At 71.9% G+C, this 40,465-nt stretch carries 20 protein-coding genes; 10 read left to right on the forward strand and 10 right to left on the reverse strand.

The window, feature by feature from the left end; all coding sequences use genetic code 11:
- Nucleotides 1–50: 50 nt before the first annotated feature.
- Nucleotides 51–2,876 carry a glycoside hydrolase N-terminal domain-containing protein gene (locus ACFWJB_RS28305; RefSeq protein ID WP_386925691.1) on the reverse strand — a complete coding sequence of 942 codons (2,826 nt, stop codon included), beginning with the start codon at nucleotides 2,874–2,876 and terminating at the stop codon, nucleotides 51–53.
- A 217-nt stretch (nucleotides 2,877–3,093) separates the two neighbouring features.
- Between ACFWJB_RS28305 and ACFWJB_RS28310 the strand changes: the two genes are divergently transcribed.
- Complete coding sequence (locus ACFWJB_RS28310; protein ID WP_386925693.1) at nucleotides 3,094–3,786, forward strand: FadR/GntR family transcriptional regulator; 693 nt, start codon at nucleotides 3,094–3,096, stop codon at nucleotides 3,784–3,786.
- 23 nt (nucleotides 3,787–3,809) lie between these two features.
- On the opposite strand, the gene ACFWJB_RS28315 is transcribed toward ACFWJB_RS28310, so the two are convergent.
- The 7 genes from ACFWJB_RS28315 to ACFWJB_RS28345 all read right to left on the reverse strand — a co-directional run bounded on the left by ACFWJB_RS28315 (nucleotide 3,810) and on the right by ACFWJB_RS28345 (nucleotide 10,412).
- Complete coding sequence (locus ACFWJB_RS28315) at nucleotides 3,810–5,153, reverse strand: alpha-L-fucosidase (protein WP_386925695.1); 1,344 nt, start codon at nucleotides 5,151–5,153, stop codon at nucleotides 3,810–3,812.
- Between the two features lie 74 nt (nucleotides 5,154–5,227).
- On the reverse strand, nucleotides 5,228–6,079 hold the full coding sequence (locus tag ACFWJB_RS28320) for an amidohydrolase family protein (protein ID WP_386925697.1): 852 nt from the start codon (nucleotides 6,077–6,079) through the stop codon (nucleotides 5,228–5,230).
- Complete coding sequence (locus ACFWJB_RS28325; RefSeq protein WP_386925699.1) at nucleotides 6,076–6,387, reverse strand: L-rhamnose mutarotase; 312 nt, start codon at nucleotides 6,385–6,387, stop codon at nucleotides 6,076–6,078. Before ACFWJB_RS28325 ends, ACFWJB_RS28320 begins: the two co-directional genes overlap by 4 nt.
- The gene (locus tag ACFWJB_RS28330) at nucleotides 6,384–7,409 is read right to left on the reverse strand and encodes an aldo/keto reductase (protein WP_386925701.1); all 1,026 of its coding nucleotides are present in this window, start codon (nucleotides 7,407–7,409) and stop codon (nucleotides 6,384–6,386) included. Before ACFWJB_RS28330 ends, ACFWJB_RS28325 begins: the two co-directional genes overlap by 4 nt.
- Nucleotides 7,406–8,167, reverse strand: a complete 762-nt coding sequence (locus ACFWJB_RS28335; RefSeq protein ID WP_385469572.1) for an SDR family NAD(P)-dependent oxidoreductase — start codon at nucleotides 8,165–8,167, stop codon at nucleotides 7,406–7,408. Before ACFWJB_RS28335 ends, ACFWJB_RS28330 begins: the two co-directional genes overlap by 4 nt.
- Entirely contained in the window at nucleotides 8,164–9,549 is a 1,386-nt protein-coding gene (locus ACFWJB_RS28340) for an L-fuconate dehydratase (protein WP_386925703.1), read from the reverse strand. The genes ACFWJB_RS28335 and ACFWJB_RS28340 overlap by 4 nt, the downstream gene beginning before the upstream one ends.
- An 11-nt stretch (nucleotides 9,550–9,560) precedes the next feature.
- Nucleotides 9,561–10,412: a fumarylacetoacetate hydrolase family protein gene (locus ACFWJB_RS28345; protein WP_386925705.1), complete on the reverse strand. Its 852-nt coding sequence runs from the start codon at nucleotides 10,410–10,412 to the stop codon at nucleotides 9,561–9,563.
- Between the two features lie 432 nt (nucleotides 10,413–10,844).
- On the opposite strand from ACFWJB_RS28345, the gene ACFWJB_RS28350 reads away from it, so the two are divergent.
- The 4 genes from ACFWJB_RS28350 (at nucleotide 10,845) to ACFWJB_RS28365 (ending at nucleotide 15,371) form a co-directional block, all read left to right on the forward strand.
- On the forward strand, nucleotides 10,845–11,888 hold the full coding sequence (locus tag ACFWJB_RS28350; RefSeq protein ID WP_386925707.1) for a sugar ABC transporter substrate-binding protein: 1,044 nt from the start codon (nucleotides 10,845–10,847) through the stop codon (nucleotides 11,886–11,888).
- A 98-nt stretch (nucleotides 11,889–11,986) separates the two neighbouring features.
- Nucleotides 11,987–13,543, forward strand: coding sequence for a sugar ABC transporter ATP-binding protein (locus ACFWJB_RS28355; RefSeq protein WP_386925709.1), 1,557 nt, complete (start codon nucleotides 11,987–11,989; stop codon nucleotides 13,541–13,543).
- Nucleotides 13,527–14,558 carry an ABC transporter permease gene (locus ACFWJB_RS28360; RefSeq protein ID WP_385469560.1) on the forward strand — a complete coding sequence of 344 codons (1,032 nt, stop codon included), beginning with the start codon at nucleotides 13,527–13,529 and terminating at the stop codon, nucleotides 14,556–14,558. The genes ACFWJB_RS28355 and ACFWJB_RS28360 overlap by 17 nt, the downstream gene beginning before the upstream one ends.
- Nucleotides 14,559–14,684: 126 nt before the next feature.
- Entirely contained in the window at nucleotides 14,685–15,371 is a 687-nt protein-coding gene (locus ACFWJB_RS28365) for a carbonic anhydrase (RefSeq protein ID WP_386925712.1), read from the forward strand.
- Between the two features lie 27 nt (nucleotides 15,372–15,398).
- Here ACFWJB_RS28365 and ACFWJB_RS28370 read toward each other — a convergent pair whose 3' ends face one another.
- The gene (locus ACFWJB_RS28370; RefSeq protein ID WP_386925714.1) at nucleotides 15,399–16,094 is read right to left on the reverse strand and encodes a GNAT family N-acetyltransferase; all 696 of its coding nucleotides are present in this window, start codon (nucleotides 16,092–16,094) and stop codon (nucleotides 15,399–15,401) included.
- A gap of 289 nt (nucleotides 16,095–16,383) precedes the next feature.
- Nucleotides 16,384–19,128, reverse strand: a complete 2,745-nt coding sequence (locus tag ACFWJB_RS28375; protein WP_386925716.1) for a hypothetical protein — start codon at nucleotides 19,126–19,128, stop codon at nucleotides 16,384–16,386.
- Nucleotides 19,129–19,385: 257 nt separating this feature from the next.
- On the opposite strand from ACFWJB_RS28375, the gene ACFWJB_RS28380 reads away from it, so the two are divergent.
- From ACFWJB_RS28380 to ACFWJB_RS28400, 5 genes are all read left to right on the forward strand, one after another.
- A complete protein-coding gene (locus ACFWJB_RS28380; protein WP_385464891.1) occupies nucleotides 19,386–20,000 on the forward strand; it encodes a helix-turn-helix domain-containing protein in 615 nt (204 codons plus the stop codon).
- A gap of 113 nt (nucleotides 20,001–20,113) precedes the next feature.
- Entirely contained in the window at nucleotides 20,114–21,403 is a 1,290-nt protein-coding gene (locus ACFWJB_RS28385) for an MFS transporter (protein WP_385464894.1), read from the forward strand.
- Nucleotides 21,404–21,662: 259 nt separating this feature from the next.
- Entirely contained in the window at nucleotides 21,663–28,406 is a 6,744-nt protein-coding gene (locus ACFWJB_RS28390; protein WP_386925719.1) for an amino acid adenylation domain-containing protein, read from the forward strand.
- A 48-nt stretch (nucleotides 28,407–28,454) separates the two neighbouring features.
- The gene (locus tag ACFWJB_RS28395) at nucleotides 28,455–36,332 is read left to right on the forward strand and encodes an amino acid adenylation domain-containing protein (protein ID WP_386925721.1); all 7,878 of its coding nucleotides are present in this window, start codon (nucleotides 28,455–28,457) and stop codon (nucleotides 36,330–36,332) included.
- Complete coding sequence (locus ACFWJB_RS28400) at nucleotides 36,329–40,318, forward strand: amino acid adenylation domain-containing protein (protein ID WP_386925723.1); 3,990 nt, start codon at nucleotides 36,329–36,331, stop codon at nucleotides 40,316–40,318. Before ACFWJB_RS28395 ends, ACFWJB_RS28400 begins: the two co-directional genes overlap by 4 nt.
- The last annotated feature ends 147 nt before the right edge of the window (nucleotides 40,319–40,465 follow it).

Genomic DNA, 40,465 nt, shown 5'->3' on the forward strand with positions numbered 1-40,465 from the left:
CCACGGGGCCATGCCCCGTGGCCCGGCGGCACGGCCGTCGCACCGGCCGGTCAGGCCGACACGATCCGCCACTGCTGGCCGGCACCGCCGTCGGCGGTCTGCTGCTCCACCGTCGCGAGGTTCGCCGTGGAGTCGCCGGTGACGCCGAGTACCTTGCCGCTGCGGACCGATGCGACGGTCACGTGTCCGTCGGCCGCCGCGGACAGCCGCCACCGCTGGTTGGTGGCGTGGGTGGACGCCCACTGGGTCAGCCGGGCCCCGTCGGCGGTGGATCCGCCGGCGATGTCCCAGTACAGGGGGTCGGCCAGATGGGTGGTCCGCACCTCGTAGAGCCCGCCGCCGACGGGGACGAACCGGAACCGCTGGTTGGCGGCGCCGCTCGGCGTGTACTGGACCAGCTCCCGGCCGGCCGTGCCCGAGGCTCCGGGGACGTCGATCGCCTTGCCGCTCAGCCGGTTCACGAGCTGGACCGGACCGGGGGTCACGGTGACCGATCCGGCCGCCGGTATCGTCACGGCCCGGCTCCAGGCGCCGGCCACCACGGTGGTCCGGGTGCCGGGCCGGCCGTGCACGGTGGCCGAGGTGACCTGGCCCGACGACCAGTCGACGTCGACCGTGCAGCCGCCGCGCACGCCCACGCCGGTCACCGAGCCGGAGGCGGCCCACGCGGCGGGCAGCGCCGGCAGCAGCTCGACCCGGCCGGGCCGCGACTGCACCAGCATCTCGAGCATGGCGGCCGGCGTCCCGAAGTTGGCGTCGATCTGAAAGGTCGCCCGGCTGCCGAGGTCGTACATGTCGAAGAGGTTGATCGCGCTGCCGTTGCTGTGACCGACCGACGGCCTCATCACGGTGGTGACCAAGCGGTAGGCCCTGTCCGCGTCCTTGAGCCGTGCCCAGCACAGGGCGCGCCAGGCGCAGGCCCAGCCGTAGCTCTCCATCCCCCGCGCGGCGAGCAGGGCGGTGACGCCCTCGATCAGCTCCCGGGGCGACTCCCCGAGGCCGATCCGGTCGCCGGGGAACAGGCCCACCAGCGGGGACAGGTGGCGGTGCGTGGTCTCGCCCAGGTCGGCGTCCGTCATCCACTCCTCCAGCCGGCCCGTGGTGGCGCTGACCCGGGGCAGGTACAGGCGCTCCTGCAGTGCGGCGACCGTGGCGGCGTATCCGGCGTCCAGGTCCAGGGCCGCCGCGGCCTCGCGGTAGTTCCGGAACAGCTGCCGAACCAGTTCCTGGGCGTAGGTGATACCGCGGGCGTCGGTCGGCCCGTGCTCCGGCGACCAGTCGTGGTCGTCGACCAGGACCTGGCGCGTCCCGCCGGGCGCGTCCGGATCGGGGACCGTCGTCGTGATCAGGCGTGCCTCCCAGAACTGGCAGGCGCCCTTGAGCATCGGGTAGATGCGGCGCAGGTGGCCGGTGTCCCGGGTGTACTCGTAGTGCTCGTACAGGGAGTTGCAGATCCAGGCGTTGCCGGCCGGATGCCACCACCAGCCGTTGCCGCCCCAGACGTTGGTGGAGATCGCCACCGTCCAGCCGGCTGCCTTCCCGGAGGTGTTGCGGAAGCCGTTGCGCGGGTCCTGGAAGAGGTTCCGCGTCGTGGCCGTCCAGCCCGGCAACTGCGCGAGGCAGTAGTCGGTGAAGGCGTCGAAGCACTCCGGCAGCCCGGCCCTGTCGGGCAGCCAGTAGTTCATCTGGACGTTGATGTCGGTGTGGTAGTCGGCCATGCAGTCCGGGTTGTTGCGGTCCACCCACAGGCCCTGGAGGTTGGTCGGCAGACTGCCGCGTGAGCCGCAGATCGTCAGGTAGCGGCCGAACTGGAGGTAGGCCGCCTCGAGTTCGGGGTCCGGAGCGGATCCGGCGGCCCGGGCGGCGAGCCGTTCGGGGGTGTCCATCGCACGCTGGGCCGGTGTCGAGGCGCCGAAGTCGAGCGTCATCCGCCGCTGAAGTCGCCGGTAGTCGGCGGTGTGCGTGGCCAGGAGGGCGGTGCCCGCGACGGAGGCGGCGTCGTCCGCCTTCGTCCGGGCGACGGACAGGGGGTCGATGCCGGTGTCGCGGTAGCCGGCGGCGTGGTCGGCCTTGTAGTCGGTCCCGCCGGAGACGACCAGGACCACCTCGGAGCAGTCGGTGAAGGTCACCCTGGTGCCGGAGGCCGAGAGCGTGCCGCCCGTGCCCGCAGCCCCGACCACGGCGGCGTAACGGAGGGAGTTGGCGAGTGCGGCGCCGAAGGAGACCCGGGCGGCCCCCGCCTCGGCGGTGACGGCCTCGCCGCGGGTGCCCGTCAGAGTCAGCGAGCCGGTGTACGAGCCCCCGCCGCTCTGGCCGAGCCGGATCACGATCACGTCGTCCGGCACGCTCGCGTACACCTCGCGGGTGTACGTCGTGCCGCCTCGTGTGTACGAGGCGGTGATCAGGCCGTTGCTGAGATCGAGTGTCCGGCGGTAGCCGCTGATCGCCTCGCGCGTGTGCGCCGGAAGATCCAGGTACGCCTTGGCCAGCAGCCCGAACGTACCGAAGTCACCGGCGCCGTACGGGAACTGGCCCCCGGAGTCCAGCGCGGCGTTGGCGTGGCCCGTCCACAGGGTGGCGTCGGTCAGGTAGAACGTGTCGTGCGCGGGATCGCCCGTCGTCAGGGCACCGAGTCTGCCGTTGCCGATCGGCAGGCCCTGCTCGATGATCGCGCCCTCGGTGCCGGGCGCGGAGTACGGCAGCAGGACGGCCCGGTCCGCCGGCACCAGGGACAGCGGCGGCCGGGGCACGGCCGCCGCGCGCGGAATGAACTCCGGCAGCGCGGACAGGGCGAGCAGCGCACCTGACGCGGTCGCGCCGCGCAGCACGGCGCGACGCGACGGGTCGGCGGGAAGGGCGTGGTCGGGTTCGGGCATGGGTCCGTCCGTCCTTGGGATGGCCTTCACCGGTCGCTACAAATCCGGCGATACATCGGATGAATGTGTGTCACGATAGAGAGGAAGCGCGCTCAGGGACAGGGTTGTGACATGGTTACGTGCCACACATGGGATGTATCCGGGGTGACGTCGATGTCGGGATGGGTAATCCAATCATCCGACGTATAGTCGTCACCGGGGGTATGAGGAGGTCACAATGCCAGTCACCGACGAGGCGATCGAGAAGATCAAGGCGATGATCGTCGACGGCGAGCTGCGCCCGGGGGAGCGGCTGCCCAAGGAGTCCGACCTGGCCGGGCGGCTGGGGTTGTCGCGCAACTCCCTGCGCGAGGCGGTCAAGGCCCTCTCGCTGATCCGGGTGCTCGACGTGCGGCAGGGCGACGGGACGTACGTCACCAGCCTGGAGCCCGGCCTGCTGCTGGACGCGCTCGGCTTCGTCGTCGACTTCCACCACGACGACACGGTGCTGGACTTCCTCGAGGTCCGCAGGATCCTGGAGCCGGCCGCAGCGGCGATGGCCGCGGCGGCCATGCCGGACGAGGGCGTCGCCGCGCTGGAGAAGGTGCTGGACCGCCTTCCGCGGGAGGCGTCGCTGGAGGAACTCATCGCCAACGACCTCGAGTTCCACCGCCTGATCGCCTCCGGTTCCGGCAACCCGGTGCTCTGCTCGCTGATCGACGGGCTCTCCGGTCCGACCACACGGGCGCGGGTCTGGCGCGGGCTGACCGAGGAGGGCGCGGTGGAGCGCACCCGTGACCAGCACCGGGCCATCCACGAGGCCGTCGCCGACCGGAACCCGGAGCTGGCCCGGTCGTGGATGACGGTGCACGTCGCGGGTGTCGAGCAGTGGCTGCGCGGCACCCTCGGGGGTGACGAACCCGCGCTCTGAGGGCGCGTCGGCGGAAGCGGTCCTCAGGCGGTGCCGAGCGGGACTTCGACCGCCACGACGTGCGGGTCGGGTCCGGCCGGCACGTCCAGGGTGATGTCGTGCCCGTTCCCGGTGACGCGCAGGGTGCTGGGGACGGCGGCCCCGTCCGGGTACAGGCCGATCGCGTGCACCGTCCCCGGATCACCGGCCGGGGAGGTGAGATGCCATTCCAGGCTGCCGTCCGCCGTGAGGCCGGGGTCGGCGGGCCGGGACCCGTAGACCGCGTGCCCGATGGTGCCGAGGATCGCGCCGAGCTCGCGCATGCGCTCGGCGACATGACGGGAGACGCGTCCGGTGGCGTCGGGGCCGACGCCGATCAGGTAGTTGCCGCCGCGGGCGACGATCCGCACCAGATTGGCGGCGATCTCCCCGATCGGCTTGGCCGGATCGTCGGGAGCCTCCGAGCACCAGCTCCGGGTCATGGTGATGCAGGACTCCCACGGGTGGTCGAGCCGGGTGTCCGGCAGCTCCTGCTCGGGGGTGCGGTAGTTCTCGTTGGGTCCGTGGACCTCGCGGTCGACGACCAGGATGTCCGGCTGCAGCGCGCGGGCGCGTTCGGCGATCGTGTCGATCCCGATCGGCTCCTCGGGCTCACGGACCCAGCCGGCGTCCAACCACAGCACGTTGAGGCGTCCGTAGCGGGTGAGGAGTTCCTCTATCTGGCGGTGGGTGAAGTCGACGAACGAGCGCCACTTCTCCGGCTTCTCGGTGATGTCATAGTTGTGGTACCTGTCGCGGATCGGACGCGCCCGGTCCCAGTAACCGGGGTGGTTCCAGTCGGCCTTGGAGAAGTAGACGCCGGTCTCCAGGCCTTCCGCACGGAACGCGTCGAACGTCTCGGCGACGATGTCGCGGCGCAGACCGCAGTCCTCCGCCGTGGACTTGAAGTTCGAGTGGTCCGTGTCGTACAGGGCGAAGCCGTCGTGGTGCTTCGAGGTGAGGACCAGGTAGCGCAGGCCGGCCCCGGCGCACATCCGCGCCCACTCGGCGGGGTCGTAGTCCTCGCCGCGGAAGGTCCGCGCCTGTCCCGCGTACCAGGTGTGGTACTCCGCGTCGGTGCCCGACCAGCCGGCGGGCGGATCGGTGAAGTCGCCCAGCCGCTCACGGTGCAGGGACCACGACTCGCCCTGCCCGATCGCGCTGTAGATGCCCCAGTGGATGATCACGCCGACCTTCAGGTCGCGCCAGTGCTCCAGCGCCGCGCGGGTGCGGGGGTCGGCCGGCCACTGGTACCCCGGGTCGGGCACGGCGGTGGGCGCACCGGCGGCCGTCAGGGTGCCCGCGGTGAAGCCGTGCTGTTCGCCGTGTCCGGCGGCCTGCTCTGTCATCGGCACTTCCTTCCTCTTCGATGCCCGGAAGCAGTATTTCGGGTGCCGACCCGGGGCGAACGCCACCGGTGGCCCTACAGCCCGTACACGCGGAGCGCGTTGCCGCCGAACACCGCGTCCTTCTCCGCGGGGGACAGTCCCGCCGTGAGCGCGTCCGCGATCCCGACGACCGTCGTGTAGTCCGCCCGCAGGGTGCAGACCGGCCAGTCGGACCCGAACAGCAGCCGCCGCGGACCGAACGCGTCCAGGGCGGTCCGCGCGTACGGTTCGAGGTCCTCGGTGCGCCACGCGCCGGGGGCGGTCTCGGTGACCAGGCCGGAGAGCTTGGCCACGGTGTTGGGCAGGGCGGCCAGGCGGCGCAGGTCCGAGGCCCAGGGTTCCAGCGCGCCCGTGGCGATCGGGGGCTTGCCGAGGTGGTCGAGGACGAAGGTCAGTCCGGTGAGCCGGGCCGCGGCCTCCACCGCGGCGGCCAGCTGGTGGGGCCTGACGACGAGGTCGTGGACCAGCCCGGCCGCGGCGACGGCGGTGAGCCCGCGCTGGACGTCCGGGCGCAGCAGCCAGCGCGGGTCCGGCTCCTCCTGCACCTGGTGGCGGATGCCGACCAGCCGGTCGCCGCCGGGCAGTTCGCGCAGTGCGGCGATCGCGTCGGCGACGTCCGGCGCGGTGAGGTCGGTCCATCCGACGACCCCCGCGACCAGGCCGTCCCCGGCGGCGAGCGCCAGCAGTTCGGGCGTCTCCTCGGGTACGCACACGGTCTGTACGACGACCGTGCCGGACACGCCCGCCGCCCGTGCCTCGGCGGCGAGGTCGGCGGCCGAGAAGGACCGGGCGAGCGGGGCGAGGGCGTCGCCCGTGATCCATGGCTGCGGCCGGGCCGTGAGGTCCCAGACGTGATGGTGCGCGTCGATGATCAGCCGGTCGCTCACAGCTCCCACACCACCGGGAGTCCCGCCCCGGCGCCGTCCTCGGAGTAGTCGTGGACGACGTCGAGGAGGTCGGCCATGCGCGCCTGCCAGGCCACGTTGACCGGGAGGTGTTCCAGCTCCGCGAGCAACCGGGCGTAGTCCTCGCACTCCAGCAGGTGGAACAGCTCGCGGCCGCTGCGCCAGATGGTCCACGAGGTGACGCCCGCGGCCCGGACGGCGGCGGTGAGTTCGGCCGGCACCTCTAGGTGGGCGGCCTCGTACCGCGCGACGCGGTCCACGCGTACGCGGGTGTGCAGGGCGACCCTCATGGCTGCTCCGGGTGGACGGGGGCGAGCGGGGGGAGCCGGGGGGTGGGTACGTCGGCGGGGAGCAGGCCGCGCTCCTTGAGGTCCGACCACAGCGCGTCGGGGACCGGGTGGCCGAGCAGGGTGGCCGCGTCCCGGACCTCCGCCGCGCTGCGGGCTCCGGTGAGGACGCTCGTGACGGCGGGGGACCCGAACGGGAAGTGCAGGGCGGCGGCGCGCAGCGGCACCCCGTGCCGCTCGCAGACCGTCTGCAGCTCCAGCGCCCGGGACAGCGCGTCGAGGCGCGCCGGTGCGTAGTCGAAGGTGGCCCCGGGGCGCGGGTCGGCGAGCAGACCGGAGTTGAAGACGCCTCCGACCACGACGCCGACGCCCCGCTCGGCGGCGAGCGGCAGCAGCTCGACGAGCCCGGACTGGTCCAGGAGCGTGTAACGGCCCGCCAGCAGGACGGCGTCGACGTCGGTCTCGCGGACCAAATGGGCCAGCGGACCGGCGTGGTTCATGCCGGCGCCGATCGCCCCGACCACCCCTTCGTCGCGCATCCGCTCCAGTTCCGGATACGCCTGCTCCAGTGCCTGCTCGAGGTGGTCGTCGGGGTCGTGGAGGTAGGCGATGTCGATCCGGTCCAGACCGAGCCGCTCCAGGCTCTCCTCGATCGACCGGCGCACACCGCGGGCGCTGAAGTCCCAGCGCCGGCGGTGGGTGGCGGGGACGGCGAAGCCGTGGGCGAGGTCGTCACCGACGGCCGACGGGGCCGGCTCCAGGATGCGGCCGACCTTGGTGGACACGGCGAACTCGTGGCGCGGCCGCGCGCGCAGGGCGGCGCCCAGGCGGCGCTCGGACAGGCCGAGACCGTAGTGCGGGGCGGTGTCGAAGTACCGGACGCCCGCCTCCCAGGCGGAGTCGACGGCCCGTGTGGCCTCGTCGTCGGTGACGGGGGTGAACAGGTTGCCGATGCCCGCCGCGCCGAAGGCCAGCGTGCCGACCCGTACGGCGCTCCGCCCGAGCCGGTGCGGACGCGGTGTCACGACCGCGGCTCCGGTCGCAGCCGCAGTCCGGCCATGCCGCCGTCGACCGCGAGGGCGGTGCCGGTGGTGCTGCCGGCGGCGGGGGAGGCGAGGTGGACGATGGCGTGGGCCACCTCCTGAGCGGTCACCAGGCGCCCGGTGGGCTGGCGGCCGTCGAGTGCGGCGCGTTCGGCGGCCGGGTCGGCTGCGGCGTCGAGCAGGCGGCCGACCCAGGGCGTGTCGACGGTGCCGGGGTTGACGCAGTTGACCCGGATGCCCTCGCGGACGTGGTCGGCGGCCATGGCCAGGGTGAGGGACAGGACCGCCCCCTTGCTGGCCGAGTACAGGGCGCGCTGCGGCAGTCCCGCGGTGGCGGCGACGGAACAGGTGTTGACGACGGAGGCGACGGAGGAACGGCGCAGGTAGGGCAGGGCGGCCCGGGTGGTGCGGACGATGCCGAGGACGTTGACGTCCAGCACGCGGTGCCACTCCTCGTCCGCGTTGTCCTCCACGGTCCCGGCGGCGCCGATACCGGCGTTGTTGACCAGGATGTCGATCCCGCCGAGTGCTTCGGCGGCCTCCTCGACGGCGGCGCGGACGGCGCGGTCGTCGGTGACGTCGGCCTTGAAGCCGCGCAGGGGAGCGGGCACACCGCCCGGATCGCGGTCCAGGACGGCGACGTCCGCGCCGTGCTCGGCGAGCAGCCGCGCGGTGGCGAGGCCGATGCCGGAGGCGCCGCCGGTGACGACGGCGGTGAGTGAGGCGAGAGCGGTCGTCATGCGGGGACCTCCGTGTCCTGACCGGGTGCGTCGGCGGCCGCCGTGCCCGTGCCCGCCGTGGCGGCCCGCGCCGCGTCGGCGACCCAGAACGAGCCGTGCGGATAGGTGTACGTGTCGATACTCGCCTGCTTCATGGCGGCCGAGAAGCCGGGCGCGGCGGGGGGCCGGTAGTGACCGTCGGCGATCACCACCGGGTCGAGGAAGTGCTGATGGAGGTGGTCGACGTACTCGATGACGCGGTTCTCGGTGGTGCCGGTGAGGGCCACGTAGTCGAACATCGAGAAGTGCTGCACGAGTTCGCACAGACCGACGCCGCCGGCGTGCGGGCAGACCGGCACGCCGAACTTCGCGGCGAGCAGCAGGACGGCGAGGTTCTCGTTGACGCCGGCCACGCGTGCGGAGTCGAGCTGGAGGACGTCGACGGCGCCCGCCTGGAGGAGCTGCTTGAAGACGATGCGGTTCTGCACGTGCTCGCCGGTGGCGACCTTGACGGGGTGCACGCCGCGCCGGATGGCGGCGTGGCCGAGGATGTCGTCGGGACTGGTGGGTTCCTCGATCCAGTACGGGTCGAACTCCGCGAGCGCCCGGGTCCAGGCTACGGCCTCGTCGACACCCCAGCGCTGGTTGGCGTCGATGGCCATCCGGAAGCCGGGGCCCACGGCCTCGCGGGCCGCGCGGCAGCGGCGGATGTCGTCGTCGAGGTCGGCGCCGACCTTGAGCTTGATCTGGGTGAATCCCTCGGCGACGGCCCGCTCGGCGAGGCGGGTGAGCTTCTCGTCGGAGTAGCCGAGCCAGCCCGGCGAGGTGGTGTAGGCGGGGTAGCCGCGGCGCAGCAGCTCGGCGGTCCGGTCGCCGGCGCCCTGCCTGCCTCTGCGCAGGAGCTCCAGGGCCTCGTCGGGAGTCAGGGCGTCGGTGAGGTAGCGGAAGTCGACCTGGGAGACGAGCCAGGCGGGGTCGGCGTCGGCGAGGAACCGCCAGAGCGGCTTGCCCTCGCGCTTGGCCGCCAGGTCCCAGACGGCGTTGACGACGGCGCCGATGGCCATGTGCATCACGCCCTTCTCCGGCCCCAGCCAGCGCAGCTGACTGTCGCCGATCAGGTCGCGGTAGAGCGTGCCGGGGTCGGCGGACAGTCCGGCGACGGACCGTCCGACGACGTGCTCGCGCAGCGCGTCGACGGCCGCGACCTGGACGTCGTTGCCGCGGCCGATGGTGAAGGTGAAGCCGTGGCCCTCGTGGCCGCCCTCCGTGGTGCGCAGGACGACGTAGGCGGCGGAGTAGTCGGGGTCGGGATTCATCGCGTCGGACCCGTCCAGTTCCCGTGAGGTCGGGAAGCGGATGTCGTAGGTGTCGACGGCGGCGATCCGCGCGGCGGTTGCGGACAACTCGGTGCCTTTCACGCGTTGATGAGCTGCTGGTGCTGGGTGCCGAGTCCGTCGATGGACAGTTCGACGACGTCGCCCGCGCGCAGATAGGGGGTGCCGGGCAGGCCGAGGGCCACGCCGGCCGGGGTGCCGGTGTTGATGACGTCGCCGGGGCGCAGCACCATGTACTGGCTGAGGTACCAGACGAGGTACGCGGCTTCGAAGACCATGTCCTTGGTGTTGCCGTCCTGGCGCACCTCGCCGTTGACGCTGAGGCGCAGGCCGAGCCGCTGCGGGTCGCCCGCCTCGTCGGGGGTCACGAGCCAGGGGCCCAGCGGGTTGAAGGTCTCGCAGGACTTGCCGAGGTCCCACTGTCCGGAGTACTCGAGCTGGAACTCCCGCTCGGAGACGTCGTGACTGACCGCGTAGCCGGCGATGTGACCGGCCGCTTCGGCGGGGCCGGTCAGATAGCGGGCCTCGGCGCCGATGACGACGGCGAGTTCGACCTCCCAGTCGGTCTTCACCGAGCCGCGGGGGATGCGCACCGGGTCGTGGGGGCCGACGACGGTGGACGGGTCCTTCATGAAGACCACCGGCCGCTCGGGGACGGCCGCGCCGGTCTCCTCGGCGTGGTCACGGTAGTTGAGACCGACGCACACGACCTTGCCGGGGCGGGCGACGGGAGCGCCGACCCGCCGGCCGGCCGTGTCGAGGCGCGGCAGCGATCCCCCGGCCAGTTCCTCCCTGACCCGGTCCATGCCGCCGGAGGCGAGGAACGTGCCGTCGATGTCGGCGGTGACACCCGTCAGCGAGAAGGCGACGCCGTCCTCGCCGAGGACCGCCGGCGTCTCCCGCCCCGGGTCCCCGACTCGCAACAGCCTCATGTTCGTCTCCTGTCGTCGCTTGTGGAGGCCGAGGTCCTCCGTCGATCAATACATCGGATGACTCTCCGGGGGCGACCATACGAGCGACCGACGACCATCCGCAAGGAGACCTCCGACCTTTCCGGTCTCGTCTGATGGCCATTTGAGGTAGTTCAGTGAGGTTTGCGCTGCTCGGTCGCCACCGTCGACGCGTCGACGCAGTCTGGACGTCACGATTGAGATTTGTCTGACGTCTCCTCTTGTCAGCCCAAGTTTCCGGCTCGTAAGGTCCTCGATGCCGCAAGCCATCCGATGACTTCGGGGGCGCGCTTCGTGACAGGTTCTCGGCAGTCGTCGGCGGGGGAGCGCGCCACCCCGTCCGCCGGTCCGCCGACCCGGCTCCCACTCACCTCGGCCGAGGCACCGGCCGTCCCACCCAAGGAGATCAGCACGATGAAGCCTCGCTCCTCCAGAATCGCGGCCGCGGCCGCCACGGTGGCCGTCCTGGCGGGCTTCACCACGGCCTGCAACCGTGACAGCGACTCGGCCGCGGGTGGCGGCGCGCCGAAGATCGGCATCGACCTGCCCCGCGCCGACTCCGACTTCTGGAACTCCTACGCCCAGTACGTCGAGCGGGAGACCAGCGCCCAGGGAGTGAACACCCTGCCGGTGAGCAACTCCCAGAACGACGTGACCAAGGTGGTCGCCAACGTCAAGGTCTTCCAGAACACCGGCGCGAAGGCCGTCGTGATGGCCCCGCAGGACACCGGCGCCATCGCCTCCACCCTGGACCAGCTCGCCGCCAGGAAGATTCCGGTGATCAGCGTCGACACCCGTCCCGACAAGGGCGACGTCTACATGGTGGTCCGCGCCGACAACAAGGCGTACGGCACCAAGGCGTGCGAGTACCTCGGCGCGCAGCTCGGCGGCAAGGGCAAGGTGGCGGAACTCCAGGGCGCCCTCAGCTCCATCAACGGCCGTGACCGCTCCGAGGCGTTCGCCGCCTGCATGGAGGAGAAGTTCCCCGGGATCGACGTGATCGAGCTGGCCACCGACTGGAAGGGCGACGTCGCCTCCGCCAAGCTCCAGTCCACCCTGGCCGCCCACCCCGACCTCAACGGCATCTACATGCAGGCCGGTGGTGTCTTCCTGCAGCCCACCCTCTCCCTGCTCAAGCAGAAGGGCCTGCTCAAGCCCGCCGGCCGGCCCGGCCACATCACGATCATCTCCAACGACGGCATCCCGCAGGAGTTCGACGCCATCCGCCAGGGGCACATCGACGCCACGATCTCCCAACCCGCCGACCTCTACGCGAAGTACGCGGTGCACTACGCGAAGGCCGCCGCCGAGGGCAAGACCTTCGAGCCCGGTCCCACCGACCACGGTTCGACCGTCATCGAGCTGCCCAACGGCCTCGAGGACCAGCTCCCCGCCCCGCTGGTGACCAAGGAGAACGTCGACGACACGGCCCTGTGGGGCAACAACGTCGGCAAGTAGCCCCCTGAGCACCTCGTGAGCGGCGGCCCCGGAAGCACCTTCCCGCACACCCTCCGGGACCGTGTCCGCCAGCCCCTCCGCGGAAAGGACCACCCGCCATGGCGAACCCCAGCCCCGCCCGGGGCCCCGTCGTCGAGGCCGACGGAATCAGCAAACACTTCGGCGCCACCGTCGCGCTCAGCGACGCCCGGCTCTCGGTCGCGCCCGGCGACGCACACGCCCTGGTCGGCCGCAACGGCGCGGGCAAGTCCACCCTCGTCTCGATCCTCACCGGCCTGCAGAGCCCCGACACCGGCACCCTGCGCTTCGACGGCGAGCCGGCCCCGGCACCCGGCGACACCGAGGCCTGGCGGGCCAAGGTCGCCTGCGTCTACCAGCGCTCCACCGTCATCCCGGCCCTCACCGTCGCCGAGAACCTCTTCCTGGACCGGCAGAGCGCCGGCGCGCTGCGCCCGATCGGCTGGAAGCGACTGCGCCTGCGGGCCGCCGAACTGCTCGCCGAGTACGGCGTGGACGTCGACCCGACCGCACGCGCCATGGATCTGAGTGTCGAGCAACGCCAGTTCGTGGAGATCGCCCGGGCCCTGTCCTTCGGCGCCAGGTTCATCATCCTCGACGAACCCACCGCCAAGCTCGACGCCCGCGGCATCGACAGGCTCTTCGGCAAACTGCGCGCCCTCCAACGGCAGGGCGTCGCCTTCCTCTTCATCTCCCACCACCTCCAGGAGGTCTACGACCTCTGCACCACCGTCACGGTGTACCGGGATGCCCGGCATGTCGTCACCGCGCCGGTCGCCGCACTGGACCGGCACGCCCTGGTCGAGGCGATGACCGGGGAGAGCACGCTCGGCGTCGCGCCCGCCTGGTCCGTCACCGACGCCGCGCGCTCCGGCGGCGGACCGCTGCTCGAGGTCAACGGGCTGAGTCTGGACGGCGCGTACCAGGACGTCTCCGTGACCGCCCGCCCCGGTGAGGTGGTGGGGCTGGCCGGGGCCGCGGCCAGCGGCAACGTCCAGTTCGGCGAGACCCTCGCCGGCCTGCGCCGCCCGGGGGCCGGCACCGTCGCCGTCGCGGGCCGGCCCCTCCGCACGGGCCGGGTCCCCGCCTCGCTCGCGGCCGGCATCGGCTTCGTTCCGGAGGACCGGCACATCCAGGGCCTCGTCCCGCACCGCAGCGTCGCCGAGAATGCCACGCTGACCGTCACCGGCCAACTCGGCCCGTTCGGCACGGTGCTTCCCTCGCGGACCCGGGCCTTCGCCCAGCGGATGATCAGCGCCCTCGACATCAAGACCCCGGGCGCGACCACTCCGGTGTCCGCACTGTCCGGCGGCAACCAGCAGAAGGTCGTCGTCGCCCGCGCGCTCGCCACCGAGCCGCACGTCCTGGTCGCCGTCCGGCCGACCAACGGCGTCGACGTCAAGTCCAAGGAGTCCCTGCTCGGCACTGTCCGTGACGTCGCCGACGCCGGGAAGACCGCCCTGATCGTGTCCGACGAACTCGACGACCTGCGGGTCTGCGACCGCGTCCTGGCCATGTTCCACGGTCGGGTCGTCGCCGAGTTCGGGCCGGACTGGAGTGACGAACAACTGGTCGCCGCCATGGAGGGCATGGCCGACCCGACCGACACGAAGGACAGCCATGACCCCCACCACTGAGGTCCGCACCGAACCGGCCGCTGCCGTCCCGGCGCCCGCCGGGGCCCGCATCGACTTCGCCCGTTTCCGCGACCTGTCGCTGGTTCCGGTGCTGCTCGTCCTGTGCGTCATCGGGTTCGTGGTCTCGCCCGCCTTCCTGACGTCCGACAACCTGCTCGGCGTCGGACAGCAGGCCACCGAGCTGAGTCTGCTGGTCCTCGCCCAGGCCCTGATCCTGATCTGCGGCCGGATGGACCTCTCACTGGAGTCCACGATCGGCGTCGCCCCGGTCGTCGCCGTCTGGCTGGTCCTGCCCGACGAGGGTTCCCGCTTCCTCGGCCTCGGGCTGTTCCCCGGTTGGGCGGCCATCCCGTTGTGCCTGCTGGTCGGCGCGCTGATCGGCGTGATCAACGGCTTCCTCATCCTCAAGCTGCGGCTGAACGGCTTCATCGTCACCCTGGGCATGCTCACGCTGCTGCGCGGACTCCAGGTCGCCATCTCCGAGGGCCAGTCGATCGTCGACCTGCCCGGTTCCTTCACCTACCTCGGCCGAGCCTCCTGGCTCGGGGCGCCCGCCGGGATCTGGATCTGCGCGCTGCTCTTCCTGATCGGCGGCAGCGCGCTCGCCTGGCTGCGCCACGGCCGCGCCCTCTACGCGATCGGCGGCAACGCCGAGGCGGCCCGGGCGGCGGGCATCCGGGTCGACCGGATCGTGTGGGTCGTACTGATCGTCGGCAGCCTGCTCGCCGCCTTCGCCGGCATCCTCTACACCGGCCACTACGGGTCCATCTCCGCGGACCAGGGCAACGGCTGGATCTTCCAGGTCTTCGCCGCCACCGTCATCGGCGGTGTCAGCCTCAACGGTGGCCGCGGCACCCTGTTCGGCGCCCTCACCGGTGTGCTGACCCTCCAGCTCGTGGTCAACGTCATGACCCTGGCCGGCGTACCGCCGCTGTGGAACCAGTTCCTCAACGGCGCGATCATCATCGTCGCGCTGATCATCTCCCGCTTCGCCTCCGGCGAGAAGCAGGAATAGCGAGGGCGCGGCTGCTCATCGTCCCGAGACGGACCACGGGGCGGGGCCCGAACGCAGCACATCCGCTCCGACACGTCCCCCGCCCCAGCGCGCCGATGAGCCGGTCACGGCCGTAATCTGCGGCTCATGAACGACGACGCCACCCGTGCAACCCCCGCCACCCCAAGCGAAGCCCTCGACCTGCTCCTGGCCGGCAACCAGCGCTTCACCGCAGGCACGCCCCGGCACCCCAACCAGGACGCCGGCCGCCGCGCCGACACGGCGTCCGCGCAGCACCCGTACGCCGTACTGCTCGGATGCTCCGACTCCCGCCTGGCCGCCGAGATCATCTTCGACCAGGGACTGGGAGACCTGTTCGTCGTACGGACCGCGGGGCACACCGCCGGGCCGGAGATCCTCGGCAGCATCGAGTACGGAGTGAGCGTGCTGAGCTGTCCCCTGGTCGTGGTCCTCGGTCACGACGCCTGCGGTGCCGTCGCGGCCACCCGCGCGGCCGTGGAGAACGGAGCGACCACCCGCGGATACGTGCGCGACGTGATCGAACGGGTGACCCCCAGCGTGCTGGCGGCTCAGGCCGCGGGCGTGGCGGAGGACGACGGCTTCATCGCCACGCACGTCCGCAACACCGTCGACCTCATCATGGACCGCTCCCGTGAACTGACCGAACAGGTGGCCGCCGGGCGCACGGCGATCGTCGGCCTGACCTACCGCCTGGCCGAGGGCAGCGTGCGGCCGGTCATCTCCCACGGCGTGGAACTGCCACCGGCCCCGCCCACGGGCCCCGGCACCACCTCGGCACCGTCCAGCCGATGACCCGGTCGGCTCGCCCGCGACGAACCGTCAGGGGGTTCGGAAACCCCGGAAGGTCACCTGCCTGCGGGTCGTGAAGCCGAGGCGCTCGTACAGCGCGATCGCGCCGGTGTTGGTCTCGGCCACGTGCAGGAAGGGACGCTCGCCGCGTGCCAGGATGCGGGCGGCGAGCGCGGTGACCAGACGGGCGGCGTGTCCCCGCCCCCGTGCCTCGGGCGCGGTGCAGACGGCGCTGATCTCGGTCCAGCCCGGAGGACGGAGGCGCTCCCCGGCCATCGCCACCAAGGCGCCGTCGACCCGTACGCCCAGGTAGGTGCCGAGTTCGAGGGTGCGCGGCCAGAAGGGCCCCGGCTCGGTCCGCGCGACGAGACCGAGCATTTCGGGCACGCTGTCCGCGCCCAGTTCGACGACACCGTCCTCGGCCGGAGCGGGGTCGGGCACGCCGCCGGGCCAGACCATCTGACGGCCCTCGAGGCGGAACACCGGCTCCCAGTGGGGCGGCGGGAGGGCCGGACAGCTGAACAGGTCGGCGAAGGCCCCCGGTCCGAGCAGCCGGGCCAGGTCGGCCCAGTCCCGCGCGTCGGGGCCGGTGGACACGGCGGAGAAGGTCGCCACGTCCGTGACATAGGCGGCGGCCCGGCCGAGCCGCCGGGCGAGGTGCGCGTGCCGGCCACTCAGCGACCGGCCCACCGGGTCGTCGAGTACGGCGTCGTCGTCGTTCGTCATCCTGCTCAGTTCCTTCACCTGGTGGGCGCGCGAGCCGGCCGGCCCGGAACGCGGGCCCCCAGGGACGTCGCGCTCGGCACCCGCGATCACATCGCCGGACGGGGCACCGTCACGCGCGCACCTCGCCCCACTGTCGGGCGAGGTTACCTCGCCGCTGTTGCGGAGCCCGCCCGGCAGTCCTGCCGGCCAGGCGCGGCGGGCCGGTGACGAGGCGCGACCTCGTGAAGCGCGGGGCCCGGACGGACCGGGCCCCGCACCGGAGGGGGCTCACGACCCCCCTACATCGTGCTCACGGCTTGTCGAGCACCGTCCCCGTCAGCACCGGCCCGTCGGGCAGCGGCTCGGCGTGGCGGTCGGTCAGCGCCACGCGCATCGACTCGGCCGGTTCGGCCACCTGGTCATGGAGGGTCGGCACGGCGAAGTCCACGCTGGTACTCCCAGGAGGGATGTTCAGCCACACCCACAGGCTCGCGTCGGACAGCGGCCGCTCGGGGTCGGGCACGTCACCGGACCACTCCTGGAGCCACTGCGGGTCCACGTCCTTGGTGGACAGCTCCGCGCCCTCGGTGACCGGAAGGACCCGCACCGGCTGCCAGATGTCCACCGCCGTGGGCGCGTCCACGGACAACCGCCAGGTCAGCGTCTCTCCCTCGGTCACGCGGTCCGCGACCGGCGACAGGGTGATCGCCGGTTCGGGGTCGTCGTTCTCGACGGTGAGCCCGCCCCGGTGCTTGCCGACGACGGCGCCCCGGACGGCCTTGACGGCGATGTCGTGCGCCACGTCGTCACCGTAGACCGTGTCGCCCTCCACCTCGACCGGCACGTCGATCGCGTCGCTGCCGGGCCGTACGGTCACGAGTCGGTTCTCGGACCGGCCGCTGTCCGGGTCGAGGACGTACACGCGGACCTGCCCGCTGCCGTGCCCGGAGATCTCGACCGGGATCCGGTAGGTGCGGGTGCCCGAGTCGCCCTCCTCGACGATCGTGCGGCCCACGTCGACACGCGGCAGTGCGGCCGCCTTCACCGCCGGCATGCCGGGCGCCCAGCCCCAGGCGTCCATCAGCCAGGCCTGCCCGGACCGCGAACGGGGCGTCAGCTCAAGGGACTTGACCCGCCTGAGATCGAGCCCGGCCCGGGTCGCGGCCGACAACGGGACGCGCAGCTCCTGAGCCCAGTAGGAGGCCGTGTTCGCGGAGCCCGGGAGCCCGTCCGCCACGACCGAACCCAGCGTCGCCCGACGGTCGGAGGAGTCGGTGACGGACACGTCGAACCTCGTGCCGGTCGTGTTCGGCGGTACGAGGACCCGGAGGGCGAGCTTCTGGGAGTCGCGGAGGGAGAGCGGCTCGGCCGGAGTGATACGCGCGGCCGTGCCCGGCGCGGACCACTTAAGGTCCACCGCGCTGCGACCGGTCTCCTGGGACGTCTCCCACCACGCGAAGTGCGGCGACGATCCTGGAGTCTCCGGGTCCAGACAGGCCACGTCCGGGTCGGGGTCGATCGCCGAACACAGCCGGGCACCGGCCACCTTCGCCCCGCCGTCGGGCAGGAAACCACCGTCGCGGCGGCCGCCTACGGCGTGGGTCAGCACCCGGGCCGGGTCCGCGGACGGGGCCCGCTTGCCGGAACCGTCGAGCAGCGGACGCACCCGGTCGTCCCCGGCGAGGAAGAGCCGGGCCGCGGCGGCGATGTACGTGGCACCCGCCCTGTGCTGCTGGACAGCGGTGAGCCGGGTGGCGGCACCCGGCGTGCACACCGGGTCCGGCTGCTCCGGGTCGGTCGAGAAGTCGTCCCTGGCCGGCGCGACGGCTTCGCCCGGGGTCCACTCGCTGTTGAAGTAGTTGTGGTTGGCGCCGACCATGTAGACCGCGCTGTGCAGTGCGGTGCCCCGGCCGATCCCGCGCGTCCCGTCGACGAAGTTCTCGCCCTGCAGGTCGGACACGTCGCCGTCACAGCCCGGCAGCAGCGTCACGGACGGCACGTCGGCGACCGGATTCTGGCCGAAGATCGTCGGTCCGACGAGCACGGTCCCGCGCACCTTCCAGCGCACCGGGCCCCGGTAGCCGTCCTCGGCGGCCGGCGGCGGGTAGAGGCTGTCCATGGCTGCCCGGTTGACGCCCTCGCCACCGCGCGAGTGGCCGACGAGCAGGACACGGGAGAGATCCGCCCCGGCCGCCTCGCGTACGACGGCCGGGGCGGAGGAGCGATGGGCGGTCCAGCCGGCCCAGCGGGCGAGATGCTGCCGTACCAGTGAGGAACGCGCCTGTGCGCCGGCGTCCTCGGCCTGCCAGTCCTGGGCGTTGATGCCGTTCGCCGAGATCGACACCGTCACATAGCCCTGGGAGGCCAGCAGTTGCTGGTCGCGCAGGTAGCCCAGGTGGCTCGGTATCGGCTTGTAGCCGTCCGCACAGGGCCAGTCACCGGTGACGTCGTCCTCGGAGCCCGGCTTGTAGCAGGTGTCGTGGCGGCCGTGCAGGAAAAGCGCGAGCGGCCGGCTGCCGGCGGGACCCTTCGGCGCCACCACCTCGGCGGTCATCTCCACCGGGGTGTCGAATCCGGGCAGGCGCACCGGGTCGAGGTCGTACCCCCCGCTGACCGTGCGGTACGAGCCGGCCCTGCCCGGATCGACGCCGTTCGCCGGTGCCTGCGCGGGCCTCCGTGCCACGCGTGGGCCGGAGCTGTGCGTGCCGTCGGCCGCCGCGTCCAGCCGGCGTCCGGCGGCCGTCACTTGGAGCCCCGGTAACTGCTCGGGCCGCGTCTCGCCGAGGGCGAGCCGGAAGGTCCGGCCGTCCCTCGCCGGCCTCGGCACCCCGAGCAGCCGGTCCCCGGTACGGAACTCCACCCGCGCATCCCCCATGGGCACGGCCTTCGGCGCACGCCAGACCAGCTCACGCGCTCCGCCCGTCCCGTCGATCCGCCAACCCGGCGGAAGTGGGCTGTCACCCGTCGCGCTCAACAGCTGTGGCTCGTGCTCCTGTTGAGCCTGTGCCGGTCCGGACGAGCCCGCCAGGGCAGCCAGCACCGCCACGGCGCTCACGCATATTCGCCGGGCACCGATCAATGATCCACTCCTCGCATTCCCGTGCGCAGACGTCCCGTCGGTCCCGGGCGCCTCTCGCGTCACCTAGGACGGGGGAGGGGTGTCCGTGGGTTGTCCGTGAGGAGACGCCGATCGCGGCGAGCATGCGATCAAGCCAGTGCGGCTGACCGCTCCAGGAGCCGGTCCATCCGAAGCAAAGGAATCTTTGCACAGAAGTCTATGCACAGGATTCTTTGCCAACTAGCCTGGCAGCCATGGAACATCCCGAGCAGCCCTCCCAGGTCCAGCTGAACGCTCGCAACCTGCGGGGCGTCGCACATCCGCTGCGCGTGCGGATCCTGACGATCCTGCGGACGGAGGGGCCGGCCACGGCCACCACGCTCGCCCGGCGGCTCGACCAGAACACCGGCGCCACCAGCTACCACCTGCGCCAGCTCGCCGAGTACGGCTTCATCGTCGAGGCGCCGTCCCGCGGCGGCCGCCGTGAGCGCTGGTGGCAGGCGGCGCACGTCAACACGGTCGTCCCCGACGACTCGGTGCTGGCGGGCGGAGAGGGTCTCGGCATCGCCTACCTGCAGGCGCTCAGCAGGGTCTGGTCCGACGCGATGACGAACGCCGTCGAAGCGACCGCCTCGCTGCCGCCCGAGTGGCGCGAGGCCCAGGACTTCGGCGACTACGTGCTCACCCTCACCCCCGCCGAGGCCAAGGAGCTGTCGGCGGACCTCCACCGGCTGCTCCGCCGGCGCAACTCCGCACCGCGACCGGAGGGTTCACCACTGCCCGAGGGCGCGGCGCGGGTCGCCTTCCAGTTCCAGTTGTTCCCCACCAGTGCGGACCGGCACGTCTCCCACCCCCCGGACTCGGAGTGAGAAAGATGACCTCTCGGCACACGGCCGCCCAGCAGGCGGCGGACAGCGGTACACGCACGCCCTCCCCGGACGCCCCGGCCGACGGCCCCCGGGTCTTACGCGGACTGGTCGGCATGCTGTCGGCCTACGCGGCGGCCCTCTCGGCCAACCGGGTGCTGTCCATCGCCCTGCCCTGGTTCGTCCTGACGACGACCGGCAGCGTCGGCAAGACCGGTCTCGTCGCCTTCTGCCAGATCGTGCCGTACGTGGTGGCGCAGGCGCTGGCCGGGCCGATCATCGACCGGGTCGGCCCCAAGCGCATCAGCGTCGCCGGTGACGTGGCCTCCACCGTCGCGACGGCCACCGCCCCGTTGCTCTACTTCACGGGGAACCTGTCCTTCGGGCTGCTGCTGGCGCTGCTGGCCGTCGTCGGCGCGGCGGACGGCCCGGCCAACGGGGCCAAGGGGCTCTTCGTGCCGGCGGCGACCCGCGCGGCCCGGGTGCCGCTGGAGCGGGGGACCGGCCTGTCGGCGGCCGTCGAGCGGACCGCGACGACCATCGGACCGGCGGTCGCCGGCGTGGTCGTCGCCTCCTTCGGCAGCCTCTACGCCCTGTGGATCACCGCCTGCCTGTTCGCCGTGTCGGCGCTGATCGTCTCCACCACCCTCACCGACCCGGTGCCCGAGCCGCACGAGACGCCGGTCGAGGAGGCCGAGGGCTATCTCTCGCGGCTGCGCCAGGGCGCCGTGTTCCTGCGCGACGCCAAGCTGCTGCGGTCCATCGTGGGCATGCTCGCCTTCACCAACATGCTCGACCAGGCGTTCATGGCCGTGCTGCTGCCGGTCTGGGCGAAGGAGACGGGCAACGGCGCGGAAGCCGTGGGCCTGGTGGTCAGCGTCTTCGCCGCGACGTCGATCGTCTCCGCGCTCGTGGCCGCGGGAGTGGGCGAGCGGCTGCCCCGGCGTGCCGTCTACCTGATCGGCTTCACCATCGGTGGAGTCCCGCGTTTCGTGGCCATGGCCACGGGCGCGCCGCTGTGGCTGGTGCTCGCGGTGCTGGCGCTGGGCGGCCTGGGATCGGGCTTCGTCAATCCGATCATCGGGGCCGTGACGTACGAGCTGATCCCCACCCCGCTGCTGGGGCGCGTCAAGACGCTGGCACAGGCCGTCACCTGGGCGGGCATCCCCTTCGGTGGGCTCCTGGGCGCGGGACTGGTGACGCTGGCCGGCACCTCGGGCGCACTGTGGATCGTCGGCGGTCTTTACCTCGTCGCCATCGGCGTGCCGGCCCTGAACCGGGAGTGGACGCACATGCGCAAGCGGACGGTGCCCGACGCGAGCCCCGCCGGCACCCGGCACGAGAGCGGGAGCACGGCCGCCGCGGCCCCCGGCCCCGAAGCCGAGGTGGCCGAGGCGACCGTCTGAGCCGCGGTACGCGACCGGCGCCGGCCGGGCGGTCCACCGCCCGGCCGGCTGCCCGCTTCGAGCGCCGACCCGCCGGGGCGCACGGGCGGACGACCATTTCCCTGTCCCTCTCCCTGTCCTTGTCTCAGGGGCAGAAGTGTCCACGTCGCGCGGGCAGAAGTAACCAGTTATCTCTCCAAGATCGCTCTGCGAGCATCGGATTCGACTGAGTTTCCGAGGGGTTTTCGCACACGGTCGACGACGAGGAACTGGTGGACACATGACGACGAATCCGATGACGGCCTCGGCCCCCGGACAGATGGCCGACCAGGGCGGTTTCTCCCCGGCCGAGGCCCGCGTCGCCGCGGTGTGGAATGCGGTGACCGGCACCGAGGTGGCCACGGCCGAGGACGAATTCTTCCGGCTGGGCGGAACCCGCTCGCAGGCCACGGAAATGGCGCGCCGCATCGCGGAGGAATTCGGTTCGGAATTCGGCGCGGAACCGCTGCCCGAGCCGTTGACGGTGCGGGCGGTGGCGTCGTTCCTCGCGGAGGAGGCCCTGCTGAGGGCCCGCCGGCTGTTCGAGTCGTCCGGATTCGACGCCGTGGACGCGGCGGACGCCATGGGCGCCCTGGTGGCGGCCGCGGCCCCGGACGACGCTCCGGTCATACCCCGCGCGCCCCGGGACGGGCGTCCGCTGCCGCTGTCGTTCGCCCAGCGGCGGCTGTGGTTCCTGGACCAGTTGGAGCCCGGCCGGGCCGAATACCTGATCCCCATGGGACTGCGCATCCGCGGCCCCCTGGTCGTCCCGGCGCTGCGCGCGGCCCTGTCGGAACTGGTGGCCCGGCACGAGGTGCTGCGCACCCGCTTCGTCAACGGGGCCGACGGTGATCCCGGTCAGGTCGTCGACCCGCCCCGGCCGCTGCCCCTCGCCGTGCACGACCTGCGAGCCGTCGCCGGGGACCGAGCGCGCGAAGAGGCGGCCACCGCGCTCATGGACACCGAGGGCTTCCGCCCGATGGACCTCGGCACCGGCCCGGTCGTACGCGCACTGCTGATCCGGCTGGCCGACGACGAGCACCTCCTGTCGCTGACGGTGCACCACATCGCCTTCGACGGCTGGTCGGCCGGGGTGCTGTCCCGGGAGCTGACCGAGCTGTACGGCGCGCGGACCGCGGACCGGGCACCCGGCCTGGCCGAACCGCCGCTCCAGTACGCCGACTTCGCGGTCTGGCAGCGCCAGTGGTTCACCGGGGACGTGCTGGCGGAGCAACTGGGCTACTGGCGCGACCGGCTGGCCGGCCTCGAACCGCTGGAACTGCCCACCGACCGCCGGCGTCCGGCGCGCCACAGCGGCAAGGGCGCCATGCTCACCTTCCGGGTGCCCGCGGAGACCGCCGACGGTGCCCGCAGGCTCTCCCGGGAGACCGGCGCGAGCCTGTTCATGACCCTGCTGGCGGTCTTCCAGACGGTGCTGTCGCGCTACAGCGGTCAGGAGGACATCGCGGTCGGCACCCCGATCGCCGGCCGCAACCGGGCCGAGATCGAGAACATGGTCGGCTTCTTCGTCAACACCCTGGTCATGCGGACCGACCTGTCCGGCGACCCGACGTTCACCGAGCTGCTGGCCCGCGTCAAGGACACCGCGCTCGGCGCCTACGACCACCAGGACCTGCCCTTCGAACGCCTCGTGGAGGAGCTGGCGCCGCAGCGGGACCTGTCGCGCAATCCCCTGTTCCAGACGATGTTCGTCCTCCAGAACACCCCCGACAGCCGGTCGTGGGAACTGCCCGGCCTGACCGTGCGACAGCTCGAGGTGTCCGCCCAGGACTCCAAGTTCGACTTCACCTTCTACGCCACCGAGGCCGCCGACGGCGCCCTGGACGGCACCGTCGTGTACTCCACCGACCTGTTCGACGAGGCCACGATGGTGCGGCTCGCCGGGCACTTCGAGACGCTGCTGGCCGCCGCCTGCGCCGCCCCGGACACCCGGCTGTCCGAGCTGGAGATGCTGACCGCCGACGAGCGCCGGACGATCCTGGGCGAGTGGAACGGCCCCGACACCGACGTCCCGGACCCCCTGACGGTGACCCGGCTGATCGAGGAGCGGGCCGCGCGCCGGCCGGACGCGCCGGCCGTGACGTGCGGCACCGACCGGCTCACCTACCGGCAGCTCGACGAGCGGGCCGAGTGGATCGCCGGCCGGCTGCGCGAGCGAGGCGCCGGGCCGGGCACCCTGGTGGCGGTCTGCCTGGACCGCGGCACGGACATGGTGTGCGCGCTGCTCGGCATCCACAAGTCGGGCGCGGCGTACGTGCCGCTGGATCCGGCGTACCCCACCGACCGGCTCGCCTACATGGTCGAGGACAGCGGCGCCCCGCTGATCGTCACCCGGTCCGCGCACACCGGCCGCCTGCCCGCCCACACGCCGGCACTGCTGCTGGACGGCTCCTGGGAACAGCGGCCGCCCACCGCATGCGCCGGTCCGGCGGCGCAGGCCGGCCCGGACGACGTGGCCTACGTCATCTACACCAGTGGGTCCACCGGTCGCCCCAAGGGCGTCCAGATCACCCACGGCGCGCTGCGGGCACGGATGCGCGAGACGTGCCGCGAGCTGGAGCTCACCCCCGAGGACCGGGTCCTGCAGTTCGCGTCGATCGCGTTCGACTCGTCGGTGGGGCAGATCTTCGCCCCGCTCGTCTCGGGCGCCGCTCTGGTACTGCGCGACGACGCCTGGGACCCGGGCCGGCTGGCGGCGGCGCTGCGCGAGCACCGGGTCACGGTGGCATGGCTCACCCCGTCGGCGTTCGGCGCGCTGGCCGCCGACCTGGACGGGCCGGACACGCTCGGCCCGGAACTGCGGCTGGTCCGGCTCGGCGGCGAGGCACTCCAGCGGGAGCAGGTCCGGGAGTGGTTCCGGCACTGCTCGGTGCCCCTGGTCAACGGCTACGGGCCCACGGAGGCCGCACAGGAGGCGACGACCGCCAGGATCACCGGGCCCGTCGACCGGGTGCCGATCGGCCGGCCGGTCGCCAACGCGAAGGTCTTCGTGGTCGACCGCCACGGCCGGCCGGTACCCGTGGGAGTACCGGGCGAGATGTGGATCGGCTGCCCCGGACTGGCCCGCGGCTACCTCGGCCGGCCCGAGCTGACCGACGAGAAGTTCACCGTCGTGGACGTGGACGGCACACTCCGGCGCGTCTACCGCACCGGGGACCGTGCCCGATGGCTGCCGGACGGGCGGCTGGAGTTCACGGGCCGCGCGGACAACCAGGTCAAGCTGCGTGGCTACCGCGTCGAACTCGGCGAGATCGAGACCGCGCTGCTCTCCCACCCCGCCGTCGCCGGTGCCACCGTCGTACTGCGCGAGGACGTCCCCGGAGCGCAGGGGCTGGTGGCCTACGTGGTGCCCGTGGGCCCCCTCGACACGAGCGCGCTGCGCGCCCACCTCCGGCGCGACCTGCCGGACTACATGGTGCCGGCGGCCTTCGTGCCGCTGGAGCGCATACCCCTCACCCCGAACGGCAAGACCGACCGCAGGGCACTCCCCGCCCCCGCCTTCGACCGGTCCGGACTGGGCGCCGTGTACACCGCGCCGCGCACGGACGCCGAACGCACGGTGGCCGAGGTGTGGTCCGAGGTGCTGGGCGTCGACCGGATCGGCGTGCACGACGACTTCTTCGCGCTGGGCGGGCACTCGCTGCTGGCCACCCAGGTCGTGTCGCGGCTGCGCCGGCGGCTCGGTGCCGACGTCCCCGTGCGCACGCTGTTCAGCGCACCGACCCCGGCGCTGCTGGCCGAGGCCGTGACGGAGCTGGACGGCACCGCCGCGGACCGCATCCCGTCGGCGCCGCGCGACAGCGGTCCGCCGCCGCTCAGCTTCGCGCAGCAGCGGCTGTGGTTCCTGGACCAGCTGGATCCGGGCCGGGCCGAGTACCTGCTGCCCTTCGCCTTCCGCCTCCGTGGCCCGCTGGACGTGGACGCCCTGAACGCCGCGTTCACCGCGGTGGTGGCACGCCACGAGATCCTGCGCACCCGGTTCGGCACGGACGCGGCGGGCGCGCCGGTGCAGCTGATCGACGGGCCACGGCCGGTGCGGATGCTGGTACGGGACCTGCGCGGAGTCGACGACGCCACCGGCCGCGAGGACGCCCTGGCGGAAGTGCTGCGCGAGGACGGACTGCGGCCGGTCGACCTCGGCACCGGACCGATGCTGCGCGCGCTGCTGGTGCGGCTGACCGACGAGGAGTGCGTCCTGGCGGTCACCGTGCACCACATCGCCTTCGACGGCTGGTCGGTGGGCGTGCTGGTGCGCGAGCTGTCCGACCGGTACGCGGAAGCCCTCCCGGGCCGGGCCGGCACGTCCGGGGCCGGGCCGCTGAGGGTGCAGTACGCCGACTACGCGGTGTGGCAGCGCACCTGGCTCTCCGGCGCACCGCTGGAGCGCCAACTCGCCTACTGGACCGAGCGCCTGGACGGCCTGGAGCCGCTGGAGCTGCCGACCGACCACGCCCGGCCGGCGGAGCGCGGCGGCCACGGCGAGGCGGTCAGGTTCTCGGTGCCCGCCGAGGTGGCCGCCCGTGCCCGCGAGGTGTCCGCCGAGAGCGGCGCGAGCCTGTTCATGACCCTGCTGGCGGTCTTCCAGCTGCTGCTGGCCCGCTACAGCGGGCAACGGGACATCGCCGTCGGCACCCCGATCGCCGGCCGCAACCGCGCCGAGACCGAGGACCTGATCGGCTTCTTCGTCAACACCCTGGTCATGCGCACCGACCTGTCCGGCGACCCGGCCTTCACCGAGCTGCTGGCCCGCGTCAAGGACACCGCCCTCGGCGCCTACGACCACCAGGACCTGCCCTTCGAACGCCTCGTGGAGGAGCTCGCCCCCGACCGCGACCTGTCCCGCAACCCCCTGTTCCAGACCCTGTTCGCGCTGCAGAACGCACCGGGCACGGACGCCTGGAACCTGCCGGGCCTGTCCGCCGAACCCGTCGAGACCCCGGTGCGCAACGCCAAGTTCGACCTGTCGATGTACCTCGCGGAGGCGGCGGACGGCACGCTGGAGGGCGCCGTCGTCTACGCCGACGACCTGTTCACCGAGGACACCGCGCGCCGCCTGGCCGCCCACTTCACCAACCTGCTGGCCGCGGCCACGGCCCGCCCGCACAGCACGCTGTCCGAGATCGAGATGCTCGACGCGGGCGAACGGCACCGCCTCCTCACCGAGTGGAACGACACCGCCGCGCCCGTCCCGGCGGCGACCCTGCACGGACTCTTCGAACAGCGGGCGGCACAGGACCCGGACGCCGTGGCCCTCGTGTGCGGCACCGAGACCCTGACCTACCGCCAGCTCGACGAACGGGCCAACCGCCTCGCCCACCGGCTGCGCGCCGTGCCGGGCATCGGACCGGACGTACCCGTGGGCGTCTGCCTGGAACGCTCGCCCGCCATGGTGTGGACGCTGCTCGGCATCCTCAAGGCCGGCGCCGCCTACGTGCCGCTCGACCCGGAACACCCGGCGGAGCGGCTGGCGTACCTGGTGGCGGACTCCGGCGCGCCGCTGATCGTCACCGACACGGCGCACACCGCCCTGCTGCCCGAGGGCCCGGACCTGCTGGCCGTGGACCGGCCCGCCGACCTGCCGCACACCCTCCCCACGGACACGCCGGAACCCGTCGCGGAACCCGGCGACCTCTGCTACCTGATCTACACCAGCGGCTCCACGGGCCGCCCCAAGGGCGTCCGCATCGAACACCGCGGAGTGGTCAACTACCTGGCCGGCATGCAGGACGCCTTCCCGCTCGCCGAGGGCGAGGGGTTCCTCCAGGCGACGCCGCTGTCCTTCGACGTCTCGGCGTACGAGATCTTCTGGCCCCTGTGGCAGGGCGCCACGGTCGTGCTCGTGCCCGGCTCCGACCGGCTCGACATGACCGAGGTGTCCCGCCTGATGCGCGCCCACCGCGTGGTCGGCCTCCACTTCGTGCCGAGCCTGCTGGACCTGTTCGTCTCCGGTGTCCGGCCCGGCGACTGCACGCACCTGCGGTACGCCTTCGCCAGCGGCGAGCCGCTCCAGCCGACGCTGGTCGGCCGGTTCACCGAACGCTTCCCCGGCGACCTCGTCAACCTGTACGGCGCCACCGAGGTCTCGGTGGACACGACGTACTGGCGGGCTTCGCGCACGAACCCGGCCGGACCGGTCCGCGCGGGCCGGCCCATGGTCAACCAGACCGTCTACGTCCTGGACCCGGACCGCCGTCCCGTACCCGCGGGCGTGCTCGGCGAGGTGTACCTCGGCGGCGACAGCGTCGGACGCGGATACCACCGGCGGCCCGAGCTGACAGCCGAGCGCTTCGTCCCCGACCCGTTCCGCGGCGGCCTGATGTACCGCACGGGCGACCTCGGCCGGTTCACCGCGGACGGCGAACTCGACCTGCTGGGACGCATCGACCGGCAGGTGAAGCTGCGCGGCGTCCGGGTCGAACTGGGCGAGATCGAGGCGACACTGCTCACCCACGACGCGGTGGGGGTCTGCGCGGTGGTCGTCCGCGAGGACACGCCCGGCGACAAGCGGCTGGCCGCCTACTGCGTGCCCGCGCCCGGTGCCACCGTGGACGTCGGCGAGCTGCGCGAATGGGCCGCGGAACGCCTGCCGCGCGCCATGATGCCGTCCGCCTTCGCCGTCCTCCCGGAACTGCCGCTCAACCGGAACGGCAAGGTCGACCACGCGGCACTGCCGGCCCTCGGGAGCGACGGCGACACCACCGCCGGATACAGCGCGCCGGGGGACGAGATCGAGGCGGAGCTCGCGGGCATCATGGCCGCCGTGCTCGGCGTCGAACGCGTCGGAGTCCACGACGGGTTCTTCGACGCCGGCGGGCACTCCCTGCTCGCCATCCAGCTCGTCAACCAGGTGGAGGCGGCGACCGGAGTACGCATCGGTCTGCGGCGCCTCTTCCAGTCGCCCACCGTCATCGGCATCAAGCGACAGCTCATCGAATCGTTCGACGCGCAGGAACAGGATTCCTGAACCAGCGGCCCACTGCCCACGCGACAAGACGGAAGAGGACGGAACATCATGGGCGAGAACTCGGTCGAGGCACGGCTGCTGTCCCGCATGCGGCGGCGCGCGGCAGCGGCCCGGATCGTACGCGCTGACCGGAAGGCCGCACCGCTGCCGCTGTCGTTCGCGCAGCAGCGGCTGTGGTTCCTGGACCGGCTGACGCCGGACAGCGCGGACTACCTGGTGCCGACGGTGCTGCGGGTGCGCGGCGCACTGGACGTCGCCGCCCTGGGCACCGCCCTGTCGGGTCTGGTGGCCCGGCACGAGGTGCTGCGGACGGCGTTTCCGGCGGACGACGACGGCACACCGAGGCAGGTGATCACCGCACCCTGGCCTGTGGATGTCACGGTCCACGACCTGCGGACCGAGGCGGACGCGGAGGCCCGCGCGGGCGAGGTGCTGCGCGCCGAGGCCACACGGCCGTTCGACCTGGACGCCGGCCGTCTCCTGCGGGCCGACGTGGTGCGGCTCGCGGACGACGACCAGTACCTGCTGCTGGCGTTGCACCACATCGTGTCGGACGGCTGGTCGTCCGGCATCCTGGCGCGCGAACTGCGCGAACTCTACGCGGCCGCCGTCGCCGGACACGAGGCGTCGCTGCCCGAACTGCCGATCCAGTACGCGGACTTCGCCGTCTGGCAGCGGGAGCAGCTCAGCGGCGAGTCCGTGGAGCGGCAGCTGGCGTACTGGCGCGAGCGCCTCGCCGGGGTCGCGCCGCTCGAGCTCCCCACCGACCACCAGCGCCCGGCGCTGCCGAGCGGCGGCGGTGACGTGGTGACCTTCTCGGTGCCGTCGGAGGTGACGGAGGCGCTGCGGGCGGCGGCGAGCGGGCAGGGCGCGAGCCTGTTCATGGCGTTGCTGTCCGTGTTCCAGATCGTCCTGGCCCGCTACTGCCGTCAGGACGACATCGCGGTCGGCACCCCGATCGCCGGCCGCAACCGGGCCGAGACCGAGGACCTGATCGGCTTCTTCGTCAACACCCTCGTCATGCGCACGGACCTGTCCGGCGACCCGACGTTCACCGAGTTGCTGGACCGTGTCAAGGACACCGCCCTGGGCGCCTACGACCACCAGGACCTGCCCTTCGAACGCCTGGTGGAGGAACTGGCCCCCGAGCGGGACCCGTCCCGCAACCCGATCTTCCAGACGATGCTCGTCCTCCAGGCGCCCCAGAGCGCGGAGGCCCGGACCTGGGAGCTGACGGGCACGCGGATCGAGCCGGCCGAGATCGAGCGGGGCGTCGCCAAGTTCGACCTGACGCTCACGGCGGTCGAGTCGCCGGACGGCCTGCGCGCGGCCCTGGAGTACCGGACGGATCTGTTCGAGCGGGCGACGATCGAGCGGTTGGCGGGCCACTTCGTGACGCTGGCCGCGTCGGTGGCGGTTGCGCCGGGGGCGCGTCTGTCCGAGCTGAACATGCTGACGGCGGGGGAGCGGCGGGAGATCCTGGTCGACTGGAACGGTGTCACGGGTCCGTATCCGGACACCGCGACGATCCACCGGCTCATCGAGGACCAGGTGGCCGCGGACCCGGACGCGGTCGCCGTGACGCTGGGCGACCACCGCTGGACCTTCGGGGAGGTGAACGCGCGGGCGAACCGGCTGGCGCATCACCTGCGCGGCACCGGGATCCGGCCGGACACGCTGATCGCCGTCTGCCTGGAGCGGTCACCCGACCTCATCGCCACCCTGCTGGGGATTCTGAAGGCGGGTGCCGCGTTCGTTCCCCTCGACCCGGAGTATCCCGCCGACCGCATCGCCTACATGGTCGAGGACGCGGACGCTCCGCTGATCATCACCAGTACCGCTCTCGACCAGCGTCTTCCGGAAGGGCTCCCGCGGCTGCTGGTGGACACGCAGTGGCCGACCGGCCCGGAGGACAACCCGGAGCCTGTGGCTTCGCCGGATGATCTGGCGTATGTGATCTACACGTCGGGGTCGACAGGCAGGCCGAAGGGTGTGGCGCTGGAGCACCGGGGGGTGGTCAACTACCTGCACTGGTGCGACCTGAACTACCCGGCACACATCCCCGGCGGGGTCGGCAGTGTTCTGTATTCGTCGGTGACGTTCGATCTGACGATCACGGCGTTGTTCCTGCCGTTGATCCAGGGCCAGCGGCTTGCGATCCCGGTGGTCGGGCCGGATCAGACGGCGTTCGACGCGGCGATCGACCTGATCTGCACGAACACCCCGATCAGTTTCCTGAAGGCGACCCCGTCGCATCTGGAGGTCCTGGCCGCGCACCTGGAGTCGCGTGGTGCCCGCCATCACATCACCACCATCGTCGCCGGCGGTGAGAACCTCACCCCGCAGCTCGTCGCCCGCCTGCTGGACGCCAGCAGCACGCAGACGACGATCAGCAACGAGTACGGGGCGACCGAGGGCTCGGTGGCGAACGTGATGAGCCTGACGACCGTGCCCGACCCGCACGGCGGCACCACCACCCTGGGCCGGCCCATCACCAACACCACCGCCTACGTCCTGGACCACCACAACCAGCCCGCACCTGTCGGCATCCCCGGCCACGCCCTGCTGGGTGGTATCTGCCTGGCCCGGCACTACCACCGGCGGCCCGAGCTGACCGCACAGCGCTTCACGCCCAACCCCCTCACCCCGCCGCAGCCCGACCCTCGCGTCTACCACACCGGGGACCTGGTCAAGTGGCGGGCCGACGGCACGATGGAGTTCATCGGCCGCATCGACAACCAGGTCAAGCTCCGCGGCTACCGCATCGAACTCGGCGAGATCGAGGCCGCCCTCGCCACCCACCCCCACCTCCACGCCACCGCCGTCACCGTCCGCGAGGACACCCCCGGCAACAAGCAGCTCACCGCCTACCTCGTTCCCACCCCCGGACACGCACCCACCGCCGGCGAACTGCGCACCCACCTCCAGCAGCAGCTGCCCGACTACATGGTCCCGACCACCTACGTCACCCTCGAACAGCTTCCGCTCACGCCGAACGGCAAGGTCGACACCAAGGCCCTGCCCGCCCCCGACCACCACCGGCCCGACCTCGCCACCACCTACACCCCACCCCGCAACTCGACCGAGCAGACCATCACCGGCGTCTGGACCGACGTCCTCGGCATCGACACCATCGGCATCCACGACAACTTCTTCGAACTCGGCGGGCATTCACTGCTCGCGACGCAGGTGACGTCGCGTCTGCGTCAGCGGCTCGGAGTCGACGTCCCCGTGCGGGCCCTCTTCACGTCGCCCACGGTGGCGAGACTGGCCGCGGCCGTCCGCGAACTGGAGACGGCCGACGAAGCGCCGCTGGCTCCGGCCGACCGCGAAAGCGGTCCGTTGCCGCTGTCGTTCGCGCAGCAGCGGCTGTGGTTCCTGGACCAGTTGACGCCTGGCAGCGCCGAATACCTCGTGCCGTTCGGGCTGCGGGTGCGGGGCAAGCTCGATGTCGGTGCCCTGGGAGCGGCGTTCACCGGCCTGGTCACCCGGCACGAGGTGCTGCGCACCCGGTTCGTCACGGACGGCTCGGGCCGTCCCGCGCAGGTGGTGGACGCCCCGTGGGTGGTCACTCCGGTGGTGCACGACGTCCGGGCCCTCCCGGCGGCCGACAGGGAGCAGGCGGCGTCGGACATCATGGCGACGGAGGCCCGCAGACCGTTCGAGCTGGACGGCGGTCGGCTCCTGCGCGTGGACGTGGTGCGTGTCGCCGACGATGACCAGTTCGTACTGCTGACGATGCATCACATCGTTTCGGACGGCTGGTCGTCCGGCATCCTGGCGCGCGAACTGCGCGAACTGTACGCGGCCACCCTCGCCGGACGCGGGGCGTCGCTGCCCGAGCTCCCCGTCCAGTACGCGGACTTCGCCGTCTGGCAGCGGGAGCAGCTCAGTGGCGAGTTCCTGGAAAGTCAGCTGGCGTACTGGCGCGAGCGCCTCGCGGGAGTGACGACCCTGGAGCTGCCGACCGATCACGGGCGGCCGGCCGAGAGGGAGGGCGCCGAGGGCGACACCGTGTACTTCTCGGTGCCGTCGGAGGTGACGGAGGCGCTGCGGGCGGCGGCGAGCGGGCAGGGCGCGAGCCTGTTCATGGCGTTGCTGTCCCTGTTCCAGATCGTCCTGGCCCGCTACTGCCGTCAGGACGACATCGCGGTCGGCACCCCGATCGCCGGCCGCAACCGCGCCGAGACCGAGGACCTGATCGGCTTCTTCGTCAACACCCTCGTCCTGCGCACGGACCTGTCCGGCGACCCGGCCTTCACCGAGCTGCTGGACCGTGTCAAGGACACCGCCCTGGGCGCCTACGACCACCAGGACCTGCCTTTCGAACGCCTCGTCGACGAGCTCGCCCCGGGCCGGGACCTGTCCCGCAACCCGCTCTTCCAGACCCTGTTCGTCTTCCAGAACACACCGGACGGCGACGCGTGGAGCCTGCCCGGTCTGACGGTCGAGCAGGTCGGTGTGGGAGGCCAGGACGCCAAGTTCGATCTCCAGCTGACCGCGACCGAGTCGGCCGGCGAGCTGCTGGCGGCCCTGGAGTTCCGGACGGATCTGTTCGAGCGGGCGACGATCGAGCGGTTGGCGGGCCACTTCGTGACGCTGGCCGCGTCGGTGGCGGCCGCGCCGGGGGCGCGTCTGTCCGAGCTGAACATGCTGACGGCGGGGGAGCGGCGGGAGATCCTGGTCGACTGGAACGGTGTCTCGGGTCCGTATCCGGACACCGCGACGATCCACCGGCTCATCGAGGACCAGGTGGCCGCGGACCCGGACGCGGTGGCCGTGGCCTTCGGAGACCGTTGCTGGACCTTCGGGGAGGTGAACGCGCGGGCGAACCGGCTGGCGCATCACCTGCGCGGCACTGGTGTCACGCCGGACACGCTGATCGCCGTCTGCCTGGAGCGGTCACCCGACCTCATCGCCACCCTGCTGGGGATTCTGAAGGCGGGTGCCGCGTTCGTTCCCCTCGACCCGGAGTATCCCGCCGACCGCATCGCCTACATGGTCGAGGACGCGGACGCTCCGCTGATCATCACCAGTACCGCTCTCGACCAGCGTCTTCCGGAAGGGCTCCCGCGGCTGCTGGTGGACACGCAGTGGCCGACCGGCCCGGAGGACAACCCGGAGCCTGTGGCTTCGCCGGATGATCTGGCGTATGTGATCTACACGTCGGGTTCGACGGGCAGGCCGAAGGGTGTGGCGCTGGAGCACCGGGGGGTGGTCAACTACCTGCACTGGTGCGACCGGAACTACCCGGCACACATCCCGGGGGGCATCGGTTCGGTCCTGTATTCGTCGGTGACGTTCGATCTGACGATCACGGCGTTGTTCCTGCCGCTGATCCAGGGCCAGCAGCTTGCGATCCCGGTGGTCGGGCCGGATCAGACGGCGTTCGACGCGGCGATCGACCTGATCTGCACGAACACCCCGATCAGTTTCCTGAAGGCGACCCCCTCGCACCTGGAGGTCCTGGCCGCGCACCTGGAAGCGCGCGGTGCCCGCCATCACATCACCACCATCGTCGCCGGCGGTGAGAACCTCACCCCGCAGCTGGTCGCCCGCCTGCTGGACGCCAGCAGCACGCAGACGACGATCAGCAACGAGTACGGGGCGACCGAGGGTTCGGTGGCGAACGTGATGAGCCTGACGACCGTGCCGGACCCGCACGGCGGCACCACCACCCTGGGCCGGCCCATCACCAACACCACCGCCTACGTCCTGGACCACCACAACCAGCCCGCGCCCGTCGGCATCCCCGGCCACGCCCTGCTGGGTGGTATCTGCCTGGCCCGGCACTACCACCGGCGGCCGGAGCTGACTGCACAGCGCTTCACGCCCAACCCCCTCACCCCGCCGCAGCCCGACCCTCGCGTCTACCACACCGGGGACCTGGTCAAATGGCGGGCGGACGGCACGATGGAGTTCATCGGCCGCATCGACAACCAGGTCAAGCTCCGCGGTTACCGCATCGAACTCGGCGAGATCGAGAACGCCCTCGCCACCCACCCCCACCTCCACGCCACCGCCGTCACCGTCCGCGAGGACACCCCGGGTAGTAAGCAGCTCGTCGCCTACGTCGTCCCCATCCCTGGTGCCACACCCGCGACCCATCAGCTCCGCACGCATCTCCAGCAGCAGTTGCCCGACTACATGGTCCCGAGTACCTACGTCACCCTCGAACAGCTTCCGCTCACGCCGAACGGCAAGGTCGACACCAAGGCCCTGCCCGCCCCCGACCATCACCGGCCCGACCTCGCCACCACCTACACCCCGCCCCGGACGGACGTCGAGCGCACCCTTGCCGCGGTCTGGTCCGAGATCCTCGGCGTCGACACCATCGGCATCCACGACAACTTCTTCGAACTCGGCGGGGATTCGATCATCAGCATCCAGATGATCGCCCGCGCCAAGAAGTTCGGTCTGCACCTCACGCCCCGGCTGATCTTCAAGAACCAGACGATCGCCGAGATCGCGGCCCACGCCGGTACGGCCACGCCGGTCGACGCGGAACAGGGCCGCGTGGTGGGCGAGGTTCCGCTGACGCCCATCCAGCACTGGTTCTTCGAGAAGGACCTGCCGGCGTTCGACCACTTCAACCAGGCCGAACTCCTGGTCACCGACGGGCTCGACGCCGACGTGCTGCGGCTCGCGCTGGCCGACCTGGTCGAGCACCACGACGCGCTGCGCCTGCGCTGCGCCGACGGGTCCGACGGCTGGCGCCAGTACCTGGACGAGATCGTGGACACCGGCGTCCTCGACGTGCACGACCTGTCCGGTGTCACGGACGAGTCCCTGATGTCGGTGTCGCTGGAGATCGCGGAGGAGACGCAGCGGAGCCTCGACCTGGCCAAGGGGCCGCTGCTGCGGGCCGCTCTGCTTGAGTCGGGACCCACGCGCGGGCAACGCCTGCTGATCGTCGTACACCACATGGCGGTCGACGGCGTGTCCTGGCGGATCCTGCTGGAGGACCTGGGCAGTTGCTACGAGCGGCGGGCCGCCGGGCTCGCGCCCCTGCTGCCGGCGAAGACGACGTCGTTCCGGTCGTGGGCACAGCGACTGCACGGCTTCGCCGACTCCGAACAGGCACGAGCCGAGTTCGCCTACTGGGCCGAGCCCAAGCCGGCCGGCCGGGTGCCGCGTGACCGGGACGGCCGCAACGACCTTGGCTCCGCCGCCGGTGTCGTGGCGAAGCTCGGCCCCGAGGAGACCCGTGCCCTGCTGCGGGACGTGCCGGGGGCCTTCAGCACCCAGATCAACGACGCGTTGCTCACCGCCCTGGCGCACGCCCTGCGGGACTGGACGGGGGACGACGAGACCCTGGTCGGTCTGGAGGGACACGGCCGTGAGGATCTGTTCCCCGACGTGGACCTGTCACGGACGGTGGGATGGTTCACGTCCGTCTTCCCCGTCACCCTGCGGCTGTCACCGGGAGCCACCAGTGCGGTGGACTCGCTCGACTCCGTCCGTGAGCAGCTGGCGCGAATCCCCAACAAGGGCGTCGGCTACGGCATCCTGCGCCATCTCGGTGCCCCGGACGTGGCGTCCGTACTGCGCCGGCAGCCCACTCCGGAAGTGAACTTCAACTACCTGGGGCAGTTCACCAGGGACCTGCCGGGCATCGGGCGGTACGCCGGCCCCGAGGAGCCCAAGGGCCACTCGATCAGCCCGGACGGCATGCGGTGGAACGTGCTGGACGTGACCGCCGCCGTCGAGGGCGACACGTTCGGCCTGTACATCAACTACTCGACCGCGCTGCACGACCGGCGCACCGTGGAGCACCTGGCCGACGGCATCCTCGGCCACCTGCGCGAGCTGATCGAAGGCAGCGCCGACGGAGCCGCCGACGCCCGCCGGGAGACCCCCGGTGTCCCCCTCACCGATGTCGGTGACGCCGACATGGCCGCGATCCTGAAGAGGTTCTCGATATGAGCGCGCACAACGTGGAAGACGTCTACGGACTCTCGCCCCTGCAGTTCGGCATGCTGTACCACTCGCTGGAGGACACCTCCGACACGCGCCCCTACATGGTGCAGATGACGGAGGAGGCCGAAGGGCCCTTCGACGAGACGCTGTTCGGCGCCGCATGGCAGCAGCTCGTCGACCGGCACTCGATCCTCCGCAGCGCCTTCGTGTGGGAGGGGGTGTCTGAGCCGGTCCAGGTGGTGCAGCGCAAGGCTGTCCTCCCCTTCGAGGTGAGGGATCTGCGCGGCCTGGCCGATCAGCGGGAACGGCTCGACGCCTTCCTGGCGGAGGACTGGGACCGAGGGTTCGACCTGTCACGGGCCCCGCTGGTCCGGGTCACCGTGCTGCGCATGTCGGAGGAACGCCGGATCGTCGTCTGGTCGTTCCACCACATCCTCCTCGACGGCTGGAGTGTGCAGATCCTCCAGAAGGAGCTGCTCGCCCTCTACCGCGCGCTGCTCGACGGCACTCCCGCCGGCCTTCCGCCGACCGTCCCGTACCGTCGGTACATCGAGTGGCTCAACTCTCGGCAGGACGACGGCTCCGCGGCGTTCTGGACCGACTACCTTGCGGGCGTCACCGAGCCCACCGCCCTGAACGTCGACCGGGACACCGGGGACACGGGAGTCGGCGAGTTCGAGGTGTGTGCCTCCCCGGAGTTGTTCGCGCGGGCCCGGGACTACGCCAAGTCCCAGCGCGTCACGATGAACACTCTGGTGCAGGGCCTGTGGTCGATCCTGCTCTCGCGGTACAGCCGGCGCGACGAGGTGCTGTTCGGCTCGACCATCTCGGGCCGCTCGATCGATCTGCCCGGCGTCGAGTCGATGATGGGCCTCTTCATCAACACGCTGCCGGTGCGCGGCCGGCTCACGGGCGACCTGATCGTCTCCGAGTGGCTGCGTGATCTCCAGGACGAGCAACTGGAGATGCGGCAGTGGGAGTACTGCCACCTGGTCGACGTGCAGAAACACAGCAGGATCCCGCGCGGCGAGCCGCTGTTCCGGTCCATCCTCGTCTTTGAGAACTACCCGGTGGTGCACAAGCCGTCGGACTTCCCCGAGGGACTGAGCCGACGCCTGGTGAACTGCGTGGAGCGCACCGGATACCCGCTGACTCTCGTCGTGTCGGCGGGCCGGGCCCTGGAGTTCCGCTTCGTCTACGACCGGAGCATGTTCGACGCGGAGACGATCGCACGCATGGCAGGCCACCTCGAGAGCCTGCTGGCCGCCGTGGTGGAAGCGCCCGCGGCCCGCATCGGTGATCTCAACATGCTGACGGCGGGGGAGCGGCGGGAGATCCTGGTCGACTGGAACGGTGTCACGGGTCCGTATCCGGACACGGCGACGATCCACCGGCTGATCGAGGACCGGGTGGCCGCCAGTCCCGACGCGGTCGCCGTGACGCTGGGCGACCACCGCTGGACCTACGCGGACATCAACGCCCGCGCGAACCGGCTCGCTCACCACCTGCGCGGCACCGGGATCCGGCCGGACACGCTGATCGCCGTCTGCCTGGAGCGGTCACCCGACCTCATCGCCACCCTGCTGGGCATCTTGAAGGCGGGTGCCGCGTTCGTTCCCCTCGATCCGGAGTATCCGGCCGACCGCATCGCGTACATGGTCGAGGACACCGGCACGCCGTTGATCATCACCAGTACCGCTCTGGTGAGCCGTCTGCCCGGCACGGTCGAGCGCCTGCTGGTGGACGCGCAGTGGCCGACCGGCCCGGAGGACAACCCGGAGCCTGTGGCTTCGCCGGATGATCTGGCGTATGTGATCTACACGTCGGGGTCGACGGGCCGGCCGAAGGGTGTGGCGCTGGAGCACCGTGGGGTGGTCAACTACCTGCACTGGTGCGACCGGAACTACCCGGCACACATCCCGGGGGGCATCGGTTCGGTCCTGTATTCGTCGGTGACGTTCGACCTGACGATCACGGCGTTGTTCCTGCCGCTGATCCAGGGCCAGCAGCTTGCGATCCCGGTGGTCGGGCCGGATCAGACGGCGTTCGACGCGGCGATCGACCTGATCTGCACGAACACCCCGATCAGTTTCCTGAAGGCGACCCCCTCGCACCTGGAGGTCCTGGCCGCGCACCTGGAAGCGCGCGGTGCCCGCCATCACATCACCACCATCGTCGCCGGCGGTGAGAACCTCACCCCGCAGCTCGTCGCCCGCCTGCTGGACGCCAGCAGCACCCACACCACGATCAGCAACGAGTACGGGGCGACCGAGGGCTCGGTGGCGAACGTGATGAGCCTGACGACCGTGCCGGACCCGCACGGCGGCACCACCACCCTGGGCCGGCCCATCACCAACACCACCGCCTACGTCCTGGACCACCACAACCAGCCCGCACCTGTCGGCATCCCCGGCCACGCCCTGCTGGGTGGTATCTGCCTGGCCCGGCACTACCACCGGCGGCCGGAGCTGACCGCACAGCGCTTCACCCCCAACCCCCTCACCCCGCCGCAGCCCGACCCTCGCGTCTACCACACCGGGGACCTGGTCAAGTGGCGGGCCGACGGCACGATGGAGTTCATCGGCCGTATCGACAACCAGGTCAAGCTCCGCGGCTACCGCATCGAACTCGGCGAGATCGAGAACGCCCTCGCCACCCACCCCCACCTCCACGCCACCGCCGTCACCGTCCGCGAGGACACCCCGGGTAGTAAGCAGCTCGTCGCCTACGTCGTCCCCATCCCTGGTGCCACACCCGCGACCCATCAGCTCCGCACCCACCTCCAGCAGCAGTTGCCCGACTACATGGTCCCGACCACCTACGTCACCCTCGAACAGCTTCCGCTCACGCCGAACGGCAAGGTCGACACCAAGGCCCTGCCCGCCCCCGACCACCACCGGCCCGACCTCGCCACCACCTACATCCCACCCCGCAACTCGACCGAGCAGACCATCACCGGCGTCTGGACCGACGTCCTCGGCATCGACACCATCGGCATCCACGACAACTTCTTCGAACTCGGCGGGCAGTCGATCAGCGCGGTGCGGGTGGTCGCGCGACTGCGGGACGCCGGTCTGGGCGTCGCCCTCCAGCAGATCGTGCGGCACCCGACGGTGGCCCAGCTGGCGTCCGCCCTGGACGTCCCGCAACCGGCGTCCTCCGGGCTGGTGGTGCCCCTGTCGTCCGTGATCGATCCCGAGCTGCCCGTCCTGTTCTGCGTACACCCGGGAGGAGGCAGCACCCACCCGTACCGGGTGCTCGCACGGAGCCTGGCGGGCGTCTTCACCGTGTACGGCATCCAGGCTCCGGGACTGGACCCGGCCGAGGCGCCGCTCGTCGGGATCGAATCGATCGCTGAGCGGTACTGGCGGGAGATCCGCACGGTGCAGCCCACGGGCCCGTGCACGATCCTCGGATGGTCGACGGGCGCCGTGATCGCGCACGCCATGGGCGTGGCCGCCCCGGAGGAGGTCACAGGCCTGTATCTGCTGGAGCCGGCGGTGACCGGCCACGACCAGCGGGACCGCTTCCAGCGGCACGCCGAGGTGTACCGCCGGGTCGACGCGTTGTGGCGCCGCGGCCAGAACGAGCGCGGGGCCGAGCGGGATGCCACGGCACAGGAGTTGCGGCGTATCGCGCCGGAGATGAACCTCGACCCGAACCTCGTCACGCTCGACGAGTGGCTGCCCTACGCGGTGCTGGAGGCCGAGGTGCGCTCGCTCGCGGCCTACCGGCCCGGACCCTCGGCGGCCAGGGCGACCCTGTTCGTCAGCGACACGGTGCGTGACGGCAGCGGGGACGAGGTGCCGGAAGCCCGGTACGTCGCCCACTGGCGCAGGCTGTACCCGGCCGGGCTGGCCCAGCGGGCGATGCCGGGCCGCCACATGGACATGGTCAGGGGTGACGAACAACTGCAGCTCGTGGTCTCCACGCTGCGGGAGGCCGTGCCGGCGGCCGCCACCGACCGGGAGGGGGAGCTGCTGCCGGTCTGACCTCCGAAGGCCGCCGAAGGCCGCCGGAACACTGGAGCCGGACAGAGGGGCGGGGCCCCCCCCGGGGGGGGGCCCCCGCCAGGGGCGGGTTAAAAAAAACGACCCCCCCCACACCCCACACCAACGCGGTGAGGGCGTGGGGGTGGT

Source organism: Streptomyces sp. NPDC127100 (genome assembly GCF_042724095.1).
Taxonomy (GTDB): Bacteria; Actinomycetota; Actinomycetes; order Streptomycetales; family Streptomycetaceae; genus Streptomyces.

Bases quoted from the DNA above. Each gene is read 5' to 3' on its own strand.
- ACFWJB_RS28305 (WP_386925691.1), bottom strand. From the start codon at position 2,876: ATGCCCGAACCCGACCACGCCCTTCCCGCCGACCCGTCGCGTCGCGCC.
- ACFWJB_RS28310 (WP_386925693.1), top strand. From the start codon at position 3,094: ATGCCAGTCACCGACGAGGCGATCGAGAAGATCAAGGCGATGATCGTC.
- ACFWJB_RS28315 (WP_386925695.1), bottom strand. From the start codon at position 5,153: ATGACAGAGCAGGCCGCCGGACACGGCGAACAGCACGGCTTCACCGCG.
- ACFWJB_RS28325 (WP_386925699.1), bottom strand. From the start codon at position 6,387: ATGAGGGTCGCCCTGCACACCCGCGTACGCGTGGACCGCGTCGCGCGG.
- ACFWJB_RS28335 (WP_385469572.1), bottom strand. From the start codon at position 8,167: ATGACGACCGCTCTCGCCTCACTCACCGCCGTCGTCACCGGCGGCGCC.
- ACFWJB_RS28345 (WP_386925705.1), bottom strand. From the start codon at position 10,412: ATGAGGCTGTTGCGAGTCGGGGACCCGGGGCGGGAGACGCCGGCGGTC.
- ACFWJB_RS28350 (WP_386925707.1), top strand. From the start codon at position 10,845: ATGAAGCCTCGCTCCTCCAGAATCGCGGCCGCGGCCGCCACGGTGGCC.
- ACFWJB_RS28355 (WP_386925709.1), top strand. From the start codon at position 11,987: ATGGCGAACCCCAGCCCCGCCCGGGGCCCCGTCGTCGAGGCCGACGGA.
- ACFWJB_RS28360 (WP_385469560.1), top strand. From the start codon at position 13,527: ATGACCCCCACCACTGAGGTCCGCACCGAACCGGCCGCTGCCGTCCCG.
- ACFWJB_RS28365 (WP_386925712.1), top strand. From the start codon at position 14,685: ATGAACGACGACGCCACCCGTGCAACCCCCGCCACCCCAAGCGAAGCC.
- ACFWJB_RS28370 (WP_386925714.1), bottom strand. From the start codon at position 16,094: ATGACGAACGACGACGACGCCGTACTCGACGACCCGGTGGGCCGGTCG.
- ACFWJB_RS28380 (WP_385464891.1), top strand. From the start codon at position 19,386: ATGGAACATCCCGAGCAGCCCTCCCAGGTCCAGCTGAACGCTCGCAAC.
- ACFWJB_RS28385 (WP_385464894.1), top strand. From the start codon at position 20,114: ATGCTGTCGGCCTACGCGGCGGCCCTCTCGGCCAACCGGGTGCTGTCC.
- ACFWJB_RS28390 (WP_386925719.1), top strand. From the start codon at position 21,663: ATGACGACGAATCCGATGACGGCCTCGGCCCCCGGACAGATGGCCGAC.
- ACFWJB_RS28395 (WP_386925721.1), top strand. From the start codon at position 28,455: ATGGGCGAGAACTCGGTCGAGGCACGGCTGCTGTCCCGCATGCGGCGG.
- ACFWJB_RS28400 (WP_386925723.1), top strand. From the start codon at position 36,329: ATGAGCGCGCACAACGTGGAAGACGTCTACGGACTCTCGCCCCTGCAG.